The sequence below is a fragment of the Pseudomonas sp. 1D4 genome, assembly GCF_001728925.1.
In the GTDB taxonomy this organism is placed as follows: domain Bacteria; phylum Pseudomonadota; class Gammaproteobacteria; order Pseudomonadales; family Pseudomonadaceae; genus Metapseudomonas; species Metapseudomonas otitidis.
The window spans coordinates 1-57,671 of sequence record NZ_LXJQ01000030.1; the positions used below are offsets into that span (position 1 = coordinate 1).

Sequence of the window (57,671 nt, forward strand, 5' to 3'; positions counted from 1 at the left end):
GGCACATAGGCGCCGCCGGCCTTGATGATGGCCAGCAGGCCGACCAGCAGTTCCGGCGAGCGCTCGGCGGCGATGGCCACCGGCACGTCGGGGCCGACGCCCAGGGCTTGCAGACGGTGGGCCAGGCGGTTGGCGCGGCGGTGCAGCGTGGCGCTGTCCAGTTGCCCTCCGGCCCACGTGAGGACGATGCGCTGCGGGTCGGCGGCAGCCTGCAGCTCCAGCAGCTCGGGCAGCCAGCGATGGGCAACGGGCTGCGGGGCACGGGCCCAGCCGGCCAGTTGGCTGCGCTCGGCCTCGTCCAGCAACTGGATATCGCCCAGGGCCCGCGACGGTTGCTCAACCACCTGGCGCAGCAGGCTGACGAAGCGCTCGGCCAGGCGGCGCACGCTGCCGGCGTCGAACAGTTCGGTGGCGTAGTCGAAGGCCAGGGTCAGGCGGCCACGGGCGCCTTCCTCGCTGTGCAGTTGCAGGTCGAACTTGGCTTCGCGGCTGTGCCAGGGCAGCTCGTCGGCGAGCAGGCCCGGCAGGCGGCGCAGCGCCGAGAGGTCGCGCTGCTGGTGGTTGAACATGACCTGGAACGGCTCGCCGCCGAGGGCGTCCACCAGGCGGTCGAAGGGCAGGTCCTGGTTGGCCTGGGCGCCAAGGGTGGCTTCGCGGGCCTGGGCCAGCAGTGCGCTGAAGGTGCGACGGCCGTCGAGTTGGCCACGCAGCACCAGGGTGTTGATGAAGAAGCCGACCAGGCCCTGGGTTTCCAGGCGCTGGCGGTTGGCGCCGGGCACGCCGACGCGGATGTCCGCCTGCCCGCTGAGGCGGAACAGCAGGCCCTGGAAAGCCGCCAGCAGCACCATGAACAGGGTCGAGTGCTCGGCCTGGGCCAGCGCGCGCAGGGCCTTGGCCAGGTCGTCATCCAGGCGCAGGCTGTGGCGCGCGGCGGCGTGGCTGCGCTGGGCGGTGCGCGGGCGGTCGGTGGGCAGTTGCAGGGCCGGGGCCTCGTCGCCCAGTTGCTCGCGCCACCAGGCCAGCTGGCGCTCGGCCTCGCCTTCGGCCAGCCACTGGCGCTGCCAGACGGCGAAGTCGGCGTAGCCCAGGGGCAAGGGCGCCAGGTCCGCCGCCGGGCCACCGCAGGCGGCGCCGTAGAGGCGGGAGAACTCGTCCAGCAGCAGGTTCAGCGACCAGCCATCGGCGACTATGTGGTGCAGGGTCAGCCACAGCTGGTGCTGTTCGTCGTCCAGGCGCACCAGGGTCAGGCGCAGCAGCGGGCCGTGCTCCAGGTCGAAGGGCACCTGGGCTTCCTCTTCGCGCAACTGGGCGGCGCGGGCGTCGCGTTCGGCGCCGTCGAGGTGGCTGAGGTCGAGGCGCGAGAGGGTCAGTTCCTGGGACGGCAGGATGCGTTGCAGGGCGACGCCGTCCTGTTCGAGGAAGCGCGTGCGCAGCGCTTCATGGCGTTGCACCAGTTGCTGGAAGCTGCGCAGCACGGCGCCTTCGTCCAGCTCGCCACGCAGGCGCAGGCCGCCGGGGATGTTGTAGGCGGCGCTTTGCGGGTCCAGTTGCCAGAGGAACCAGAGGCGGTTCTGCGCGGGGGATTGCGGCAGGTCCTGGTTGCGCGGCAGGCGCGGGATGGCGCCCTGGCGCGGCGCACCGGCGGCCTGTTGGGCCTGCACGGCTGCGGTGAATTCAGCCAGGGAGCGGGCTTCGAAGAGCTGGCGCAGTTCCAGCTCCAGGCCCAGTTCGTCACGCAGGCGCGCCATCACCTGGGCGGCGCCGATGGAGTTGCCGCCCAGCAGGAAGAAGCTGTCGTCGGCGTTCACGACCGGCACCTGCAACTGCTCGGACCAGAGGGCGGCGATGCGCTGCTGCAGGTCACCGGCCGCCTCGCTGCTGGCAACCGGCGTGGCGCTGGCGGCGGCATCGGGGAAGCAGGCGTAGGCGTCGAGGCTGCCGTCTTCCAGGCCGCTGCGGCAGGCGGAGCGTTGCAGCTTGCCGCTGGAGGTTTTGGGCAGCGCGCCGGGGTTGAGCAACACCACCACGCGCGGCGCCTCCTGGCAGGCGTCGGCCACGGCCTGGCGGATCATGCGGATCAGGGTTTCCGGCGCATGGGCCTTCTGCACGCTGCGGCCGATCTCCACGGCGATGCCGATGCCCTCCTCGCCATCCTGTTTCACGGCGAAGGCGGCGACGCGGCCCTTGCGCACCAGCTCCACCTCGGTCTCGACGGTGCGCTCGATGTCCTGCGGGTAGAGGTTGTGGCCACGGACGATGAGCATGTCCTTGAGGCGGCCGCTGACGAACAGCTCGCCGTAGCGCAAAAAGCCCAGGTCGCCGGTGCGCAGCCAACTGGTGCCGTCGCGGTCGACGAAGGCCTTGGCGGTGGCTTCCGGGTTGCGCCAGTAGCCGTGGGCGATGCTCGGGCCGCAGGCCCAGATCTCGCCCACCTGGTTCTCGCCGAGCACGGCGCCGGTGGCCGGCTCGACGATCATCACCGCGTGCTCGGGCTGGCCGAAGCCGCAGCTCATCAGCAGGCTGTCGGCGCCCGGCTCGATGCGGTTCTGCGCCAGCGCGGCGCCGTCCACGCCAAGGGCGGGAATGCCCTGGCCGCGCACGCCGCCGGTGACGAACAGAGTCGCCTCGGCCAGGCCGTAGCAGGCGAGGAAGCTGGCGGCGTCGAAGCCGCAGGCGGCGAACTGGCCGGCAAAGCGTTCGAGGCTGTCCTGGCGGATCGGCTCGGAGCCGGAGAAGGCCACGCGCCAGCCGCTGAGGTCCAGCCGCGCCAGGGCCCCGGCGCTGACCCGCTCGCAGCACAGGCGGTAGGCGAAGTCCGGGCCGCCGCTGACGGTGCCGCCGTACTGGGCGATGGCCTCCAGCCAGCGCACCGGGCGTTCGAGGAAGTAGCGCGGCGACATGAGCACGCAGGGCACGCCGCTGAAGATGGGTTGCAGCAGGCCGCCGATCAGGCCCATGTCGTGGTAGAGCGGCAGCCAGCTGACGATCACATCGTCCGCGCCGATGCCGAAGCCGCGACGGATCAGCAGCTCGTTGGCCACCAGGTTGCCGTGGCTCACCTGCACGCCCTTGGGCAGCGAGGTGGAGCCGGAGGTGTATTGCAGGAAGGCGATGTCTTCGGCGGCCAGCACCGGCTCGCACCAGGCGTCGGCCAGCTCGTCCTGCAGGTCCTCGACGCAGAGCAGCGCCGGGCCGGCAGTGCCCAGGTCCTGGTTCATCTGCTGCAGGGGCTCGCGCAGGGCGGCGCTGGTGAGCACCAGGGCCGGCTCGGCGTCGTCGATGATCGACAGCAGGCGCAGTTGGTGATGGCGGCGTGCGGACTCCGGCGGGTAGGCCGGCACGGCGATGACGCCGGCGTAGAGGCAGCCGAAGAACGCGGCGACGTAATCGGGGCCGCTGTCGAACAGCAGCACCGCGCGGTCGCCGAACGCCGCCTCCGCCTGCAGGGCGGCGGCGATCACGCGGGCGCGCCGGTCCAGCTCCCGGTAGCTGATGACCACGCCGTCGCCCTCGCCTTCGAGAAAGCGCAGGGCGAGGCGTTCCGGCTGTTCGGCAGCGCGGCGCTGCAGGGCCTGGACCAGGGTGCTGGGGAGTTCGAAGGCGTCCATCATGTTGTCGTCCTGCCTGATGCGGCTTGAATTCGGGGTTCGTTGAAGCGAAGGGGCGCGCCCGACACGACGGCCGCGCCGGGCGGCTCAGCCGGCCGCCAGCGGAACCTGGCGCGACGTGCGGGCGCGCAGGCGCAGCAGGTGCTGCTCGGCGTAGCGCTTGAGGGTGCGCAGCACGGCGGCCTCCTGTTGCTGGAGGAAGAAGTGGTGCCCCTCGAACATATCGAGGGAGAAGCCGGTGGCGGTCTCGTCCTGCCAGTCCAGCAGCTCATCCACGCGCAGCTCGTCGGCCTTGCCGCCGAGCACATGGATGGGCGCCTGCAGCGGCTCGCGCCGGCGGTAGGCGTAGCTGCCGGCGACGAGGAAGTCGGCCCGCAGGATGGGCAGCGTCAGGCGCAGCAGCTCCTCGTTGGCCAGGGCCTCCTCGGGGGTGCCCTGGAGGCTGCGCAGCCTGGCGATCAGCTCGGCGTCGCTCTTGGCGTCGCGGTAGTCATCGACGTTGCGCCGGGCCGGGCCGGCGGTGGCCGAGGGGAACAGCGCCAGGGGCTCGGGCAGCCCCTTCTCACGCAGGGCGTGGGCCAGCTCGAAGGCGAGCAGCCCGCCCAGGCTGTGGCCGAACAGCGCGTAGGGCTGCTGCACCTGGGGCGCGACTTCGCAGGCGAGCTGCGCCACCAGCGTGTCGATGCGGGTGTGCAACGGCTCGTCCATGCGCATGCCGCGCCCCGGCAATTCCAGCGGCTGCACCACCAGCCAGGCGGGCAGGATGCGCCGCCAGCGGTTGTAGGCCATGGCGCTGGCGCCGGAATACGGCAGGCAGAACAGGCGCAGGCTGATCGGCGCGCTCACCTCAGGCCACCCCTTCGGCCTGTTCCATCTGCTTGCGCAGGCTCAGCGGGCGCATGTCGGTCCAGTGCTCCTCGATGTACGCCAGGCACTCCTGCTTCAGCCCGCTCTTGCCGGCGGCGCGCCAGCCGGCGGGGATGGCCTTGTAGTCCGGCCAGATCGAGTACTGCTCCTCGTGGTTGATGACCACCTGGAACACCACGTCATCACGATCGAACACCATGTCTGTCTCCTCATGCGAGTTGGGCCGGGCGACCTGCCCGTGCTTGCACTGAGGAGTACGGATGGCGAACGGGAATAATTAGCGGTACGGGGTGAACCCTCCGGCCCCGGTCGAGGCGTCACCAGGCACCACGGCGAAGACTGGATTCCTGTAGGCCGGTCCTACAGACCTTCCTGCTCATCACGCGCCCCACGCACATTCTTTTTCACAACCGCCGTCCCTGTTCCGTCATGGCCCCGCAACACGCCGGAAACCTCGGCGTGATCTGCTTCCCCTCGACATGAATTGCTTATCTATCGCATTTGACAATGATTATCATTGGTCATAATTTGTTACCCCGCTGAACGGGAGCCCACAGGTAACCGGGCCCTATGCCTACCCATGCGCAAGGTGATTTCCATGACGGATCAACTCTCAACAAGCCGGCTTGATTCCCCACTTCTGCAGGTCTTCATCGACAATCGCTCCATCCTGGTGAAGATCGCGATGCGGGTGACCGGCTGCCGGACCCGGGCCGAAGACGTGGTGCAGGACGCCTTCTTCCGCCTCCAGTCGGCGCCGAGGATCACCAGTTCGATCAAGGCCCAGCTCAGCTACCTGTTCCAGATCGTGCGCAACCTGGCCATCGACCACTACCGCAAGCAGGCCCTGGAACAGCGCTATGCCGGCACCGAGGAAGAAGGCCTCAACGTGGTGGTGATGCAAGGCGCCTCCCCCGAGACCTCGCACATCAACTACGCCACCCTGGAACACATCGCCGACGCCCTCGGCGAGCTGCCGGCCCGCACCCGCTATGCCTTCGAGATGTACCGCCTGCACGGCGTGCCGCAGAAGGACATCGCCAAGGAGCTGGGCGTCTCGCCGACCCTGGTCAACTTCATGATCCGCGACGCCCTGGTGCACTGCCGCAAGGTGACCCGTGCACAGAACGACGCCGACCAGCCCGAACGCATCGCCTGACCCTCCCGCCTGACGCGGGGCTTCCCTGCCCCGCTCCTTCCCACCAACCCGCGCCCCGTCGCCCGGGCTTATGCCCGGGATCTGAATCGGAGGGATTCCCGGACTGAAGTCCGGGCTACGGATGCTCCTCACCCCTGTAGCCCGGGCTTCAGCCCGGGTTCGGCATGGCGCCCCAGGCTGCCAGGCCCCTTCCCTGCCAATCCCCACGTCGCCGCCGGGCTCACGCCCGGGATCTGCATCGGGAGGATTCCCGGACTGAAGTCCGGGCTACGGATCCGCCACCCTGTAGCCCGGGTGCGGTTCAGGCCAGCGTGCAGCGGTCGAAGAAGCGCTCGCGGCCGATGGCCATGAGCGCGGCACGCTTGTGGGGGAAGTCGAATTCCTTCTCGCGGTAGAAGCCCAGGCCCTGCATGTGGGCGATCATCCGCGCGTTGTCGGCGCGGGGCTCGGCCACCACGCGGCGGGTACGCGGATCGTCGAGAAACAGGTAGTGGGTCAGCCCCGCCAGCCAGGCGGCCACCTTGTGCGGCCCGCGATGGTGCTCCTCCCCCACCAGCATGTGGATGCCGCGGTCGTAGTCGTCCACCGCGTAGAACGGCGCAATGCGGTCCTCCTTGGCCCAGTAGGCTTCGAAGTAGGCGAACGGCTCGTCGGCGAAGCAGCCCAGCAGGGTCAGGGTATGGGGGTCGCCGGCCTGGCGCTGCAGGTAGGCGCGGTGATGGTCGAGGCTGCCGCCCTCCTGCCAGAAAGCCAGCACGCGGGGTGAGTTCTGCCAACGGTTGAAGCGCTCCAGGTCAGCCTCGATGTCCAGCGTGCGCAGGGAGAACTCGGCCCCCAGCCGCGCATCGAAACGTCGATACACCTCGCCGCTCGGCTTGGGCGGACGCCGTGGGTGGCGCCGCCCTTCGCTCATCACCAGCCGCTCCGGGTAGACCGGCTGCATCTGCACCCAGGGCATCGGCCGCTGCCAGAACACCCCACGCTCGCACACGAACACGCCAGGCTCCTGCGCCGGCACCAGCCAGCCTTCACCCAGCGCCTCTGCCGGGGCGGCGCTCAACTGCCAGCGCAGCGCCTGGCACTCAAGCTCACGGGCGAGCCACAGGTAGCTCGCCCACCACAACGCCTCGGCATCGGGCAGCGCAGGCTCGAGGGGTTTGAGCAGCGGCAGCACGCCGGGCTGGGCGGTCATCACCAGCAGGGGCTGGCCATCCAGCAGCAGGTGCAGGCGGTCATGGGATTCGTCGACGTCGAGGCGCCGCCCCCCGGGCAGGGGCAGGCTCGACAGGGGATGCTGTCGGGGCATGGTGAAGCTCGCGAGTGATTGACTGTCCCTGATGAAACGCTGCAGGCGACATGGAAATTAGGCAGGGCGCACACCTCGCGACATGACATGCCCCATCCAGCACTTCATCAGTCGCCACCCACTGCTACTTCCATATATTCGGCCGCCACTTCCAAGCGCAATTAAACGTCCTGCCAACCCATATTCCAATTAATTGGAACAGCGTAATAACGCACACTTTCAATTAATTAAGACACCCACACCTGCACACTTTTAAACACCCCGGACATCCGCAATATTTCCGCTCAAGAATCCAGAAATCCATAGCGAATCGCTCTATAAAATCGATATTTTATTGACGCCAAAAAACAGACTAGTTGGCGCTGAATTTTTGACGTCATGTAAAATGCGATTTTTAACTTATTGATTTTTAAGAAAAATAAATTTTTTTTAGCCAAGTGTTGAACATCGCAATTAATTCCTCTTAGTCTGGAAGAAGGTGCTTAAATTAGCCCGCCCAGCGTCCTCCAGATGTGTCAGACAAAAACCATAAATGACAGCAGTCCTCCATGGAGGGGTGGCGATTCTTTTATTGTGTAGAGGGATATATGCATATCAGTATTTTTGGTCTCGGGTATGTAGGCGCAGTTTGTTCGGCCTGTTTATCTTCCCGGGGGCATGAAGTTGTTGGAGTTGATGTTTCCCAGCAGAAGATCGACCTGATCAACACGGGAAAGTCCCCCATCGTCGAACCGGGTCTCGAAGAACTGTTGCGCAAGGGGGTCGATGCGGGTTTGCTGCGCGGGACCACCGATGTGCGGGAAGCCATCATGGCCACCGACATGTCGTTCATCTGCGTAGGAACCCCGAGCAAACGCAACGGCGACCTGGACCTGATCTACCTGGAAGCCGTGTGCCGGCGGATCGGCGAGGCGTTGCGCGGCAAATCCACGCGCCACACCGTGGTCGTGCGCAGCACCGTGCTGCCGGGCACCGTGAAGAACGTGGTGATCCCCCTCATCGAAGACTGCTCCGGCAAACGCGCCGGTGTCGACTTCGGCGTCGCCACCAACCCCGAGTTCCTCCGCGAGAGCACGGCGATCCAGGACTACGACTACCCCGCCATGACCGTCATCGGCGAACTGGACCGTGAATCCGGCGACCTCCTTGAGGAGCTTTACCGCGAACTGGACGCGCCGATCATCCGCAAGCCCGTGGAAGTGGCGGAGATGATCAAGTACACGTGCAACGTGTGGCACGCGGTGAAGGTGAGTTTCGCCAACGAGATCGGCAACATCGCCAAGGCCTGTGGCGTCGATGGGCGCGAGGTGATGGACGTGGTCTGCCAGGACCACAAGCTCAACCTGTCCCGTTACTACCTGCGTCCGGGCTTCGCCTTCGGCGGCTCCTGCCTGCCCAAGGACGTGCGCGCCCTGACCTACCGTGCCGGCACCCTGGACGTCGAGCACCCGATGCTCGCCTCGGTCATGCGCAGCAACAAGGTCCAGGTGGAACGCGCCTTTGACCTCGTCACCGGCTACGAGAAACGCAAGATCGGCCTGCTCGGCCTGTCGTTCAAGGCCGGCAGCGACGACCTGCGGGAGAGCCCGCTGGTGGAGCTCGCCGAGATGCTCATCGGCAAGGGCTACGAGTTGAAGATCTTCGACCGCAACGTCGAGTACGCCCGCGTGTTCGGCGCCAACAAGGACTACATCGAGTCGAAGATCCCCCACGTGTCGGCCCTGCTGCGCAAGGACCTGAACGAAGTGCTGGACGACTCCGACGTCATCATCCTCGGCAACAACGACCGCCAGTTCGGTGAGGTCCTGGCATCCATTGCACCCGACAAGCAGGTCCTGGACCTGGTGGGTTTCATGCAGACCCCCAGCAGCCAGGGCAAGGAAGGCATCTGCTGGTAAACCCTGCCGCAGCGGTGCGCACCACCGCTGCGGTGTAGCGCGACAGGCCGCCACGGGGCCAGCACCGGCCCCACCGAGAAGCGTGCCGGCGCCAGGCAACCCGACTTTGAACGCCCCAGTGAACTGATTCTTGAACGCCCGGGAGAGACGGCATGATTCCGCTCATCTTGTCCGGCGGCAGTGGCTCGCGCCTCTGGCCGCTATCGCGCAAGCAGTACCCGAAACAGTTTCTCGCCCTGGTCGGTGAGAACACCCTGTTCCAGCAGACCGTGGAGCGCCTGGCCCTCGAAGGGCTCGAGCCGCCGATGGTGGTCTGCAACGAAGCCCACCGCTTCATCGTCACCGACCAGTTGGCCGGCATCCGCAGGAAGGCCCAGTCCATCCTGCTGGAACCCTTCGGCCGCAACACCGCGCCGGCCGTGGCCATTGCTGCGCTGACGCTGCTCCAGGCCGGGCGTGACGAACTGCTGCTGGTGTTGCCGGCCGACCACGTCATCGACGACGTCCAGACCTTCCACAGTGCCCTGGCACGCGCCCGGCTGGCGGCCGAGCAAGGCGCCCTGGTGCTTTTTGGGGTACCGGCGACCAGCCCGGAGACCGGGTACGGCTACATCCGCACCGCCCCCCACGGCAATGGCCTGCCCGAAGGCGTGCTGCCGGTGGAACGCTTCGTCGAGAAGCCCGACCTGGCCACGGCCCGACGCTTCGTCGAGGAGGGCCAGTACTTCTGGAACAGCGGCATGTTCCTGTTCCGTGCCAGCCGCTACCTGGAGGAACTCAAGCAGCACGAGCCCGGCATCTACGAGACCTGCGAGGCGGCCCTGGCCCGCAGCGAGCAGGACCTCGGCTTCCTCCGCATCGACCCGGCGAGCTTCGAGCACTGCCCCGACAACTCCATCGACTACGCCGTGATGGAACACACCAACCGCGCCTGCGTGGTGCCCCTGGACGCCGGCTGGAGCGACGTCGGCTCCTGGTCCTCGCTCTGGGAGATCCAGCGCAAGGACGCCGCCGGCAACGTCACGCGCGGCAACGTCGTGCTGCAGAACAGCCGCAACAGCCTGGTCCACAGCGAGCACAAGCTGGTCACCCTGGTCGGCCTGGACGACGTGGTGGTGGTGGAGACCAAGGACGCCGTGATGGTCGCCCACAAGGACCGCGTGCAGGAGATCAAGCAACTGGTCGGGCACCTGGCGGAGGAGTCCCGCCCCGAGGCCGAGCGCCACAGCCGGGTGCACCGTCCCTGGGGCGCCTACGACAGCATCGACGAGGGCACGCGCTTCCAGGTCAAGCGCATCACCGTGAAACCGGGCGCCAGCCTCTCGCTGCAGATGCACCACCACCGCGCGGAGCACTGGATCGTGGTGTCCGGCACGGCCTTCGTCACCTGTGACGACAGGCAGTTCGTGCTCAGCGAGAACCAGTCGACCTACATCCCGGTGGCCTCGGTCCACCGTCTGACCAACCCCGGGAAGATCCCCCTGGAGCTGATCGAGGTGCAGTCCGGCAGCTACCTGGGCGAGGACGACATCAAGCGCCTGGACGACGTCTACGGGCGCACACCGGAACTGATGGACTGAGTGCAGCGGGGCCGTCACGGCCCCGTTGCGGGGAGGCACGGATGCCAAGCGGCGCGCGTGCCAATGGAAGTCGTGTCGAACGAATGGAGTAGTACTGGATGCACGCTTCAGACGCCGCGTCCTGCGGACGCCTGCGCAAGCTGATCGGTTGGACATGCCTGTTCGCGCTGGTCGCCCTGGCCTCGGAGATGGTGGCCCCGGAGTACCTGGACCCGGCCCACCACAAGTTCATCTTCATCATCGGGGCCATCGGCATCTGGCGTTACAGCAACGCGGCCGTCCACTTCCTCAGGGGGATGTACTTCCTGCACTGGAAGTTCCCGCGCATGCGCAAGCAAGTCGAGGCGATGGGGGACGAGGCGCTGCCGGACCACCTGTTCATGGTGGTGACCAGCTTCCGCATTCCCACCACCACCACCTTCAAGGTCTACCGCTCGGTGTTCCAGGAGGTGCAGCGTCTGGGCGTGCCCTGCACGGTGATCGCCTCCATCGTCGAGAAGGGCGACGAGAACTTCATCAAGGCGATCATGCGGGACGAGGTGCGCGAGCGCAGCGACATCAAGCTGATCATCGTGCGTGCCCGCGGCACCGGTAAGCGCGATGGCCTGGCCCACGCCTTCCGCGCGCTGTCGCGGCAGATGCCGCTGCAGAACTCGGTGGTGGGCGTGGTGGACGGCGACACCATCATGCTGCCCGGCTGCGTCGAGCGGGCGGTGAAGATGTTCGCCCTGCTGCCCAGCGTCGGCGGCCTGACCACCAACGAATACTGCGAGGTGGAAGGCGGCAAGCTGGTCAAGGAGTGGCACACCATGCGCTTCGTCCAGCGACACATCAACATGTGCTCCATGGCCCTCTCCCGGCGCGTGCTGACCCTCACCGGCCGGCTGTCGTTCTTCCGCGCCAGCGTGATGACCGACCCGGAATTCATCCGCGACGTCGAGGCGGACTTCCTCGAACACTGGCGCCTGGGGCGCTTCCAGTTCCTCACCGGCGACGACAAGTCCTCCTGGTTCAGCCTGATGCGCGCCGGCTGGGACACCTTCTACGTCCCCGACAGCCACACCCTGACCGTGGAGCATCCCCCGGACAGCAACTTCTTCCGCGCGACCCGCCAGCTGATGTTCCGCTGGTACGGCAACTCGCTGCGGCAGAACTTCCGCGCCACCAGCCTGCTGGGCCTGGGGCGCCTGGGGGCCTTCACCCTGTACGTGCTCTACGACCAGCGCCTGTCCATGTGGACCTGCCTGATGGGCCTCACCGCCTCGGTGGCCGCCGCCCTGCTGTTTGGCGTGCAGTACCTGCTGGTGTACCTGTTCTGGGTGCTGCTGTCGCGCACGCTGGTGACGCTGCTGTTCCACTTCAGCGGCCACCCGGTGGATGCCCTGTATCCGTTCGTTCTCTATTACAACCAGATCGTGGGTTCGATCATGAAGGTGTACGCCCTCTTCCACATGGACCAGCAGAGCTGGACCCGCCAGAAGACCACCCTGAGCAACCGTGGCGTCAGCTTCGACGTCCGGCTCAACCGCTGGTCCTCCAAGGCGATGATGTTTTCCTCCATCGCGATCTTCCTGGGCGTCGTTTCGGTGCTCCTCGAACTCACTCAAATCTAAGCAGGCGCGACAGCCATGAGCAGCACGACCCTCGTACCCGACAACGTCATCCATGAAGCCATCGACGAGCGCCAGCATGTGCGCACCCGCATTCCTGCCAAGGTCATTCTCAGCGGCGGCGGCCTCGCTGGCCTGGAATGCGACATCCAGGACATCTCCCTCGGCGGCATCGGCCTCATCCATGCCCAGCCGCTCAAGCTCGGCACCCTGATGAACGCCTCCATCAAGCTGCGCCTGGCCAAGCTGGACCTGAACATCGACGCCAAGCTGAAGATCGTCTCCCAGCGCGGCAGCGAGGTCGGCGCGCAGTTCGTCGAGCTGGATGCGCAGAAGCGCGACATCCTGCGCTACATCATCTCGTCCTACATGTCCGGCGAAATCGCCGACATCAACGGGCTGTTCAACGTCATGCAGCGCGAGAACTACATCAAGGAGCGCAAGCAGAAACACGCCCTCGCCCGCACCCCGCTGGACCGACTCAAGGCCGCCGCCGGCACCCTCGCCTTCAGCCTCATCGGCCTCGCCGCCCTGGGCATCGTCAGCTACAAGGCCTACCTGCTGTTCTTCCGCATCCCCGCCGCACAGGCCACGGTGAGCGCCGATGCCTACGTGCTCACCATGCCGGAGAACGGCTTCGTCAAGTACCTGCTCAAGCCGGGCCAGAGCTCGGTCACCACGGGCGAACCGCTGGCCAGCATCTCCACTCAACTGGCCACCAGTTTCACCAGCCCGGCCGACATGGCCGCCCTCTCCAACCTTGCCCCCGGCGATGTCCAGGCCCTGCTCAACCGCGCCACCGTGGAGACCCTGATCAACAGCCCCTGCGACTGCGACCTGTACTTCCCCAGCCGCCGCCTGGACGGCTTCAACTACAAGCAGGCCCCCCTGGTGCACCTGCTGCCGAAGGACGAAGACCTCGTGGTGCGCGCCAGCGTGCCCTTCGCCAAGCTGCCCGACCTGAATCGGGTGCGCGCGGTGGACATGAGCGTGTACGGCAGCGACCAGGTGATCGCCGGGGAGATCGTCGCCTCCAGCGTCGACGCCCAGACCCAGAGCGTGGTGCTGACCCTCAAGCCCGAACAGCCCCTGCCCCGCGTTACCTACCAGCAGCCGGTGGCGGTGGACTTCTACCTCGGCCTGCCGTTGCTCGGCGCCACCCGCTGAGGCCTGTCGATGAAGGGAAAATCCACTGTCCTGGTCGCCGCGATGCTGCTGGGGTGTGCCGGTCCGGCCGGCGCCGCCCAGAGCCTCGAACAGATCCGTTACGCCCTCTACAAGGACCCGAACGCCGACGTCATCGCCGACCTGCGCAGTCTCGCCGAGCGCGGCGACCTGGCCTCCAAGCTGCTGCTGGGAGACCGCCTCGCCTCCGGTGACGCCGCCAACGGTGAAGAAGCCCTGGCGCTGTACAAGGAGGCATTCGCCGAGGGCCGTGGCGAGGTGCTCGCACTGTCCTCGCTGAGCCGACTGCTGGAGCGCAACCCGCGCATGCGCAAGGCCAATGCCGGCTACGTGCGCGAGGCATTGGGCCGGTTCCCCCATGCCCGCGACCCGCGCACCCTGGATGCCGCCCTGGAGGTCTTCCTGGTCTTCCCCGAGTACTTCCAGGCGCCCCGTGTGGCCGAACTGATCGGCCTCTACGAGTCGTCCTGCCTGGAGTTCTGCCGGCCGCAGCTGTACAAGGCCGTGCTCGCCGAACGCCAGGGCCGCCGCGATGACGCCGAGCGCGGGTACCGCGCTGCGGTGTTCGTCGATACCCGTGCCGTCGTGCGCTACTACGATTTCCTCGGCGACGCGCAGGACACCGCCTTCCCCGCCTTCGCCAAGACCCTGTTCGCGCACAAGGACCGCCTGCCCGTGGAAGCGGTGCACCGTATCGGCACCCTGCTGGACAGCATCTACTCCACCCAGAGCGGCCTCATCGCCATCGAAAACCGCGCCCTGCGCGAAGCCGACGAGGGCCTGGAAGGCGACGCCAAGGCCGAGGCCAGCGCCGCCGACAAGGCCCGCGCGGAAGCCCAGGCCAAACTGCTGGCGCAGACCAATGCCGAAGTCCGCGCCTGGCTGGACAACGCCATCGAACGCAACTGGGTGCCGGCCATGGTGAGCAAGGTCAACAACATGACCTCCTCCCCCCAGGACTTCACCGCCGACGAAGCCTTCACCCTGATCGAGCGCATCGCCCGCACCGACCCGTTGCGGGCCAAGGCCCTCAGGGCCTCGGTGCTGATGGTCACCAACTGGCTGACCCTCGACCCGGAACAGGCCCATGGGCTGATCCAGGAACTGCTCGACGCCAACTACCCCGAGGCCCAACTGCTGCTGGGCGACCTCTACAGCCGGGGCGGCCTCGACGAGCCGGACCTGGACAAGGCCCTGGCGATCTTCCACCAGCAGGCGCTCAACGGCTCGCCCTCGGCCTACTACCGCATCGCCAGCCTCTACACCTTCGGCCGCGCCATCTGCCACGACAAGGTCAAGGCCCACGCCTACGCCGAAGCGGCCAAGGGGCTGGGCGAGTTCCGCGCCAATGGCCTGCTGAAGCGCCTGGAAAAGGAAATGAGCCACGACGAACTGCAGCGGGCCACCCTCGCCCGTGATGTGATCTACAAGGAGTACCGCCTGTGAACGAGTGGAAGGCACTGCTGTGCATCGGTGCCGTGACGGTCAGCGGCGCGGTCGCGGCCGCCGAAGAGGACGCCTTCAGCCCCGCTCCGACGCCCACCGCCCCGGCTGCGCTGTCGCTGGACACCCTGCCCCCGGTGACCTCGGAGTTCTTCAACAAGCTCACCCTGCAGGGCGGCTACGGCCCCGAGGACTCGGTGCTGGGCGCCGACCGCAAGGGCTTCTACAGCCTGCGCTACGAGCCGAGCTACCACTGGTATTCCCCGGAGAAACGCTGGGCCAGGTGGCAGGTCTTCGGCCGCGCCTGGATCAACTACGACTCCAGCCAGTCCGCCACGCCGCTGCAGGACGACAACTTCCAGCAGAGCACCCGCAACGAACGCCCAGAGCACTTCTACAGCGAGCTGCGCGAGCTCTATGTACGCCGCAACCTGCTGTGCGACGACCCGCGCTTCTCCCTCTCCGTCGGGCGGCAGCGCTTCTATGACACCTATGGCATCTGGTGGGACGACAGCATCGAATCGCTGCGCTTCGACTACCGCGACGCTTTCTCCCATGGCTTCGTCGCCGTGGCGCAGAAGTTCTGGAACTACAACACCGACGTCAACAGCCTCGACCCCACCGAGGAGAACACACGCTACGCCATGGGCGAGTACGCCTGGCGCTGGAGCGAACGCAATTGGGTCGGCGCCCGCGTGCTCCACGAGGACGACCGGAGCAACGCCGACCCCGACGACGCCCAGGACTTCACCGGCACCCGCGCCGGCCTGTTCTTCAGTGGCGACGACCTGCGCGTCAGCCCGCTGTTCAGCGACTACCACCTGGAAGCGGTGCGCCTCCGGGGGCGCACCCGCACCACCGACGCCGACGGCGTCAGCGAGCACGGCAACAGCCGTGGCTGGCTGATGCTGGGCGAGGTCGGCAAGCGCTTCCACGACGCGCCCTGGGAACCCCGGGTCGCCCTGCGCGCGGGCCTGACCGACGCCCCGGACAACGAGGCCGACGGCTTCCGCCTGAACCGCATCCAGTCTGACCGCATCGTCAACCCGTCCAGCTACAGCACCCGCCTGGTCAGCTCCTTCGTGGCCCTGAACATGCGCAACCTGAAGTACTACGGCGTGGCCCTGGAAACCCGGCCCACGGCCCGCAGCTCGCTGGACATCCGCCTGAGCGACCTGTACCTGCGCGATGCCGACGGCGACCTGCCGGTGCGCGTCGACCAGCAGCAGGCCCGCGAGCGCCGCCAGGCGATCCGCGCCGGGCGCGGCAACGGCCAGCGCGACGTCGGCCAGGTACTGGACCTGAACTACTACTGGAAGATGTTCCCGCTCGCCTACGAGGGCAAACACCTCGACCTGAATGCGCTGGTCAGCGCCAGCTACCTCCGGGCCGGTGACGCCCTGGAGAGCGGCGACGACGTCCAGATCTCCTTCGGCCTCGTCATGCGCTACTGAGGGAGCACCCCATGATCTTTGCCTCCAACGTCTTCCTGTTCCTCTACCTGCCGGTCTTCCTGCTGGTGTACTTCCTGGCCCGGCCAGCGTGGCGCTCCAGCGTCATCGTCGCCGCCAGCTACCTGTTCTATGCCTGGTGGCGGCCGGACTTCCTGCTGCTGTTCGTCGGCATCACCTACTGGAACTTCTGGTTCGGCCTGCGCATCAGGCAGCAGCAGCAGGCCGGCAACCGCCAGGCAGCCAGCCGCCTGCTGTGGCTGGGGGTGGTCGGCAACCTCGCCACCCTCGGCTACTTCAAGTACGCCAACTTCGGTGCCGACGTGCTGGCAGCCCTGCTGGCCCCGCTGGGCATCAACACCTTCACCCTGGAGCACATCCTGCTGCCGCTGGGCATCTCCTTCTATGTGTTCCATGCCCTGAGCTACATCATCGACATCTACCGCAAGGACGCCGAGCCGACGCGCAACTTCATCGACTTCGCCGCCTTCGTCGCCCTCTTCCCGCACCTGGTGGCCGGGCCCATCCTGCGCTACAGCCAACTGGCACCGCAGCTGCGCCAGCGCACCCACTCCCTGGAGCTGTTCTCCATCGGCGTGGGGCGCTTCATGGTCGGTTTCATCATGAAGGTGCTGATCGCCGACAACCTGGCACCGGTCAGCGGCCTGTTCCTCGCCCAGGGTGAACTGCAACTGGTGGAGAGCTGGTTCGGCCTGCTGGCAGCCTGCTTCCAGCTCTACTTCGACTTCGCCGGCTACAGCAACATGGCCATCGGCCTGGCGCTGATGATGGGCTTCCGCTTCCCGGAGAACTTCAACCAGCCCTTCGTGGCCCAGAGCGTCACCGAGTTCTGGCAGCGCTGGCACATGACGCTGGCCCACTACCTGCGGGACTACGTGTTCATGCCGCTGGTGCGCAAGCGCGTGGCCGGGCCGATGCCGGCGCTGGTCCTCACCATGCTGCTGTCGGGCCTGTGGCATGGCGCCAGCTTCGCCTTCATCTTCTGGGGGCTGTTCTTCGGCGTGGCCATGGTGATCGAGCGCCAGCTGGGCATCGCCACCAAGATCACCACGCCCTACCGCTTCTGGCGCAACATGCGCACGGCCGTGCTCATCCTCCTCAGCATGCCGCTGTTCTTCACCAACGACCTGCGCCACAGCCTGGACATCTACGCCGGCCTGCTGGGTCTGAACGGCCTCGGCAGCCTCGACCTGTACATCCTCGGCACCTCGCGCATGGCCATGGCCTTCAGCCTGGTGGCGCTGGCCTGGCTGGTGCTGGCCGGCCGCAACAACGTTCGCTACTACGCCGGACTGAAGGACGGCTACGTCATGCAGCACTTCGGCGGCGTCCAGGCCCTGGTGCTCTGGAGCGGCTTCTTCGTCGCCCTCAGCAGCCTGGCGGCGAACTCCTTCTCGCCCTTCCTGTATTTCCAGTTCTAGGAGCGGACCCGATGAAATTCCCCGTGATCACGTCGGCCAGCCTGTGGAATGGGCTGCTGTTCATCGCCCTGCTGGGCGGCATGTTCCTCTATTCCCTGCCGGCCGTGTTCAGCTTCGGCAAGACCCAGACCGACACCTGGTCGCTGTTCGTGGACGGCAAGCTGCTGCGCAAGTTCGAGCAGTTCTACGACAAGCGCTTCTTCCTCCGCGAGCCGTCCGTACAGGCCTGGGCGGACATCCGCTTCATGCTCTTCGGCGAAGCCACCAGCGGCGTGGTGCTCGGCCGGGACGGCTGGCTGTTCACCAACCAGGAATACCTGGTGACCCGCGACCTGCCCGCCAACCTGCAGCAGCAGGTGCAGGCCATCGTCCAGGTGCGCGACCGCCTGGCGGCGCACGGCAAGAAGCTGGTGCTGCTGCCCGTGCCGATGAAGCTGGACATCTACGCCGCCCGCGCTCGCGTGCAGCCCGACCTGCGCGCGGTGGCGCTGTACGACCGTTTCGTCGAGCGACTGAAAGCCGAAGGCGTCGACGTCACCCCGGTGCGCAGCGCCTTTATCGCCGCGCGGGAAGGCCAGGCCCTGTTCCTGCCCAACGACACCCACTGGAGCCCCGAAGGCGCGCGCCTCGCAGCGGCCACCTTCGCCCAGGGCAACCCCGCCCTGGTCGGCACCACCGCCTACCGTTCGCAACAGGTGGGCAGCAAGCCACACAGGGGCGACCTGATGAACTACGTGCAGTTCGACACCGGCCTGGCCGCCACGGACTTCGCCCCGATCGACCTGCCCCTGTTCGAGACCCTCAAGGCCGAGCAGGCGGTCAGCGATGCGGCGCTGTTCGACGACGAAGGCAGCCCGCTGCTGCTGGTGGGCACCAGCTACAGCAAGATCGACGACTGGAACTTCGTCGGTTTCATGAAGGAATACCTGCACAGCGACCTGGTGACCCTGGCCCAGGAAGCCCGCGGCCCCTTCCAGGCCATGGAACTGCTGCTGCAAGGGCCGCAACTGGCCGACCCCGGCCTCGACACGGTGATCTGGGAATTCCCGGTGCGCACCGTGCTCGCCCAGAACATGGTTGCCGCGCGCGCCCGCGCCGAGCAGCCCAGCCACTTCTGATTCGACGACCAAGGAGACCCCTCATGCGAATCACCTCCCGCCTGCTGAGCGCACTGGCGCTGCTACTGACCATCCACCTGCCGGCCCAGGCCGCCAAGGATGCCAATGCCGACCTCTACGACGCCGTCGCCCCGGCCGACTCCGCCTTCGTGCGGGTGTTCAACCTCTCCGACAAGGGCATCGACGTGACCCTGAGCGGCAAGGTCAACCCGCAGAAAGTCCCGGCCGGGCAGATGAGCGGCTACCGCTTCGTGCCCCAGGGCAAGCACCGCATCGCCACCGGCGCCCTGGCCGTCGAGCCCGAGCTGAAGGCCAACACCGCCACCACCCTGCTCTACACCGGCAGCGAGCTGGTCGTCATCGCCGACGCCTTCGTCAACGAGCCGAAGAAAGCCCAGGTGGCCTTCTACAACCTCACCGGCCAGGACGTGGCGCTGAAGACCCGCGACGGCAAGCACGACATCGTCCAGGCACTGGGCAAGAACCAGACCGGCAGCCGCATGGTGAACGAGATCAAGATCGGCTTCGCCGCCTATGCCGACGAACAGAGCCTGGCGCAGTTCGACGAACTCTTCCTGAAGAAAGGCCGCTCCTACAGCTACGTGCTGCTGCCCCAGGCCGGCGGCTATCGCACCCTCAGCCTGGCCAACAGCGTCGACCCCACCGAGTGATGCGACGACAGGGATCGGCGCCCGTCCCCACGGGCGCCTGCCTCAACAACGGATGAACCCGCCTCGACCATGAAGAAGACCTTGCAGCACGGATTGGCCCTGTTCCTGGCCCTCGTCAGCCTCCCGGCGCTCGCTGCCGAGGCGCCCACCTGCGGCGACCTGGAATGCCTGCTCTGCCCTGGCCTGACCGATCCGCAGCAATACGCCGAAGGCAACATGAAGCTCATGCGCGAGATCGCGCCGGGCAAGGACCGCTGGCTGTTCCGCTCCGTGGTCGACCTGACCAATGACTTCGGCATCCCCGCCGCCATGGAGCCCGAGTTCGCCCGGCTGATGCGCACCTTCAAGGCCCAGGGCACCGACGTGGTCATCGCCATCCAGCCCACCCGCGGCCTGATGCACCGGGACAAGGTCCGCCCCGACCGCGCCTACGGCTTCGACTACGCCAAGGCCAGCGCCAGCCTGCGCCACTTTGCCGGGCAACTGCGGGCCGGCGGCGCCATCGTGCCGGACGTCATGCAACTGGTGGAGCACCCGCCGCAGAAGGAGTACTTCTTCCGTCGCGACCACCACTGGACCCCGGCCGGGGCCGAGGCCACTGCCCGCCTGGTGGCCGACGAAGTCCGCCGGCACCCGCTGTATGCCGGCCTGGCGAAGAAGCACTACCAGACCGAGCCCGGCGTGATGGTGCCCAAGGACGGCACCATGAACCTGGCGCTCTCGCGCATCTGCGGCAACAACTACGGCTTCCAGTACGTGCGCGGCTTCCAGACCATCCCGGTCAACGACGATGCCGACGCCCTGTTCGACGACGCCCCGGACCCGGAAGTGGTGCTGGTCGGCACCTCCAACTCGGCGGCAAGGGAGGACGAAAGCAAGCAGTTCAACTTCGACGGCTTCCTCAAGCAGTACCTCGACGTGGACATCCTCAACTACGCCCTCCCCGGCGCCGGGCAGGACGGCGCGTTGCTGGAGTACCTGCAATCGGACAGCTACTCGCCGCAGAAACCGCCCAGGCTCATCGTCTGGGAGCTGCCGGCCAACTACCGCCTGGACGACCCGCTCAGCTACCGCCAACTGATTCCAGCCATCAAGGGCGGCTGCCGCGCTGAACCCCTGGCCCGCAATGCGCTGCAAACCGGCGTGCTGAAGGTCAACCAGCGCATCGAACTGCTCAGCAATGCCGGCGACCAGCGCCGCAAGCTGAGCGATCTGGACGGCTTCCTCGACATCCGCATCAGCGACCGCAACCTCAAGGACTTCTACGTGATCGTCTATTACGACAATGGCGCCCGGGACAAGGTGTGGTTCCGCCGCGAGGCGGTCGTCACCGGTGGCCACTACTACCTGGAACTCAGTCGGGCCGAGGCGTTCAAGGGCGCCAACCTGCTTTCGGTGTTCATGGAACCCACCGTGGACATCACCCAGTCGACCCAGGTGGACGTGCAGCTATGCCGCTGAACCGCCACCTGCTCTGCGCCCTCGCCCTGCTGCTGGCGCTGCCCATGAGTCCGGCACAGGCGGTCAACTCCCTCTGGGCCGACCAGGCAACGCCCCAGGCTGCCATGGTGGGCGACTACCGCAGCCTCGGCTGCCCCTACCCCGCGCCCGAGCCCTACACGGGCGCCTTGCAGTTCGAGAGCAAGTACGACCAGAGCGACGTCACCAAATCGCGCCTGAGCGCCACACCCGACGTCCAGGCCAAAAAGGTCCAGGCCCAGGTGAAGGGCTACATCGGCGGGCTGATCCGCGCCTCCAAGGAATTCCAGCGGGCGAAGCGCCCCGAGCGGGCCAACCAGGCACTCGCCTGCCTCGACACCTGGCTCGGCCGCTGGGCCCATGCCCATGCACTGGAGAACCCCGACGCCAGCAAGACCGGCATCGCCGCACGCAAATGGGCGCTGGCCGCCATCGGCTCCACCCTGCTCAAGGTCCGCGCCCTCAGTGACGGCCGCTATGAGCTGGACAGCGAGCAGAAAGCCTGGCTGGAGCGCCTGGCGAAACGGGTGATCACCGAATACCAGCCTCGTCATGTTCCCGACTTCCCCTACTTCAACAACCATGACTACTGGGCCGGCTGGGCCGTGGCCTCGGTGGGGATGCTGGTGGAGCGTGAGGACTTCATCGCCTGGGCCGACTACAGCCTGCGACGGGGCCTCGCCCAGGCCCGGCGGAGCACGAGCGGCGACTACGCCTACCTGCCCCTGGAAGTGGCCCGGGGCAGGCTTGCCAGCACCTACACCCAGTACGCCCTGGTCCCGCTGATGCTGCTGATGGAGAGCGCCGAAGCCAACGGACGGCCGCTCAGCGGCGACGAGCGCCAGACGCTGTGGCTGCTGGCCAGCTTCGCCGCCCGCAGCCAGCTCGAGCCCGAGAAACTGCCGGAGCTGCAGGCGCACGACCAGGACGAGGTCGCGCCCTACAAGCTCGCCTGGCTGATCCCCTACCTGCACCGCTACCCGGGCCACCCCTGGGCTCGGCGGCTCTACGACGAAATGGATGGCGACGTGGACAACTACAGCCAGATCGGCGGCCCCATCAAGCCGATGTACCCGACCCAGGATTGAAAGAGGGACCGCACATGCGCCAGGTCATTTTCCGCTCCGGCTGCCGCCTGCTCGCAGGCCTGTTGCCCCTGCTGCTGGGCCTTCATGCCCAGGCGGCCAGCTACCAGCCACCTCGCCCGACCCTCAGCCTGCTGCCGTGGGACGCCCAGCAGGCCGAGCTCCAGCACGCCCGCGACGCCATCGCCCAGACGGCGCTCCCGGCCCTGGAAACGGCAGCGCCCGCAGGCCGCGCACGCGCCAGCCTGGAGACGATGTTCTCCTCCCAGCAGGGAAGCTGGTACTTCGAGCCCTTCGCCAGGAACGGCCTGTTCCGCGCCATCGCCGGCTACCAGGCCCACCACCCGCAAGCAGTAGTGATCAGCGGCGGCAGCCTGACCCTGGAACAGCTCGCGACCGCGCTCAACGACCCCCGCGTGCTGAAGCGGCACAAGGACGGCTACCTGCTCAGCTACCCGCTGGTGATCGCCCCCGGCGCAGCCCTGCGGGTCGAAGGCAGCACGCTGTACCTGTACACCCCCTCCGGCACCGCGCTGATCAACCGTGGCCTGCTACAGCTCAAGGGCGCCACCCTCTCCAGTTGGAAAGGCGAATCGGCAGGCGACACCCAGGACCCGTATCGCCCCTTCGTGATGGCCTGGGCCGGCAGCACCCTGCACATCGAGGACTCGCACCTGAAGCGGCTCGGCTACAACGCCAACTTCACCCGTGGCATCACCACCGCCCTGAGCCCCCAGCAGCCCGCCGCCACAGCGCCGGCACGGGTGCTGGTGCGCAACAGCACCTTCAGCGACCTGTCCACCGCCCTGGAGCTGCAACACGCCCGCGCGCGGGTGCAGGGGTCGCGCTTCAGCGACCAGCAGCAGTACGCGCTGGACCTGAAAGACAGCCAGATCGAAGTCCTGGGCAACTACATCGACGGCGTGCAGAACAACAGCGGCCTGCGTGCACGCGGCCAGGTCAGCGGGCTGATCGCCGACAACAGCGTGCTGAACACCGCCAAGGCCGGCATCGAAATGGTGGAGCAGCAAGGTGCCCTGGGCATCCGCCGCAACCTGCTGGGCGCATCCCGCGGCGCCGGCATCCTGCTGGACCAGTTGACGCCCAGCGAACGCCTGCCCCTGCTGCTGGAGGGCAACCTCATCGGCAACACCCAGGGCAGCGGCATCGACGCCAGCAACGTCGGCGGCGTGCTGTTCCTGGTGAGCAATCAGGTCGGCAACACCCCCGAGTACGCCATCAGCCTGCGCAACCCCCAACACCTGCCCGGCCGCCTGGTGCTCACCGGCAACACCCTGGGCGGCATCGGCAAGGCCATGGTGCGGGTCGAAGGCCTGGAACAGATCGTGCTCGGCGGCAACCGTTTCCAGGGCAACCCGGTGTTGCAGAGCGCCTTCATCGGCGACCTGCTGCCGGTGCAGAGCCAGGTACTGGAAAGCACCGTGCGCCACCCCTGCCTGCTGCACGTAGACACCGGAGCCAGCGCCCCGACTGCCGAGTGGGTGGTGGATGAGGACTGCAGGGGCTGACTACCGCCTGGTGCTCTACCGCCCGGCAGCATCGGAGCCGCCCGCGCTGGCGTGAGCAAGCGGCTGCGAGGATGATGGGCGCTTCCCGTCGAAGGAGCCCGCCATGACCTGGTCCGCCCAGCAGTACCGCAAGTTCGAAGACGAACGCACCCGCCCGGCCATCGAGCTGCTGGCGCGGGTGCCGCTGACCGACGTACACCACGCCATCGACCTCGGCTGCGGCCCCGGCAACTCCACCGAGCTGCTGGTGGAGCGTTACCCGCACGCGGCCATCAGCGGGCTGGACAGCTCACCCGACATGCTCGCCGCCGCCCGCCAGCGCCTGCCGGGCGTGACCTTCCTCGAAGGCGATATCGCCCAGTGGACTGCCCAGGTGGCACCTGATCTGATCTTCGCCAACGCCTCCCTGCAATGGCTGCCGGACCATGGCACCCAACTGCCGCGTCTGCTGGCGCAACTGGCACCCGGCGGTTGTCTGGCAGTGCAGATGCCCGACAACCTCGACGAGGACTCCCACCGCCTGATGCGCGAAGTGGCTGCCAGCGGCCCCTGGGCGGATGCCCTGCGCGAGGCCGCCGGTGCCCGCGAGGCACGACACGCGCCGAAGTGGTACTACCGCCTGCTGACCCAGGCCGGCGCCCGCGTCGATCTGTGGCGCACCACCTATTACCACCCGCTGCCGGGCGGCCCGGCGGCCATCGTCGAATGGCTCCGCGCCACCGGGCTGCGCCCCTTCCTGGCGCCGCTGGACGATGCCGGCCAGCAGGCCTTCCTCGCGGCCTACCAGGCCGAACTGGCCGAGGCCTACCCGACCCTGGACGACGGCAGCGTGCTGCTGCCGTTCCCGCGACTGTTCCTGGTGGCACGCCGCTGAGTCAACGCGTGGTGTCGGCCAGGGCCTGGCCCGGTCGACGCACCGCGCGTCGGGCGAACAGGGTCTTGGCGGCCGTGAAGTGGATGGCGCCGCCAGTGAAGGTGGGCAGCTCTGCCCGCACCCACTGGTTGCCCCCGCCCTTCCAGCTCACTTCCCCGGCGGCCAGCTTCAGGTCGCGGGTCAGCTCGCGGATGACGCGGCGCACGCGCTGCTCGCAGAACACCACGTCGCCGTCGATGGCCTTGCGCAGGGGCTCTGCGTCACCGTGCCTGAGGCACAGCAGCAGCATGCCGTCAGGCCGGGGGGTGATGGCGACCTCGTAGCCGGGGAATGCCTGGAAGAGTTTCTGGATGGCGATGTTCATGGGAAGGCTCCTTGGTTGTTGTCCTCCCATGGGTGCAGCCTCCATGCCACAACGACCGCGTGAGCTGCCTCCAGGCAAATCAGGGACTTGCGTGCGCTCGACATCACACTGCCATTTGCAGGATGCAAGAGCGGGCCCGGATCACAGGGTGTTCTGCAACGCCGTCAGCCGTCAGCCACCACCTGGTTGCGACCGCCTCGCTTCGCCTCGTACAACGCGGCGTCGGCACGCTGCAGCAGCAGCTCGGCAAGCTCGCCGGGCTGCGGCACCATCGCCGCCACACCGATGCTCAGGGTGACGCGGCCCAGGGGTGAACGCTCATGGGGCAACTGCAGTGTCTCCATCGCTTCGGACACCCGGCGCGCCAGCTCCAGGGCGCCCTCGACACCAGTGTCCTGGGCGAGGAAGACGAACTCCTCGCCGCCGTAGCGTGCCACCAGGTCGCTGGAGCGACACAGCGTGGCGCTGAGGGCCTGGGCCACCTGCTGCAGGCAGGCATCACCGGCGGGGTGGCCGTAGTGATCGTTGTAGAGCTTGAACCAGTCCACATCCATCACCGCCAGGGCCAGGGGCGACCCGTTGCGCTGGGCGTGCCCCCAGGCCTGGACCAGCATCACGTCGAAATGCCGGCGGTTAGGAATGCCCGTCAGGCCGTCGGTGAGGCTGAGGGCCTCCAGCCGGCGATTGAGCACCTGCAGTTCCTCGGTACGCTCGGCCACCCGCTGCTCCAGCACCCGTTCCGATTGCTGCAGGGTCTCGACCAGTTGTTGCTGAGCACTCAGCAGCTCGTCCGTCATCCGGGCCCTCTCGCGGCGCATGACGTTGTAGCGGTCGGCCAGGGCGAAGGCCAGCAGCATCATCTCCATCACCGAGCCCAACTGGACGCCGTCCACGGTGAACAGGTTGGAGGGGAGCAGGCCCATGGCCCGCAGGATGGTGCCGGTTGCGCCGATGATCAGCAGCGCGAAGGCCACGATGAAGAAGTACGCAGTACGCTGGCGCCGAAAGGCGCAGACCACGGCAATGCCGACGATCAGCACTGCCGTGGCCAGGTTCAGCATCATCGCGGCCTTGGAGAACATGGGCAGGGCCATCCAGTACAAGGCCGGTGTCAGCAGGTACACGACCACCAGGGCCAGCACCAGCCGGTCCGCCCGCGGCAGGCTTTCAGGGATCTGCAACATGCGCCGGGTGAACAGCAGCATCCCCACCAGAGCCAGGGAAACGCTGGAGTAATAGGCCTCGTTGGAGTTCATCAGCAGGGCATCCCAGGGTGACTCCGGCGCCAGGCCGTTCTTGCTCGCCAGCGCCAGCACGGTGAGGCTGACGAAGGCCACGTAGAACAGGTAGGTACGGTCGCGCAGCACTGCGAACAACAGCAGGTTGAAGAGGATCATCGCCGTGGCGATGCCGAAGTACCACGCCTGGACTGCATAGTCTGCACGCTCGGCAACGTGGAAGGCTGCCTCCTCCCAGAGCTTGAGCGGTACCAGCAGGCCACTCTTGGAGGCCACACGCAGGTACACCACCTGGGTCTCGCCGGGGGCCAGCAGCAACGGGAACACGAAGTGACGATTGGGGTAGGCACGGGTGTCGAATGGCCGATCACTGCCGGTGAGCACCGCGCGGTAACCACCCTGGCCATCTGGCAGGTAGGCATCGACAAAGGACACGCGAGGGTTACTCACCTCCAGCATGCGCCTGATAGGCTCGTCGCCCGGATTGCGCAGTGCCACCCGCAGCCAGAACGTCGAGCGAGTGAAACCCAGCGCCAGGGCATTGGCCGGCGGCCGCCCACCCTCGAAGCGCCCGGCCAGCTCCGGGCTGCGCACATCGTCCAGGCTGTAGCGGGATTGCGGGTCCTCAAGCAGGCCCAGGGCATCGGTGAGCAAAAGCGGCTGCTCGCGCATCGTTGCGGCGTCCACCCCCTCCTCTGCGCGCGCCGGAGCGACCGACGCCAGAGCCACGAGCAGGCAGGCCAGAAGGCCAAGGAGCCCGGGCAGGGACAACGTCCTCCGGGGGGCAGGAGCAGGATGCGGCCAATTCATGCGGCGTTCTTCTTCTAAGAGGCAACGGAAGTCTAGAAGAGGACGAACCGCCCCGCTTGCACCCCACCAATGGGCGCGAAAAGACTATCTACACGCGAAAACGCGACCGAAAGATTCCGCCCGCCGCCGCCAGATGCTAAATAGTTCGCCTCGACTCGCCCGGCCAGCGGCCCAGGGTGCATCGAGCCCCGGGCCCTGCCCGCCGGATTCCGAACCACGTGTGCCACGCGGCACCTGCCAGCGGTGACCCCATGATCGAAGTAACCGAAGTTTCCATTGCCGACTTGCGCGCTGCGCTGGAGTCCGGCCGCACCACTGCCGTCGAACTGGTTAAGACCTACCTCGCCCGCATCGACGCCTACGACGGCCCGAACACCACCACCGCCCTCAATGCCGTGGTGGTGCGCAACCCCGAGGCCCTCGCCGAGGCCGAGGCCTCCGACGCCCGCCGCGCCCGTGGCGAAACCCTCGGCCCGCTGGACGGCATCCCCTACACCGCCAAGGACAGTTACTTGGTCAAGGGCCTGACCGCCGCCTCCGGCAGCCCCGCCTTCAAGGACCTGGTGGCCCAGCGCGACGCTTTCACCATCGAACGCCTGCGCGCCGCCGGCGCCATCTGCCTGGGCAAGACCAACATGCCGCCCATGGCCAACGGCGGCATGCAGCGCGGTGTCTACGGCCGCGCCGAAAGCCCCTACAACGCCGACTACCTCACCGCGCCCTTCGCCTCCGGCTCCTCCAACGGCGCCGGCACCGCCACGGCGGCCAGCTTCGCCGCCTTCGGCCTGGCCGAAGAGACCTGGTCCAGCGGACGCGGCCCCGCCTCCAACAACGGCCTGTGCGCCTACACCCCGTCCCGCGGGGTGATCTCCATCCGCGGCAACTGGCCGCTGACCCCGACCATGGACGTGGTGGTGCCCTATGCCCGCACCATGGCTGATCTGCTGGAGGTGCTCGACGTGGTCGTCGCCGAGGACACCGAGAAGCGCGGCGACCTCTGGCGCCTGCAGCCCTGGGTGCCGATCCCCTCGGTGAGCGAAGTCCGCCCCGCCCGCTACCAGGACCTGGCCACTGGCGCCGAGGCCCTGGCCGGCAAGCGTTTCGGCGTGCCGCGCATGTTCATCAACCAGGACCCGGACGCCGGCACCAGCGAGAACCCCGGCATCGGCGGCCCCACCGGTCAGCGCATCCACACCCGCCCCAGCGTCATCGCCCTGTGGGAGCAGGCGCGCCAGGCCCTGGAAGCGGCCGGCGCCGAAGTGCTGGAGGTGGACTTCCCGCTGGTCTCCAACTGCGAGGGCGACCGCCCCGGCGCGCCCACGGTGTTCAACCGCGGCATCATCGCCAAGGAGTTCCTCCACCACGAGTTGTGGGACCTGACCGCCTGGGCCTTCGACGACTTCCTCCAGGCCAACGGCGATCCCAAGCTCAACCGTCTGAAGGACGTGGACGGCCCGCAGATCTTCCCCCACGAACCCGGCACCCTGCCCAACCGCGAAGGCGACCTGGCGGCGAGCATGGCCGAGTACGTGACCATGGCCGAGCGCGGCATCACCCCCTGGGACCGCATCGAAACCCTGCCCGACGGCCTGCGCGCCCTGGAATACACCCGCAAGATCGACCTGGAGGACTGGATGCAGGCCCAGGGCCTGGACGCGGTGCTGTTCCCAACCGTGGCCGACGTGGCTCCGGCGGATGCCGACGTCAATCCGGCCTCCGCCGACATCGCCTGGAGCAATGGCGTCTGGGTCGCCAACGGCAACCTCGCCATCCGCCACCTGGGCGTACCCACCGTCACCGTGCCCATGGGCGTGATGGCCGACATCGGCATGCCGGTGGGCCTGACCTTCGCCGGCCGCGCCTATGACGACAACGCCCTGCTGCGCTACGCCGCCGCCTTCGAGTCCACCGGCTCGCGCCGGATCGTCCCGCCGCGCACGCCCCCGCTGAAAGGCTGATCGCCGTGCCTGGTGCCCGCCTACGGCGGGCCCGGGCGTAGCGATTGTGCAATCGGGCTCGTGGGTCCGTGCAATGCGGCCACCTTATTCACTCGACCGCCCCCAGGGCATCAAGGCCCGCCACCCACCGAGAAGCGCCCACCCGAATAGGTGCCCTGGTAGAGCCCCGTCTGCTGCCCGGTCAGGTTGGTCACCTCGGGCGGCAGTGTCCGGTAGCCGGACGCCTGGTAGTCATAGCCGACCTTGACGACGATGACCCGTGCATCCCCGGCACCCTCCACCGTGGAGGGGTGGTAACTGGAGAGCAGCACCTGGTGGATGCGGCTTCCCGGTTGGCGGTTCAGCTTCCAGGTAATGGGCTCGTAGGAGGACAACACCAGCGTCAACGGCTTCTGGCTCTTGCGGACCTCCACGTCGATGACACCAGGATGGTGCTCGCCTCCGCCGTGCTGCCCCCGTGCGGATTCGTACACACCGATCACCTCGACCTGGGTATCGATCACCGGCACCTGAACCGGTGTCGTCCTGGACGGGGACGACGCTTCGCTTGGGGTCGGCAATTGGGGGCGCGGCGGCATCTGCCCGGTCCGCACGAGCACATCAGGCATGGACGGCGGCACGGGCTGGCGGACAGGTGCAGGCCCCTGGGCTGCGATCTGCTCGATCCTGCGCTGCAACGCTGCCTGGGCCAGGCCATCACGCCAGGTGACGAGATCGACCTCTTCCCCCACCGGCAACGTCTTGATCAGGCGGTAGCGGCTTGCATCGATGGCCCCGAACACGCCCAGGGGCCGCACATAGGACAGCCCGGCAAGGTTCAGCTCCTCGGTCACCGGGGCCAGGCGCTGGAGGGCGGTATCGAGCACGAACGCCCGGACCGTGGCCTGGGAGAACGGCAAGGGGCTCCCACCGAACAGAAACTTGTCCGGGTCTGCGGTCGGTATCACCTTCATCGCCTTGAAGGGACCAGTCTCGATGACCTCGTTCTTCAGCTCGCCAATGGAGAAGACAGCCAGGTTGTTAGACCTGAGCGGGCTCAGGTACTGCGTGCCATCGAGGCTGAAGGCCCCGCCACCGGGCTCGCTGTCCAGGGCTGCGACCGCCGTGTTGCTTGAGTCCTGGAGGCGCACCACGCGGACCTTCGGAACGCTGGTGCGCTGCTCCAGGGCCAACTCGACGGCGCCACCCCGTCCGAACGCCACGTAGTGGTCCGGCTTGCCGGGAACGGGCGCCGCACGCTCCGGCTGGCGATAGAGCTCGGTATCGATGATCCGCCCTTGGCTGAAGTCGATGAACTGGGTGTGGGAACGCCCTTGGAACAGGGCGGTCTGCCCATCCAGCCAGATGAACGAGTTCGGGTACGCACCATGGATCTGCGCCACGGTCCGCCCGGTTTCCGCCTCACGGATACGCAGCGATTTGGAACCATAGGAGACGAACAGGCGACCATTCTCCGACAGCGAACCCACCCTCAACTGGCCATCGGAGGGCTCGCGGTAAAGCGCCTGGTCCCGTCCGACGTCGATCACCTGCAGGCTTCTGCGGGTCTGCAGCAGCGCAATGCCGGCCCGCTCGGCAAAGACGGCATCGACCAGGGGGGCGTCCCCTTGCAGGGCCTCGGGGAACTGGGCGGGGATTGCTCGCAAGGGCTCCAGACGCAACATCGCGCCGACCTCCAGCAGGGCGAGCCAGCGCTCGATCTTGCGGTCCTGCGCGGCAAAGCATGTGGGGTTGGCCACCCGCTGCCTGACGGTCTCGATGCGCTCGTACCAGGCTGGCAGGTAGCCCGGGGAGCAGGCCAGGGAGCGCTGGCGCATGCGTATCTCCATCTGCGCCGACAGCCCGGCATTGCCGGCATCGCGCGCCAAGGCGTCCACCCGCTGCCAGCGGGCCTGCAGATCGGGCGGCGGGGGAAACGCACGGGTCAGCTTGGCCTCGGGGGCCAGGGGCAGGTAATGGGCGGAAAGCCAGGAAAAACCCGCATAGCCGAGCACGGTGAGTACCATGCCGGCCACAAGGGCGAGGAGCATTCGTTGCATGAGGTCGGGTCCTTCCGATTCGAGGGCGCGCACACGCTAGCAGAAAGCACGGTGGCAAAGCAGCGACGCCACCGCAGTTTCAACACCCTCGGGCGGACTACATCGCCAGGTGATACACCCGCAGGCGGTGGCCGTCCGGGTCGAGGCCGGTGAAGGTGTAGCCGAAGTCCATGGCCAGCGGTGCCTGGACGATCTCCACGCCCTGCTCGCGCCAGCGCTGGTGCAGGCGGTCCACGTCTTCGTCGCTGTCGACATGGACACACAGCTCGCCGCCACCGCCGCGCACGGTGGTGGCCGGCTCGACGCCGGTGCGGCCCCAGAGGCCGAGCTTGAAGCCGTTGGGGAAGACGAACAGGGCGAAGGTCGAGGATTGCTCGACGATGTCACCTGTCAGCAGGCGCCGGTAGAAATCGGCGCTGCGAGCCGAGTCGTCGACGTACAGGTTGAGCAGGCTGGGGGCGATCATGGGCGGGGCTCCTGTGTGGAGCGACGGGCGTCGTCACTCGATGTGCACAGGCTAGGCCCCTCCCCTGTCAGTTTCTGGCAGCAGCCTCACTGCTCGGCGATGCCTTCCTGCGCGCGCCACTCACGCAGCAGCACCTGGCGCCGACGCGGATAGCGCTGGCCGAGGTCCTGCAGGGTCTCCACCCGGTCGAGGCGGAAGTGCCGCGTGGCCTGGCGCAACTCACACCAGGTCACCAGCACGCGGGCCTGCTCGAAGTAGCCCAGGGCGAACGGCCAGACCACCCGCTGCGACGCCTGCCCGTCGGCATCGCGGTAGCCGAGCTGCACCCGGTGCTCCCGACGGATGGCGTCGCGCACCTGCTCCAGCAGCGCGTCGGGCACGTCGCTGGCTGGCGCCGGTCCGATCAGCAGGGTGCTGGTTTCCAGCTCCTCGCGTAGGGCCGGCGGCAGCACGGCACCGACCTTGGCCAGCACGTCCCGCGCAGCGCCCATCAGGCGACAGTCGCCCCGGCGGCCGACCCAGCGCATGCCCAGCACCAGGGCTTCGATCTCCTCCAGGGAGAACATCAGCGGCGGCAGTTCGAAGCCGGGGCGCAGCAGATAGCCCAGCCCCGCGCTGCCTTCGATGTGGGCGCCCTGTTGCTGGAGCGTGGCAATGTCGCGGTAGAGGGTGCGCAGGCTGATGCCCAGCGCATCGGCCAGTACATGCCCGGCCACCGGGTAGCGGTGACGCCGCAGGATCTGCAACAGGTCGAGCAGGCGCTGGCTACGTGACATGCAACGGCCCTTCGGCAGCCTGCCCCTTGAACAACGCGCGGACATGCCCGGCGAGCGCGAGCTGCTGGCGGTGGCACGAACGGACCACGGCGTTGGCCCCCAGCGACACCGCCGCCTCCAGCTCGCGCTCGGCGCCAACCTCATCACCGCTGAACAGCGCCTGCAAGGCTCGGCAGCGGGCCGGCAGGGTTGGCGAATACCAGGCCACTTCGTCGTTGTGCAGCACCGCGTCCAGACCGTCGGCACGGCCGCTGGCCATGGCCTGGCTGAAGGCCAGTTCGCCACGCAGCAGGGCCACCACTGCCGCACAGTCGGTCCGCGCCTGGGGGTGTGCGGCAAGCAGCGCCTCCAACTGGGCCTGCATGGCCGTCGCCGCCGCCCAATCACCGGCCGCCTGCAGGCGGTCCAGGCGGTAGGACAGCGCCACCAGCGGCATGGGCATCGGCTGCTGCTCCAGGCTCGTCAGGTCTGTCTCAGGCAGGGCCTCGGCAGGCACACCGGCCACGCTGAGGGCCAGCAGGCGGTTGTAGGCGAACACCGGACCGGACTCGTCGACATAACGCCAGGCCATGAACAGGCGAGCGCCATCACTGGGCATGGGCCGCAGGGTGGGCACCAGGTTGGCCAAGCCCATGCCCAGGTTGCTGCTGGCCATGCCGAGCGCGATGCCGAAGGCCGGCGGCGAGTCGATGCAGAGCAGCGCGACCAGGGCGGCGAGCGCCGCCAGCAGCAGGTTGCAGCCGGGCCCGAAGGCGATCATGCGCAGGCGTGCGCGGGGACCGCGCGGCGGCACAGAGTCGGCACAGAACACATAGCCCCCCAGCCCGCGCAGGCGCTTCTGGCGGGACCAGCGCACCCGCAGGCCACGGCGCATCGGCTGGATTTCCACCGCCAGCACCCGCACCAGCAACACCGTCAGACCATCCCAGCGGGCGCCCAGCCAGTGGCCGCCCTCATGCACGCAGAGCGCCAGGGCGAGGTGCGCGAGGGTGAGTGCCACGGCGGCAATGGGCCCGCCGTCCAAGGCGATGCCGGAGACGATCCCGGTCACCATGGCGCCGCCCAGGGTCAACGCGGCCTGCAGCAGCTTCATCAGCCCCTCGAATGCCTGGGTCAGGCGCGCCTGAATCGTCACGGGCTCACCTCAACAGGTCGGCACAACCTGGGGCTGTCGACGCGCGCGGTACGGCAGGCATCGAGACAGACGATAGCGCCCAGGGGACCCCGGTTCGCCCGGCATGTGCAGTGAAAGGCCTGAGCCAACATCCGTGTACCTCGCAGTCGCTGGAGAGCATGGGGGCGACTCACCCCCGCCAAGGTGCGGCAGTAGAGCGGAAATCCCCGCCCTCTGCCACCACCCTGTTCACGCCTGCGAGGTCCTGTGCGCCCTACCCGTCTGCCATCGAGCGACGCACCTGGCCACGGGGCTCGCTGAGCAAACCCTTGACCACTGCGACGCAGCCCACCAGCAGGACGAAGGTGAACGGCAGGCCGGTGGACACCGCCATCGCCTGCAATGCCGCCAGGCCGCCGCCGACCAGCAGGACGATGGCCAGCACGCCCTGCAGCACGACCCAGAGCACCCGCTGCACCACCGGCGCATTGAGCTTGCCGCCGGCAGTGATGGTGTCGATCACCAGGGAGCCGGAATCGGACGAGGTGATGAAGAACAGCAGCGCCAGGACGATGCCGACGAAGGAGGTGATCGCACTCCAGGGCAACTGCGCCAGCATCACGAACAGCTTCAGCTCCAGGGCCGCCTCCTGCACCCCGGCGAGGCCGCTGAACACCTGGTGCAGCGCGGCGCCACCGAAGGAACTCATCCAGAACACCGACACCAGTGAAGGCACCAGCAGCACCGCAATGAGGAACTCGCGCACGGTGCGTCCCCGGCTGATGCGGGCGATGAACATGCCGACGAAGGGCGACCAGCTCACCCACCAGGCCCAGTAGAAGGCCGTCCAGCCCTGGCTGAAGGCGGCATCGCTGCGCGCCAGCGGGTTGGACAGCGCCGGCAGGTACTGCAGGTAGGCGCCGAGGTTGTCCAGGGTGCCCGCCAGCAGCACGCGGGTGGGCCCGGCAAGGACCACGAAGAACAGCAACGCCACGGCCAGGACCATGGTCAGCTCGGACATGCGCTTGATGCCCTTGTTCACCCCCGCAGCCACCGAAGACAGGGTCACCAGGGTGATGACCACGATCAGCACCACCTTGGCGGTGAGCGAGGCGCCGGTGCCGAAGAGGAAGTCGATGCCCGCCGCTGCCTGCTCGGCGCCCAGGCCCAGGGAGGTGACCAGGCCGAACAGCGTGGCGAATACCGCGAGGATGTCGATCACATGCCCCGGCCAGCCCCACACCCGTTCACCGAGCAGGGGGTGGAAGATCGAGCGGATCGACAGCGGCAGCCCCTTGTTGAAGGAGAACAACGCCAGGGCCAGCGCCACGATGGCGTAGATCGCCCAGGGGTGCAGGCCCCAGTGGAAGATGCTCGCCGCCATGCTCAGCCGCGCGGCCTCGGCGGGGTTACCCGGTGCGCCGGCCAGCGGTGCCCAGTCGATACGCGCCCCGCCCTCGCCCAGTTGTGGGCCGGCCAGGGCGGTCTGGTAGTGGGAGACGGGTTCGGCGACGCCGTAGAACATCAGCCCGATGCCCATGCCGGCGGCGAACAGCATGGAAAACCAACTGCCGTAGGAATAGTCCGGCCGGGCCTGGGTGCCGCCAAGGCGCACCCGCCCCAGGGGCGAGACCACCAGTGCCAGGCACAGCACCACGAACACATTCGCCGCGCCGAGGAAGAAGCCGTTGAGGCGACCGGTGAGCAGGTCGCGCAGGCCGGTGAACACCGGCTCCACCGCCTCGCGGAACACCAGCGTCAGCACCACGAAAAGCAAGACGGTGAGCGCCGAGGTCAGGAACACCACGCCGTGAATGTCGAAGGGCACCAGCCAGCGCCCCCGCAGGTTGTCCTGGCCGACGCGGTAGCCGGTGAGGATCGGGTTGGCGTCACCCGAGGGGGGCGGAATGTCGCTCGACGCGGTGTCGGTTCGGTGGGACGCGGTGGCGTGGCTCAAGGGGCTGCTCCGTGGTCGTCGGCCGTGGGCTCGGTCAAGGCCGTCCAACCTAGCAAAGCGCTTCGCCTGGCTCGGACCGGCAAGCGGCATGCAGTGAGCCAGAAGCGACACCCTGGCGCGAAGCCACCGAGCAGGGTGTCGATTTCGCCGGTGGACACGGCTGTACGCTGCGCCATGGCCCGCCTTGCATCGCCGTGCATGTTCGCCAGCGACACACCGGACGCGCACACGGGAATTGCAAACCGGCAAGAAGGCCTGATTCCTGACAGCAGTCCTTTGACGGCGAGGTCTTGGCAAAAACGCCGCTGTACATCACGCCGCTTTTTTGAAGGAACGGGCTGTCAGGAATTCTTTACCGTCGGCATTGATGCCATCAGCCGATTGATTTCAGAGCCAGCGACTCCTCTGCCATCACCCGGTTCCGTCCGGCCTGCTTGGCCTGGTAGAGCAGTTCATCCGCCCGCTTGAGCACGTCCTGCACGCTGCGCCCGCCTCGGGGCGACCAGTGCACCACACCGAGGGACACGGTGACCTGCCCCACCGGGTCGATCAGCGTGCTCTGTTGCCTGACGCGGAAACGCTCGGCCACGTCGATCGCCGAGCTGATGGGCGTCTCGGGCAGCAGCAGGATGAACTCCTCACCCCCCACACGGCACGGCAGGTCGCGCTCGCGGCAGCTCTGGCGCAGCAGATCGGCGAACTGGCGCAGCACATCGTCACCGGTGTCGTGGCCGAAGGTGTCGTTGACCCGCTTGAAGTGGTCGATGTCCAGGCTGATGACGGAGAACGGCGTGCCCAGCCGCTGCCAGGCTTGCAAGCGCTCCTCCATGGCACGCCGATTGGCCAGCCCGGTGAGGGGGTCGCTCTTGGCCTGCCGGTCCAGTTGGCCGAGCTTGGCCCGGGTCACTTCCAGGCCAGCCAGCAGCGCCTGCTTGATCATCCAGGCCTCGGCATACCAGGCCTTCACCCGCAGTGCTTTTTCTGCACGCTCCGGCTGGGCGGCGCTCTCGGCCAGTTGCCGCAACGGATGGCTGATGCGCGCGGAAATCCAGAGGATCAGCCCGATGCCCAGCAGGCTCATGGGCAGCAGCCCGGCCAGCAGGCGCTTCATCAATTCCTCCACGGCGGCCTGGGCGGCAGCCAGGGGCTGCTGGGCCACCACGCCCCAGCCACTCAGCGGCACGCTGGCGTAACCGGCCAGCACTTCCACGCCCCGCGAGTTGATGGCCTGCATGGCACCGCTCTCACCCTTGAGCACCGCGTCCACGATGGGGTTGGCACCCAGGCGCTCGCCAACGCGGCTGGCGTCGGGGTGGAACAGCACCTTGCGGTCCGGGTCCACCAGGTAGACGTTGGAGGCGTCGTGGTGGAAATGCTGGCTGACCAGGGAATCCAGGGCATTGGGCTTACCCAGGTAGATGGTGCCGCCGATCAGCCCCAGGTACTGGCCATCCTGCCCCCAGATGGGGTGGGAGACGAAAACGATGAGGTTACCCGCCAGGGAGCGGAACGCCGGGCTGACCATCGCCCGGCGCTGCTGCAGAGCCTCCCGCGAGCGCAGGGCCTGGCCGTTTATACCCAGGCCGTCCGGCTTGGAAACCACCACGGTGCCCTCGGCATCGGCCACCAGCACGGTGTTGAAGCTGTGGTCCTGCATCAGCAGGCGCTCGGCCTCCAGCGCCATCTGCTTCGTGTCGCCCGGCACGTTGCCCAGCCGGGTGGCGCTGTAGCGAAGGCGCTCCAGGTCACCACCCAGGCTTTCGTTGATGCTGGCGGCCAGCTTGGCTGCATAGGCACGGTTGGCCTCCAGGGCGTTCTGCACCAGCGCCTGGCGCTGGATGCCGTAGGTCACCAGCAGGTTGTTGGCCAGCGTCGCCAAGGTCGCCGCGAGGGCGAACAGGAGGATGAGGCTGCGCAGGTTGAGCGAGGGGGGTGGCCCGAACGGCATGGGTCATGTCCCGATGGGCGATCACTCGAGGGGACTGCGATCCTTGCAGCAGGTCCTGGGGGGTGATCGCATCGTAAGGGTGGGCAGGCGGGCTGGGACAGGGCCGTCACAGACCCGGAAAGAGCCCGGAAAACGTGGGGATTTTACGCCTCGACCAGGACGAAACCAAGGGCGAAGAAGCGCATGGCCATCATCCACGCACCACAGGTGCCGCCGCTGCCGCTGCGCTTCCCACGCCCGGCAGTTGCTCGGCTACCTGTCACCGGGGTGAGGCGCAGTTGCCTGAGGTGGGCTTTTCTGCTGGGATGCCGCCTCACTTTTCACGGAGCATCCCCATGGCGACCTATCGCGAACTGTTCGACATCGGCCAGTCCTACACCGAGTTCATCGGCAGCGGCCTGCCGGCCGAGACCGCCGCAGCCGCCGCCATCGCCCAGCGCCTGGAAGACCAGGGGCCGACTGCCACGCTGCTGCAGCGCATCGAGCAGATCGAACGCCGCTACCACCTGCTGGTGGTGGGCGAGATGTGGTGCCCGGACTGCCAGATCAACGTCACCGTGCTGGACGACCTGTGCCGCCGCCAGCCACGCATCGACCTCGCGGTGATCACCAAGGGCCGCGCCGAAGACGACCTGAAGAGCCGCCTGGGCCTGGAGCGCATCGCCATTCCCCTGGTGGTGGTGCTGGACGAGGCCTTCGAACCCGCCGGGCTGTTCATCGAGCGGCCACGCCTCGTCCGCGAGGGTGACGAGGCCGTGCTGCGTGCCTACAAGGCCGGCGAGCACCTCGACGCCACCCTGGCCGACGTGCTCGAACTCATCGAGCAGGCCGAGCAGCGCTAGGCCCTCGCGCCTGCTCGCCGTCACCCCCACGGCGAACAGGCATCGCGGAATCGAATTGTCCGGCCGCTCCGTGGTCAATTCCTCTGACCCAGCCACCCGCGCTGCTGCCCCACGGAATCCTGACATGGACGCTACCCCCTTCCCCGCCGCCCCCGGGCCGATGAGCCAGCAGGTGCGCCAGCACGACTGGGCCCGCACCCCGCTCGGCCCCATCGAGCACTGGCCCGAAGCGCTGCGCATCAGCGTCGACACCATCCTGTCATCGCATTTCCCCTGCTGCCTGGTATGGGGGCCGCAGCGCATCTCCATCTACAACGACGGCTTCGTGCCCATACTCGGCAACAAGCCCACCCCACTCGGACGGTCCTTCGACGACATCTGGCGCGAAGCCTGGGACCACATCGGCCCCATCGCCGAACGGGCCTACCAGGGCCAGGCCACCTTCATCGAAGATTTCCCCGTGGAGCTGGACCGCCACGGGCGCCCGGAAATGGGCTATTTCACCTTCTGCTACAGCCCGCTGCGGGACGCCGACGGCCAGGTAATGGGCATGCTCGACACGGTGATCGAAACCACCGCCCGGGTCACTGCCGAGCACCAGTTGCGCCAGCTCACCCACAACCTGGAACGCCAGGTGGCCGAGCGCACCCGCGACCGCAACCGCCTGTGGAACCTCTCGCCGGACATCATGCTGGTGTCGCGCCTGGATCTGGTGATCACCGCCGCCAACCCTGCCACGCAGGGCATCCTCGGCTGGAGCGAAGCCGAGCTGGTGGGCAGCAACTGCCTGGACCTGGTGCACCCCGACGACCTCGCCGACGCCTGGGCCGCCGTCCACAGCCTGGTCAGGGGCGAGCCCCTGCGGGACTACGCCAGCCGCATGCGTCATCGCAATGGCAGCTACCGCTGGATCAACTGGTCCTCCTCTTTGGGCGACGGCTTCATCAGCGCCATCGGCCGGGACACCACCGAAGAGCGTGCCCGTGCCGAAGCCCTGCGCCAGACCGAGGAACAACTGCGCCAGAGCCAGAAGATGGAAGCCGTGGGGCAGCTCACCGGCGGCCTCGCCCATGACTTCAACAACCTCCTCGCCGGCATCAGCGGCAGCCTGGAGCTGCTGCGCCTGCGCATCGCCCAGGGGCGCACCGAGGACCTGAACCGCTACATCGACATCGCCCGCAGCGCCGCCGAACGCGCCGCCACCCTCACCCACCGCCTGCTCGCCTTCTCCCGCCGCCAGGCCCTCGACCCGCGCCCCACCGACGTCAACCAACTGATCGCCAACCTGCACGAACTGATCAGCCGGACCATGGGCCCGAACATCGACGTGGAATGCATCGACGGGCGCGAACTGTGGACGGTGCTGGTGGACCCGAACCAACTGGAAAGCGCTCTGCTCAACATCTGCATCAACGCCCGCGACGCCATGCCCGACGGCGGCCGTCTGTGCATCGGCAGCAGCAATGTCGTGCTCGGCGCCCAGGCCGCCGGCGAACGCGGGCTGGAACCGGGGGACTACCTGGTGCTGATGGTCAGCGACACCGGCAGCGGCATGAGCGAGGACGTCATCAGCCGCGCTTTCGAACCCTTCTTCACCACCAAGCCGGTGGGCCAGGGCACCGGCCTCGGGCTCTCGATGGTGTACGGCTTCGCCCGGCAATCCGGCGGGCAGGTGCGCATCGCCTCCACCCTCGGCCAGGGCACCCGCCTCAGCCTCTACCTGCCCCGCCACCACGGCGAGGCACTGCCCGCGCCCACACCCCGCCCCGCTGAAATCCCCCGCGCCGAGCAGCGCACCACCGTGCTGGTGGTGGACGACGAAGCGCCCCTGCGCCAACTGATGCGCGAAGTGCTGGAAGACCTCGGCTACCAGATGCTCGAAGCCGCCGACGGCCCCAGCGCCCTCGCCCTGCTGGCCAGCGAGCGAGGGGTCGACCTGCTGCTGGCCGACGTCGGCCTGCCGGGCGGGCTGAACGGCCTGGAACTGGCCCACCGCGCCCGCCTGCAGCGCCCGGACCTGAAGGTGCTGTTCATCACCGGCTACGCCCAGAACGCCCCGTTCGGCAACGAACCCCTGCCACCGGGTATGGAAGTCATGGCCAAGCCCTACGCCATCGACGCCCTGGCCAACCGCATCCGCCTGCTGCTCAAGGCCCCGCCGTCCCTGCCCAAAGCCGGCCTACGGGCGGTCTAGGGTCCGGCTATTGTGCGCCCTGCCCAGCCAGGCACGCCGCGAACAGGCGCTGCAGCGGCTGGCGACGCTGTTTCTGCTCGCCCCCTGCGGCAACGCGCTGGAGTTCAAGGCCTTCAAGGACATCGGCCAACTGTTCGCCAAGTGACGGGGCTCAGCCCGCCTCGGGGTGCACCAGCGCCCGGTACTGCCCGGGGGTGGAGCCGGTCCACTTGCGGAACGCCTTGTAGAAGGCGCTGGCGTCGGCGAAGCCGAGTTCGAAGGCCAGCTCGGTGAAGTTCACCTCGCCCGCGTCCAGCCGGGCGACCGCCAGGTCACGGCGCACCTGGTCCTTCAGCGCCTGGTAGGACTGCCCTTCCTGGGTGAGCTTGCGCCGCAGGGTGGAGGGCGCCATGTAGAAGTGCCCGGAGAGCGCCTCCAGGTCCGGCCAGCGCTCGGGGCGCAGGCTGCGCAGGTAGGCCTTGATGCGGGCGGCCAGGCTCTGGGGGTCGCGGTAGCGCACCAGGATGTTGGCCGGCGCACCGGCGAGGAAGCGTCGCAGGTCCGCCTCGTTGCGGCGCACCGGCTGGGCCAGGCAGTCGGCGTTGAACACCAGGCGCGTGGTGTCGCGGCCGAAGCGCAGGTGCGGGGTGAACATCACCCGGTAGTCCTCGATGTAGGCCGGCTGCGGCCCCCGCAGCTCAATGCCGAGGATCGGCAGGCGCCGACCGGCCAGCCAGCAGAGCAGGCCGTGGACCATGAGGAACAGGGTGAAGCAGGCGAAGGCCCGAGGCGGCGCGCCGCTGTCGTCGAGGACGATCTCCGCCAGGCTGCCGCGCCGCGCCAGGCGGGGCTGCAGGTCGTCCAGCACCAGGGCGAGGAAGGTCAGGCTGGCCTGCAGCGCGTCCCCCAGGGTGGCGGCCTGCAGGGCGGTCCGGCTCATGTGGGCGAAGCTGCCGGACTTGAGCCGACGGCTGTCCATGCCGAAGAACTCGTCATCCATCACCCGGGCGATCAGCAGCCACAGTTGGGCGTACTGCCTGGAGGCGACCCGGCCGTAGGGCCGGGCCATCTGCTCGGCGGGAATGCCGGCCTGCTCCAGCAGCGCGGCAGCGTCGAACCCCTGCTGGCGAAGCACCTGCAGCGCTTCGTCGACGAGGCGGACGGAGATGGTGCCTTTCTCGGCTGACGTTCCTGTCATGGCGTTCTGGGGGTCATGGCGATTACGGGCGCCCAGTGTAGGGGATAGAGGCGGATAAGGAGCCGCGCAAGACGCGGCTCCCTGAGGCGCTAGCGGATCGCCGTCACCTTGCCGTCCCGGGCCGGCGTCAGCTCCTCGATGCTGATCTCGCGCATGCGGAACTTCTGGATCTTGCCGGTCACCGTCATGGGGAACTCGTCCACGAAGCGGAAGTGCCGGGGCACCTTGAAGTGCGCGATGCGGGCCTTGGCCCAGGCCTTCAGCTCCTCCTCGCCGGCGCTGTGGCCGGGGTGGAACTTGATCCAGGCGACGATCTCCTCGCCGTACTTGCTGCAGGGAATGCCGATCACCTGCACGTCGGCCACGGCCGGGTGGGTGAAGAAGAACTCCTCCAGCTCGCGGGGGTAAATGTTCTCGCCGCCGCGGATGATCATGTCCTTGCTGCGCCCGACGATGCGCACGTAGCCGTCGTCGTCCATGGCCGCGAGGTCGCCGGTGTGCATCCAGCGGCCCGGGTCGATGGCGTCGGCAGTGGCCTGGGGGTTGTTCCAGTAGCCGAGCATCACGCTGTAGCCCCGGGTGCACAGCTCGCCGATGGTGCCGCGCGGCACGATGCGGCCATCGGCGTCGACGATCTTGCTCTCCAGTTGCGGCTGGGTGCGGCCGACGGTGGTGACGCGCAGTTCCAGCCCGTCATCCGGGCCGGTCTGCAGGGACACCGGGCTGGTCTCGGTCATGCCGTAGGCGATCTGTACTTCGCTCATGTGCATTTCGCCGATGACCCGGCGCATCACCTCGATGGGGCAGGTGGCGCCGGCCATGATGCCGGTGCGCAGGCTGGAGAGGTCGAATTCGTGCCGCTGCGGGTGGTCCAGCTCGGCGATGAACATGGTCGGCACGCCATACAGCGCAGTGGCCTTTTCCTCCGCCACGGCGCGCAGGGCGGTGAGCGGGTCGAAGGCGTCGCCGGGGTAGATCATGGTGGCGCCGTGGGTCATGCAGCCCAGGTTGCCCATGACCATGCCGAAGCAGTGATACAGCGGCACAGGGATCACCAGGCGGTCGTGCTCGGTGAGCCCCAGGCTCTCGCCGACCATGTAGCCGTTGTTGAGGATGTTGTAGTGGCTGAGGGTGGCGCCCTTGGGGAAGCCGGTGGTGCCGGAGGTGTACTGGATGTTGATGGGGTCGTCGAACTGCAGGCTGGCCTGGCGCTCGGCCAGCTCGGCCGGGGTGGTCTCCCCTGCCCGCTGCTGCAGGTCGGCCCAAGCGAGGAAGCCGGCCGGCGGTTCGGCGGCCAGGCTGATCACCCCGCGCAGCTCGGGCAGCGCCTCGCTGGCGAGCTGGCCGATGGGCGCGGTGGCCAGCTCCGGCACCAGACCCTGGAGCATGGCGTGGTAGTCGGAGGTCTTGAAGGCGTCGGCGCAGATCACCCAGCGGCAGCCGGACTGGCGCAGGGCGTACTCCAGCTCGCTGCTGCGATAGGCCGGGTTGATGTTGACGAGGATGGCGCCGACCTTGGCGCTGGCGAACTGGGTGATGCACCACTCGGCGCAGTTGGGAGCCCAGATGCCGAGCCGGTCGCCGCTCTGGATGCCCAGGGCCATCAGCGCGCGGGCATGGACTTCCACCGCCTCGGCCAGGCTGCGCCAGCTGTAGCGCAGCCCCTGGTGGCGCACCACCAGCGCTTCGCGTTCGGGGAATCGGGCGACCGTGGCGTCGAATGCCGCGCCGATGGTCATGGCGAGCAGAGGCTTGTCCTGGCGCCCCCGGGTATAGCTCGGTTGATGCATGGCTGTCCCTTCTTGTCGTTGTGGTGGGATCGGGTCTTTCCGAGTGGCCTCCGATTCGGGCAGGGAGGCCGATTACCTTTACGTAAACGTCAATCTGGGTAAAGGGCTTTGTTCTGTCTAGTGACCCATTGGTCGTATGCGGTTCGGAATGATGCGTGCAAACACGTACCGCCAGACCCGCCCCGCTCCCGGGCACAAGCCCGGGCCACGGGGGGAGTCATAGGCCTAGCGCACGAATACCTGGGTGGTGGTGATGGCCATGTCGCCACCCGGCAGCTTGATGTTCTTCACCTTCTCCAGGCTGTCCGGATCGAAGACGGCGATGTCGTTGAAGGTGCCGGCCAGGTAGAGCTTGCTGCCCTGGGTGTTGAAGGCGATGCAGTAGTAGGAGTGATCCAGGTTGGCGGCCTTGATCAGCTTCTGCTGCTTGATGTCGTACTTGGCCAGGCGGTTGAGCACGCCGAACATCTGGTTCGGGTCCTTCGGCGAACGCAGGCCGGTGAAATACAGCTCGGTCAGCGGCGCGAAGTCCTCCACCGTGGGCTTGCCGGTCTTCAGGTCGATGCTCAGGTAGCCGTAGACGAAGCCGGCGGTGGCCGGGTCCTGCTTCTCGTCCTTGAACCTGGTGGTGGTGTAGAGCATCGAGAACTCGTGCAGCGGGGTCTGGTGCGGCCAGAAGTACAGCACGTCCGGCGGGCCGTAGTTGGGGCGCTTCCAGTTGCGACCGGGCACGGCGACTTCGTAGCGGCCGGTCTTCACGTCCATCTTGTAGATGTCGGGCCCGGCGATATACAGGGTGCCGTCGTCGGCGGCGCGCATGATGTACAACTGGCGCGGCACCGGGAAGCTGCGCACCGGCTGGGCGTCCAGGCCGGCGGCGGTGTCGAACACCTCCAGGCGCGGCTGCTGGACCTCGTAGTGGTCGCTGGCCATGCGGGTCGGGTTGACCACGCTGTACAGCTCCTTGCCGTCCGGACTGAGGGCGAAGGCGAACATGGCGCGCGCCTTCTCGTCCGGTTTGCGCGAGAGCTTGGCGTGGAACACCGCGCGGCAGCTGTCGAGGTCGATGCCGTAGAGGTCGCCGAAGTGGTTGTTGAGCAGGTAGGCGGTCTTGCGGTCCGGCGACACCATGGCGGTGCCCGGCCCGAAGGCGTCGGGCAGGCGGCAGGTCTTGTAGAGGCTGTCGCTGGCCAGGTCGAGCACGTGCAGGTTGTTCGGGTAGTTGGTGGCGATCATGTATTCCTGGCCGGCCTTGAGTGCCAGGCCGGCGTTGTCGGCGGCCAGGGCCTGGCCACCCAGGGCGAGCCCGGCGGCAACGGCCAGGCTGGCGAACGCATTGAGCTTCATCGGGGTTTCCCTCGTGTTCGGGTGGCCGGTCATTTGTCTTTGGGGAAGACGGTGCCGAGGTTGCGCCAGTCCTGCGAGGAGTCCTGCGCGCTGGCGTTCCAGTCCTGGTAGGTGGTCATCATGTCCGGCACCTGGGCCGGCCACCAGCAGGGGTCGGAGCAGCCGTAGAGGTCGGCCTCCATCGGCTGGCAGAGGGAGCTGACGCCCCCGAAGGCATCCACTTCCCAGCCCGGATCGGTGGTCGCCGTGCAGCCGGCGACGGCACTCATGGCGACGACTTCTTCCAGGCGGTCTTCGGCTGCGGCCTGTTCGAGCAGGTGCGCTTTCTGGTTCAGCGGCTTGAGATGTTTCATGTCAGTGCGCCTTCCGCGGAGTGATGATGCGGCTGATGAAGGCCGGGTTGCCGGCCAGGATGCGGCTGTAGACCTCGATGCCGAAGTCCACCCAGTCGCGCATCAGTTCGCAGTAGTGGTAGGTCGGGTGCGTGGGATCGCCGTAGCGGGCGTAGCTCTCGTGGTAGCAGCCGCCGGAGCAGAGGTTGCGGATGCGGCAGCTGTCGCAGCCGGTGCCGGTGCGGTCCAGGCGCTGGGAGAGGAAGTCGTTGAGCTCGGCCTGCTTCACCGCGCCATGCACGTTGCCGAAGGTCGGCAGGCTGGAGCCGGTGAAGCGGTGGCAGAGGTTCAGCTCGCCCTTGTGGTCCACCGCCAGCATCTTCAGCCCGGCCCCGCAGGGCAGCGCCTTCTTCTGGCCCTCGTGGATGTCGGTGATCAGCTGGTGCAGGTTGGAAAAGCCGATGTTGCGGTTCTCCAGCGCCGCCTCCAGGTAGCGCCGGCCCAGGGCCTTCATGTTGGCGAACACCTGCACCAGCTCGTCCGCCGTGAGGTTGAAGCTGCTGATGTCGCCGGAGGTGACCGGGGCGAACCCCACCTCGGCGAAGCCCAGTTCGTTGAACAGGTGGTCCCAGATGGTTTCCACGTCGGTGACGCCGGTGGTCAGCGTCACCCGCGCGCCCACCGGGCGGCTGGTGTAGCGCGACAGCAGCATCTCCACCTTGCGCCGGACCACGTCGTAGGTGCCCTGCCCGCCCACGGTGATGCGGTTGCGGTCGTGCACCGTCTTCGGCCCGTCGATGCTGATGGACAGCCCGAAGCGGTGGGCATTCAGCCAGTCGACGATCGCCTCGGTGAGCAGCGTGGCGTTGGTGGTCATGACGAACTCCACCTGCTTGCCCGCAGCGGCGAAGCGGCGCTCGCAGTAGCCCACCATGTGCTCGATCAGCGGCCGGTTGGAGAGCGGCTCGCCACCGAAGAACACCACGCTGTAGCGGGCCTCGTCGGGGGACTCGCGCAGCAGCATCTCCACCGAGGCCTCGGCCGTTTCCACGGCCATCTTCTTGCCGGCCGAGGGCTTGTCGAGGTCTTCCTTGTAGCAGTAGGTGCAGCTCAGGTTGCAGCCGGTGTTGACGTTCAGCACCACGGTGTTGAGGGCGGTGCGGTCGACCTTCTTCAAGCCGATCTCCGGCGTCAGCGGCGAGCCGTCGCTCACCACCTCCAGCGCGATCAGCTCGCGCAGGGTCTCGTCGATCTCGGCACCCGCGAAACGCCCGCCCAGGCGTTGCACCAGCTCCTCGGGCGAGCAGCCCTGCTGGCGCAGGGCGTCGATGATGCCCCCGGTCAGCGCGTCGGTGGCGAACAGCGAGCTGCTGGGGATGTGGAACAGCATGCGGTCGGCGTTGACCTGCACCTCGTGCAGGTTGCGTTCGACCAGATTCAAGATTGCGCCCATGGCGACCTCCTGGAATTCGTCCCGATTCGTTTCGAATCCGGGCGGGGCAACCGCCCTGCCCGGCCACAGCACTCGGACACCTCTAAAAACTGCCTACGTTTCTAGAGGCACCCGCTCAGGGCAATGGCGGGTTGTTCCAGCGCTGGACGGTGACGATCAGGTGGCCTTCGCCCTTCTGCCCGCCCTCCTCCAGCTCGGCGATCACCTTCAGGTTGCCGGCGTTGTTGGTCATCATCTTGCGTTCCGGGTTGGGGCCGGCACCGCCGGGCACGAAGACGCCATCCTTCTGCATCACCCCGGCGAACTTCACGTCCTCGTCTTCCTTGGCTCGCTCATCGAACGGTTCCACCGACCATTTCGCCGGCAGGTAGCCGATGCGGTAGGCCTTGCCGGCGGCGTCGGTGCCCCAGGCCTCGGCCTCGAAGCGGCCCTGGACCTTGGGCGTGGAGCCACCGTTCTCGCCGATGCGGGCGATGGAGAACGCGGGCACCACCTTGACCTCGGCGATGTCCTTGTAGACCGCCAGGGTCACGCCCTTCAGCGCGCCAACGGAAACCTCGCGCAGGCCGGGGGCCGCGTCAGCAGCCGCCTTCACCTTCACCCGCACCTGGTCCGGGGTGCTGTCCAGCACCTTCACCACCTTCAGCCCGGCCCCCAGTTGCGGCGCGCCCGAGAGGCCGCTGCCCACCAGGGTCAGCTCGGTTTCGCTGCCGGCCTTGACCTGCGCCGGCTGCACCGCCAGGAGCCGGGCCTTGCCCTGCTTCGCGGCGCTGAAGTCGAGGCCACGCTCGTCGTGCTCGCTCTCGAACATGCGGCCGGTCATCTGCCCGTCGAGGGCGGCGAAGACCTGGCGCAGGGTGGTGTCGCCCACCTTCAGGTTGCCGCGCCATTCATAGCCGTTGTAGAGGATCGCCGAGCCGCTGCCGGTGAACGGCGAACCGTCGGCGTACTGACCCTTCACGTCCACCTTGAAGGTGTCGGCGCCATCAGCGGTCACGGTCATCACGCCGCGCACATCGCCTTTGGTGAGCATGTGCCCGCTGAAGCTCCACTGACCCGGCAACACGTCGGCCTTGGGCCGGGCCTTCTGCCAGTCGGTCCAGGCCTGGCTGTCCAGCGGGAAGCGCTTGGCCAGGTCGGGCACGGTCTGCTTGAGGGCGATGTCCAACCAGTCGCGGTCGCGGGATTGGGCCTGGTATTCGAGGGACGGCCACTGGCCGAGGTGGAAGTTGACCAGGTGCTCCCACTCCTTCGCCGGGCGCCGCTGCAGGGCGACACGGGCACCGGAGTGACAGCGACCGCACATCTGGCTGAGGTGATCGTCGAACTGCTCGACGGTGTTCAGCCGACGCTCCATGGCGTAGCGCACGCCGTCGGTCTCACTGGGCGCCAGGCCCTGCTTGTCGGCCAGGTACTTGACCAGGGTGCGACGGTCCTCGTCGCTGATCTTCAGGCCGTGCATCACCTGCATGCGGGCGATGCTCATCAGCCAGCCTTCGGGCGTCTTGCGCTGGTGGCTGATGCGGCTGTAGGTGTCGTTGCCCTCGGGGATGTGGCACCCCATGCACTTGGACTGGAGGAGCGCCGGCCCCTCTTCCGCCCCATGGGCCTGGGCACACAGCAAGGCTGCCAGGGTCAGCACCAGGCTGCCCGCTTGCCGCCGGAGTCGAGTCGTCTTCAAGGTCAGACCTCCACGGTTTTGTTCTTATGGGTCGCGCCGAACCGGGCGGCACAACTGTCGCAGCCGATACAGGATGTGTGCCACTTCCGGTAAACCCTTATGAATCAATATCTTGAGCGCACAAAGCGGCTTCACCGGGGCTGTGGCGAAACACCGCATGCGTCTAATTTCGAGACAGGCTGTCCCAGCCTGAGACGCCGCCACGGTGACACCGCAGCGCCGCCGTCGGGCTGTAGCAGCCGTTGTCTCACGCCGTCTCAATGTGCGACAGCCGCGCCGAACCGATCCCCCTCTCCTCCAGCGCCGCAGCCCGCGGCCGATGGCGCCTGGCACCCGCGTTCCCCACCTTGGCATGGCGGTTGCCCCATGGCGGTTCACCTCCTTCCCTGACAACAAGAGAGCGAACCCATGTCCGACCAGCTGCCCCTCCTGCCGGCCACCCGCGCCTTCCTCGACCGCCCGCTGAAGATGCTCATCGGTGACCAGTGGCAGGACGCCGCCAGCGGCGCCACCCTGGACTTCCGCAACCCGGCCACGGGTGACGTCATCGGCCGCGTGCCCTCGGCCGCTACCGAGGACGTGGACCGCGCCGTGCGCGCCGCCCGCCAGGCTTTCGATGACTCTGCCTGGAGCCGCATGCGCCCCCGCGAGCGGCAGAACCTGCTGTGGCGCCTGGCCGACCTGATGCAGCGCGATGCCCGGCAACTGGCGGAGCTGGAATGCCTGAACAACGGCAAGAGCGCGGCAGTGGCGCAGGTGATGGACGTGCAGTTGGCCATCGACTTCCTCCGCTACATGGCCGGCTGGGCCACCAAGATCGAAGGCAGCAGCGTGGACGTCTCCCTGCCGCTGATGCCGGACGACCAGTTCCACGGCTTCATCCGCCGCGAAGCCGTCGGCGTGGTGGGCGCCATCGTCGCCTGGAACTTCCCCCTGCTGCTGGCCTGCTGGAAGCTCGGCCCGGCCCTGGCCACCGGCTGTACGGTGGTGCTCAAGCCAGCGGACGAAACGCCGGTCACCGCCCTCAAGCTGGCCGAACTGGTGCTGGAGGCGGGCTACCCCGCCGGCGTGTTCAACGTGGTGACCGGCACCGGCCTGAACGCCGGCGCCGCCCTCACCCGCCACCCGGGCGTGGACAAGCTGACCTTCACCGGCTCCACGGAGGTCGGCAAGCAGATCGGCAAGGCCGCCATGGACAACATGACCCGCGTCACCCTGGAGCTGGGTGGCAAGTCGCCGACCCTGGTACTGGCCGACGCCAACCTGCAGGACGCCGCCGCCGGCGCCGCCACGGCGATCTTCTTCAACCAGGGCCAGGTGTGCTGCGCCGGCTCGCGCCTGTACGTGCAGCGCAAGCACTTCGACAACGTGGTGGCCGACATCGCCGGCATCGCCAACGGCATGAAGCTGGGCAACGGACTGGACCCGAGCGTGCAGATGGGCCCGCTGATCTCCGCCCGCCAGCAGGACCGCGTGACCGGCTACATCAACCTCGGCCGCGAGCTGGGGGCCTCGGTGGTCTGCGGCGGCGAAGGCTTCGGGCCGGGGTATTTCGTCAAGCCGACGGTGATCGCCGACGTCGACCAGAAGCACCGCCTGGTGCAGGAAGAGATCTTCGGCCCGGTGCTGGTGGCCATGCCCTTCGACGACCTCGACGAAGCCGTGCGCCTGGCCAACGACAACCCCTACGGCCTCGGTGCCAGCATCTGGTCCAACGACCTGGGCGCCGTGCATAGGATGATCCCGCGCATCAAGTCCGGCTCCGTGTGGGTCAACTGCCACAGCGCACTGGACCCGGCCCTGCCCTTCGGCGGCTACAAGATGTCGGGGCTCGGCCGCGAGATGGGCGCAGCCGCCATCGAGCACTACACCGAACTCAAGTCGGTGCTGATGCGGTTGTAAACGGAACGCCGGCCCCAAGGCAGGGACCAGCGCAAGACCAGGCAGGCGGCTGAAGCACCAGGCTGCCCGCCACTTTCTAACAGCGTGCTAGCGCAGGCCGCCAAAGCGCCGGTAGAAGCCTTCGCTGGCGTCGGGCAGCGGGCCGTCGGCGGTTTCCAGGTTGGCGTTCAGCCACTCCTCGGCCTTGGCGTAGATCAGGCGGTAGATGTTGCGGCACAGCTGGCGGGCCGAGCGGCCTTCCCAGTCGCTGGGCAGCAGTTCGTCCGGCAGTTGCGGGTCGCGCAGCAGCAGGCGGCGGTATTCGTGGATCAGCAGCGTGCGGGCCAGCAGGCAGTCCTCGGGGTCCAGGCTTTCCTGCTCGCGCAGGGCCTGCCAGAGTGGGCGGAACAACTGGATGAACTCGCGGTAGTGCTCGCCCAGCTCGTCCAGCCGCCAGCTTTCGCGCACCTGCATGCGCAGGGCCTTGGAGGCCAGCACATCCTGGGCACTGGTCTCGAAGACGATGCTGTCCTCCAGAGCGTCCAGCTCCTGCAGGGTGGTGGTGAGGTCCACGCGGTCGCAGCGGGGGTTGGCCAGCACGGTCGGCGCGATGGCGCCGAAACCCTGCCATTCCAGCTCCTCGCGCACCTGCTTGCGCTTCTCCTGGGGCAGTTGCGACAGCACCACCAGGTGCCAGGAGCCATCCCAGGCCGGGATGCCGGAGCTGTAGACACGCTTGAAGGCCTTCTCGAAACGCCGGCGGCCGGTGCCGGTGAGGCTGTAGTAGCTGCGCCGCCCGACCTTCTCGGCACTCAGCCAGCCGTCCTTGGTGAGGCGGAAGATCGAGGTGCGGATCAACCGTTCGTTGATGCCGATGGGCTCCAGCATCTGGATCAGGCTGCCCAGCCAGACGGTGCCGCCGTGGGGTTCGATGGCATCCCCGTAGAGGGTCATGATCAGCGAGCTGGCGCGAATGGGAGTCTGCTGCTGGAAGCGGGTGATGAGCTGGTCCAGGGGCACGAGGGAGGTCATGGGCATACGGGGTCGTGAAGGGATGCCGACTATACCCGCACGCCTCACGATGGGGCCACAGGCGTCCGAGCCCATCAGCGCGCCTCGCCCTTGGGCCGCAGTCCCGGGTCGCTCATGCGCGGCCGGCCGGGTTCTACCTCGGCCAGCGGTTCGCAGGGTTCGAGCGCCGCCAGGCAGCGCTGGGCCAGGCGCTGGTACTCGCGGGTGCCGGCCTGTTTCCAGGTCACTTCGTCATCGCTCAGCACACGGCGCACCTGGGCGGGCGAGCCCATCACCAGGGACTGCGCGTCACAGGTGAAGCCCGCCTTGACGAAGGCCGTGGCGGAAACGAAGGAACGTGCGCCGATGCACGCGCCGTCCATCACCACCGCGTTCATGCCCACCAGGGCGTCTTCGCCGATCTGGCAGCCGTGCAACACCGCGCCGTGGCCGATGTGGCCGTTGCGCGCCACCACCGTGTCGCTGCCGGGGAAACCATGCATCACGCAGGTGTCCTGGATGTTGGCACCCTCCTCCAGAACGATGCGCCCGAAGTCGCCGCGCAGGCTGGCCAGCGGACCGACATAGCAGCGCGGGCCGATGATCACGTCACCGATCAGCACCGCGCTCGGGTGCACATAGGCAGTGGGGTGCACCACCGGAACCAGTCCATCCAGGCTGTAACAGGCCATGGGCGTTTCTCCTTCTCAGGCTCAAGCCTTATTCGATTCAAAAATACGTAGCTCTTGTATCACATGGAAACACCTTCAAAAAAGCGCTGGGATCACGATCAATCAGCCAGTCAACGTTAAATAACGGCAGATAAGCCCTGTAGCAGGGTTTTCACGACAACCAAGCACGATCTTTTAAGACACTCTTTCTATTTTTTGATTTGTTGTTTTGTATCGCGTTATGCCTATACTGCCGCCACAACGGATGGCGACCCGTCGCGAACGCCCGGATCACACGCCATCTCACCAACAAGAGCGGCATGCCTGAGCCGCGCGTGCACCAGAGGACGTTCGTCATGCCTCGTACCCTTGCTGTCCTGCCGCCCGAACTGGGTGTCCGCCTGATCACCCTGCAGCGCCCCGAGGCGCTGAATGCGCTGAACACCGAGCTGCTCGGCGAGCTGGCTGCCGAACTGGACCAGGCCGAGCAGGACGCCGACACCCGCGTGGTGGTGATCACCGGCAGCCACAGGGCCTTCGCCGCTGGCGCCGACATCACGGAAATGGCCGAGCGCAACCTGGTAGGCATCCTCAATGACCCGCGCCAGGCCCACTGGCAACGCATCGCCCGCTTCGGCAAACCGCTGGTGGCCGCCGTCAACGGCTTCTGCCTCGGCGGTGGCTGCGAGCTGGCCATGCACGCCGACATCCTCATCGCCGGTGAAGACGCCCGCTTCGGCCAGCCGGAAATCAACCTCGGGATCATGCCCGGCGCCGGCGGTACCCAGCGCCTGCTGCGCGCCGTGGGCAAGTCCCTGGCCATGCAGATGGTGCTCACCGGCGAAGCCATCGACGCCCGCCACGCCCTGCGCGCCGGGCTGGTCAGCGAAGTGACCCAACCCGAGTTCACCGTCGAGCGCGCCCTCGCCATCGCCCGGCTGATCGCCCAGAAGGCGCCGCTGGCCGTGCGCCTGGCCAAGGAGGCCGTGCTCAAGGCCGAGGACACCGACCTCGCCAGCGGCCTGCGCTTCGAGCGCCATGCCTTCACCCTGCTGGCCGGCACCCGCGACCGCGACGAAGGCATCCGTGCCTTCCAGGAAAAGCGCCGCCCCGACTTCACCGGCCAGTAACCGCTGGCCGCCCTCTCCCGCCGCCCTGGAGCGCCCGAGACATGACCTTCGAACACATCCTCTTTTCCATCGAGGCGGGTGTCGCCACCCTCAGCCTCAACCGACCCGAGCAACTCAACAGCTTCAACGCCCAGATGCACGGCGAAGTCCGCGAGGCCCTCAAGCAGGTGCGCCAGGACCCAGCGGTGCGCGTGCTGCTGCTGACCGGAGAAGGCCGTGGCTTCTGCGCCGGCCAGGACCTGGCCGACCGCAACGTCGCCCCCGGCAGCGAGGCGCCGGACCTGGGTGCCTCCATCGAGCAGTTCTACAACCCGCTGATCCGCACCCTGCGCGACCTGCCCATGCCGGTGGTCTGCGCCGTCAACGGCGTCGCCGCCGGGGCCGGGGCCAACATCCCCCTGGCCTGCGACCTGGTCCTGGCCGCCCGCTCCGCCAGCTTCATCCAGGCCTTCTGCAAGATCGGCCTGATCCCCGATTCCGGCGGCACCTGGACCCTGCCGCGCCTGGTGGGCATGGCCCGTGCCAAGGCCCTGGCCCTGCTGGGCGAGCGCCTGAGTGCCGAGCAGGCCGAGCAGTGGGGGCTGATCCACCGCGTGGTGGACGATGCCGCCCTGCGTGACGAGGCCCTCAAGCTCGCCCGCTACCTGGCCACCCAGCCGACCTACGGCCTGGCGCTGATCAAGCGCAGCCTCAATGCCAGCCTGGACAACAGCTTCGACCAGCAACTGGAACTGGAGCGCGACCTGCAGCGCCTGGCCGGTCGCAGCGAGGACTACCGCGAAGGCGTCAGCGCCTTCATGGCCAAACGCACTCCAGTCTTCAAAGGACGCTGAGCCCATGCCCGCCCTGCCCCAAACGTCCCTCGTCGCCGTGATCGGCGCCGGTGCCATGGGCGCCGGCATCGCACAGGTGGCGGCCCAGGCCGGCCACCCGGTGCGGCTCTACGACAACCGCCCCGGTGCCGCCGCCCAAGCCGTGGACGGCATCGACCGCCAGCTCGGCCGCCTGGTGGAGAAAGGCAAGCTGGATGCCGCCGAGCGCCAGGCCATCGTCGCCCGCCTGCAACCGGCGGAGACGCTGGAGGCCCTGGCCGACGCACGCCTGGTGATCGAAGCCATCGTCGAGAACCTGGAGATCAAGCGCGCCCTGCTGCAGCAACTGGAGGCGCTGTGCAGCCCCACCTGCATCCTCGCCAGCAACACCTCCTCGCTGTCCATCACCGCCCTGGCCGCCGGGCTCGCTCATCCGGGGCGGGTGATCGGCCTGCACTTCTTCAACCCGGCACCGCTGATGGCCCTGGTGGAAGTCGTCTCGGGCCTGGCCAGCGACCCGGTCCTGGCCGACGCCCTGTACGCCACCGCGCGTGCCTGGGGCAAGCAGCCGGTGCACACCCGCTCCACCCCCGGCTTCATCGTCAACCGCGTGGCCCGGCCCTTCTATGCGGAAAGCCTGCGCCTGCTGCAGGAGGGTGCCGCCGACTGCGCCACCCTCGACGCCCTGATGCGCGAGGCCGGCGGCTTCCGCATGGGTGCCTTCGAACTCACCGACCTGATCGGCCACGACGTCAACTACGCCGTCACCTGCTCGGTGTTCGAGGCCTACTACGGCGACTTCCGTTTCCAGCCCTCGCTGATCCAGAAGGAGCTGGTGGACGCCGGCCACCTCGGGCGCAAGAGCGGCCGTGGTTTCTATGACTACACCGAGGGCGCCCAGCGTCCGGCGCCGGCTGCGCTCTCCAGCGAGCAGGCCGTGGACGGCTGCGTGGTGGAGGGCCACCTGGGCGTGGCCGAGCCGCTGGTGGCGCGCCTGCAGGCCGCCGGCCTGGCGGTGACCCGCCGCGACGGCGCCGGCCTGCTGCGGGTCGGCGATGCCGTGCTGGCCCTCTCCGACGGCCGCCTGGCCAGCCAGCGCGCCCGCGAGGACGGCCTGGCCAACCTGATGCTGCTGGACCTGGCGCTGGACTACGCCGAGGCCAGCCGCCTGGGCATCACCTGGGCCGCCAGCACCTCCGCCCTCGCCCGCGACCAGGCCGTGGCGCTGCTGCAACGCGCCGGCATCACCGCCACGCCGTTGGCCGACATCCCCGGCCTGGCCGTGCTGCGCACCGTCGCCATGCTGGCCAACGAAGGCGCCGATGCGGTGCTGCAGGGCGTCGGCTCGGCGGCGGACATCGACCTGGCCATGCGCGCCGGCGTCAACTACCCCAAGGGCCCGCTGGCCTGGGCCGACGCCATCGGCCTGGCGGCGCTGCTGCGCACCCTGGACAACCTGCAGGCGGCCTACGGCGAGGCGCGCTATCGCCCATCGCTGCTGCTGCGCCGCCACGTCGCCGAAGGGAGGACCTTCCATGACCAACCATGAAGCCCTGTCCCTGGCGGAGGCCTGCGGCAGCGCCCTGTTCGAGCGCGACAGCGCCAGCCAGGCCATGGGCATGCGCCTGCTCTCCGTCGCACCCGGCCAGGCGCAGATGGGCATGACCGTGCGCGCCGACATGGTCCAGGGCCACGGCACCTGCCACGGCGTCTACCTGTTCGCCCTGGCCGACTCGGCCTTCGCCTTCGCCTGCAACAGCTACAACGAAGCCACCGTGGCCATCGGCTGCAGCATCGACTACGTGGCCCCGGCGCGCCTGGGCGACACCCTCACCGCCCAGGCCAGCGAGCAGAGCCGCAGCGGGCGCACCGGCAACTACGACGTGCGCATAGAGAACCAGAACGGGCAACTGATCGCCCTGTTCCACGGCAAGTCCTACACAGTGCGCGGCACGGTGCTCGCGCAGGAGACCCCTGATGAGTGATGTCCAGATGAACGAGGCCCTGATCATCGACGCCGTGCGCACCCCCATCGGCCGCTACGCCGGGGCGCTGTCCGGCGTGCGTGCCGACGACCTCGGCGCGGTGCCGATCCGCGCCCTGATGGCGCGCCACCCGGAGCTGGACTGGAGCGCCATCGACGACGTGATCTACGGCTGCGCCAACCAGGCCGGCGAAGACAACCGCAACGTCGCGCGCATGGCCGCCCTGCTCGCCGGCCTGCCGCAGAGCGTGCCCGGCACCACCCTCAACCGTCTCTGCGGCTCCGGCCTCGACGCCGTGGGCAGCGCCGCCCGCGCCCTGCGCTGCGGCGAAGCCGGGCTGATGATAGCCGGCGGCGTGGAGTCCATGTCCCGCGCGCCCTTCGTCATGGGCAAGGCCGACAGCGCCTTCTCCCGCCAGGCGGAGATCTTCGACACCACCATCGGCTGGCGCTTCGTCAACCCGCTGATGCAGGCCGAGTTCGGCATCGACTCCATGCCGGAGACTGCCGAGAACGTCGCCGCGCAGTTCGGCATCTCCCGCGCCGATCAGGACGCCTTCGCCCTGCGCAGCCAGCAGCGCGCCGCCGCGGCTCAGGCCAGCGGGCGCCTGGGCAAAGAGATCGTTCCCGTGGAAATCCCCCAGCGCAAAGGCCCGCCCAAGGTGGTGAGCCAGGACGAGCACCCGCGCGGCGACACCACCCTGGAGCAACTGGCCAAACTGGGCGCGCCCTTCCGCGCGGGCGGCTCGGTCACGGCCGGCAACGCCTCGGGCGTCAACGACGGCGCCTGTGCCCTGCTGCTGGCCAGCCCCGCCGCCGCCCGGCGCCACGGCCTCAAGGCCCGCGCCCGGGTGGTCGGCATGGCCACTGCCGGGGTGGAGCCGCGCATCATGGGCATCGGCCCGGTCCCGGCGACCCGCAAGGTGCTGGAGCTGACCGGGCTGTCCCTGGCCGACATGGACGTGATCGAACTCAACGAAGCCTTCGCCGCCCAGGGCCTGGCCGTGCTGCGGGAGCTGGGCGTGGCCGACGACGACCCCCGGGTCAATCCCAACGGCGGTGCCATCGCCCTCGGCCACCCGCTGGGCATGAGCGGCGCGCGCCTGGTGACCACCGCCCTCAACGAACTGGAAGAACGCCAGGGCCGCTATGCCCTCTGCACCATGTGCATCGGCGTCGGCCAGGGCATCGCCCTGGTCATCGAAAGGCGCTGAAACGCTACGCCCGAGCCCGGGCGAACAGCGCGGAGTATGCTGCTCGCCTGCACTCGCAGCCCCTCACCGGCTGTCGACTACAACAACAATTCGAGTGACCCATGATGAACACGATCGCCTCCACCGCCTTGCTCGATCCCATGGAAACCGCCAGCGTCGACGAACTGCGCCAGCACCAGCTGGATCGCCTGCGCTGGAGCCTGAAGCACGCCTACGACAACGTCCCGCTGTACCGCCGCCGCTTCGACGAGGCGGGCGTGCACCCGGACGACCTGCAGTCCCTGGAAGACCTGGCGCGCTTCCCCTTCACCGGCAAGAACGACCTGCGCGACAACTACCCCTACGGCATGTTCGCCGTGCCCCAGAGCGAGGTGGTGCGCCTGCACGCCTCCAGCGGCACCACCGGCAAGCCGACGGTGGTGGGCTACACACGCAACGACATCGACACCTGGGCCGGCGTGGTGGCGCGTTCCATCCGTGCGGCCGGGGGGCGCAAGGGCGACAAGGTGCACGTGTCCTACGGCTACGGCCTGTTCACCGGCGGCCTGGGCGCCCACTACGGCGCCGAGCGCCTGGGCTGCACGGTGATCCCCATGTCCGGCGGCCAGACCGAGAAGCAGGTGCAGCTGATCCGCGACTTCCAGCCCGACATCATCATGGTCACCCCGTCCTACATGCTGAACCTGGCGGACGAGATCGAACGCCAGGGCATCGATCCCCATGACCTGCCCCTGCGCCTGGGCATCTTCGGTGCCGAACCCTGGACGGCCGAGCTGCGCCGCGCCATCGAGGAACGCATGGGCATCACCGCGCTGGACATCTACGGCCTCTCGGAAATCATGGGCCCGGGCGTGGCCATGGAATGCGCCGAGACCAAGGACGGCCCGACCATCTGGGAGGACCACTTCTACCCCGAGATCATCGACCCGGTGACCGGCCAGGTGCTGCCGGACGGCGAGTACGGCGAGCTGGTGTTCACCTCCCTGTCCAAGGAGGCGCTGCCGATGATCCGCTACCGCACCCGCGACCTCACCCGCCTGCTGCCCGGCACCGCGCGGCCGATGCGGCGCATGGACAAGATCACCGGGCGCAGCGACGACATGCTGATCATCCGCGGCGTGAACGTGTTCCCCACCCAGGTGGAGGAGCTGGTGCTGAAGGTGCGCGCCCTGTCGGA

44 protein-coding genes and 1 pseudogene (1 of these 45 running past the window's edge) are annotated in these 57,671 nt (G+C 67.9%); 25 read left to right on the forward strand and 20 right to left on the reverse strand.

The window, feature by feature from the left end; all coding sequences use genetic code 11:
• The 3 genes from A7D27_RS16025 to A7D27_RS16035 form a co-directional block, all read right to left on the reverse strand.
• A partial coding sequence (locus A7D27_RS16025) for a condensation domain-containing protein (RefSeq protein WP_139134108.1) occupies nucleotides 1–3,611 on the reverse strand: 3,611 nt, incomplete at its 3' end.
• A gap of 84 nt (nucleotides 3,612–3,695) precedes the next feature.
• Nucleotides 3,696–4,454, reverse strand: a complete 759-nt coding sequence (locus tag A7D27_RS16030; protein ID WP_069565425.1) for a thioesterase II family protein — start codon at nucleotides 4,452–4,454, stop codon at nucleotides 3,696–3,698.
• Nucleotide 4,455: 1 nt separating this feature from the next.
• A complete protein-coding gene (locus tag A7D27_RS16035) occupies nucleotides 4,456–4,674 on the reverse strand; it encodes an MbtH family protein (RefSeq protein WP_044404743.1) in 219 nt (72 codons plus the stop codon).
• Nucleotides 4,675–5,073: 399 nt separating this feature from the next.
• On the opposite strand from A7D27_RS16035, the gene A7D27_RS16040 reads away from it, so the two are divergent.
• Entirely contained in the window at nucleotides 5,074–5,634 is a 561-nt protein-coding gene (locus tag A7D27_RS16040) for an RNA polymerase factor sigma-70 (RefSeq protein WP_069561430.1), read from the forward strand.
• A gap of 301 nt (nucleotides 5,635–5,935) precedes the next feature.
• Here A7D27_RS16040 and A7D27_RS16045 read toward each other — a convergent pair whose 3' ends face one another.
• Entirely contained in the window at nucleotides 5,936–6,940 is a 1,005-nt protein-coding gene (locus tag A7D27_RS16045; RefSeq protein ID WP_069565426.1) for a GNAT family N-acetyltransferase, read from the reverse strand.
• A 587-nt stretch (nucleotides 6,941–7,527) separates the two neighbouring features.
• Here A7D27_RS16045 and A7D27_RS16050 point away from each other — a divergent pair.
• From A7D27_RS16050 to tam, 13 genes are all read left to right on the forward strand, one after another.
• The gene (locus A7D27_RS16050) at nucleotides 7,528–8,838 is read left to right on the forward strand and encodes a nucleotide sugar dehydrogenase (RefSeq protein WP_069565427.1); all 1,311 of its coding nucleotides are present in this window, start codon (nucleotides 7,528–7,530) and stop codon (nucleotides 8,836–8,838) included.
• A 152-nt stretch (nucleotides 8,839–8,990) separates the two neighbouring features.
• A complete protein-coding gene (locus A7D27_RS16055) occupies nucleotides 8,991–10,418 on the forward strand; it encodes a mannose-1-phosphate guanylyltransferase/mannose-6-phosphate isomerase (RefSeq protein WP_069565428.1) in 1,428 nt (475 codons plus the stop codon).
• Between the two features lie 98 nt (nucleotides 10,419–10,516).
• On the forward strand, nucleotides 10,517–12,031 hold the full coding sequence (locus tag A7D27_RS16060) for a glycosyltransferase (protein ID WP_069561420.1): 1,515 nt from the start codon (nucleotides 10,517–10,519) through the stop codon (nucleotides 12,029–12,031).
• A 15-nt stretch (nucleotides 12,032–12,046) separates the two neighbouring features.
• The gene (locus A7D27_RS16065; RefSeq protein ID WP_069561421.1) at nucleotides 12,047–13,195 is read left to right on the forward strand and encodes a PilZ domain-containing protein; all 1,149 of its coding nucleotides are present in this window, start codon (nucleotides 12,047–12,049) and stop codon (nucleotides 13,193–13,195) included.
• A 9-nt stretch (nucleotides 13,196–13,204) separates the two neighbouring features.
• Nucleotides 13,205–14,659 carry a sel1 repeat family protein gene (locus A7D27_RS16070; RefSeq protein WP_069561422.1) on the forward strand — a complete coding sequence of 485 codons (1,455 nt, stop codon included), beginning with the start codon at nucleotides 13,205–13,207 and terminating at the stop codon, nucleotides 14,657–14,659.
• Nucleotides 14,656–16,110, forward strand: a complete 1,455-nt coding sequence (locus A7D27_RS16075) for an ion channel protein AlgE (RefSeq protein ID WP_069565429.1) — start codon at nucleotides 14,656–14,658, stop codon at nucleotides 16,108–16,110. The genes A7D27_RS16070 and A7D27_RS16075 overlap by 4 nt, the downstream gene beginning before the upstream one ends.
• A gap of 11 nt (nucleotides 16,111–16,121) precedes the next feature.
• A complete protein-coding gene (locus A7D27_RS16080) occupies nucleotides 16,122–17,549 on the forward strand; it encodes an MBOAT family protein (RefSeq protein WP_069565430.1) in 1,428 nt (475 codons plus the stop codon).
• A gap of 11 nt (nucleotides 17,550–17,560) precedes the next feature.
• Nucleotides 17,561–18,667: a hypothetical protein gene (locus tag A7D27_RS16085; RefSeq protein WP_069565431.1), complete on the forward strand. Its 1,107-nt coding sequence runs from the start codon at nucleotides 17,561–17,563 to the stop codon at nucleotides 18,665–18,667.
• A 23-nt stretch (nucleotides 18,668–18,690) separates the two neighbouring features.
• Nucleotides 18,691–19,338, forward strand: coding sequence for an alginate O-acetyltransferase AlgF (locus tag A7D27_RS16090; RefSeq protein ID WP_139134109.1), 648 nt, complete (start codon nucleotides 18,691–18,693; stop codon nucleotides 19,336–19,338).
• Nucleotides 19,339–19,407: 69 nt separating this feature from the next.
• Nucleotides 19,408–20,799 carry an alginate biosynthesis protein AlgX gene (locus tag A7D27_RS16095; protein ID WP_069565432.1) on the forward strand — a complete coding sequence of 464 codons (1,392 nt, stop codon included), beginning with the start codon at nucleotides 19,408–19,410 and terminating at the stop codon, nucleotides 20,797–20,799.
• Nucleotides 20,790–21,905 (forward strand): polysaccharide lyase, encoded by a 1,116-nt coding sequence (locus A7D27_RS16100; protein WP_069565433.1) that lies wholly within the window; start codon nucleotides 20,790–20,792, stop codon nucleotides 21,903–21,905. Before A7D27_RS16095 ends, A7D27_RS16100 begins: the two co-directional genes overlap by 10 nt.
• A 14-nt stretch (nucleotides 21,906–21,919) precedes the next feature.
• Nucleotides 21,920–23,431: a right-handed parallel beta-helix repeat-containing protein gene (locus tag A7D27_RS16105; protein WP_069565434.1), complete on the forward strand. Its 1,512-nt coding sequence runs from the start codon at nucleotides 21,920–21,922 to the stop codon at nucleotides 23,429–23,431.
• A gap of 103 nt (nucleotides 23,432–23,534) precedes the next feature.
• On the forward strand, nucleotides 23,535–24,305 hold the full coding sequence (gene tam, locus A7D27_RS16110) for a trans-aconitate 2-methyltransferase (RefSeq protein ID WP_069565435.1): 771 nt from the start codon (nucleotides 23,535–23,537) through the stop codon (nucleotides 24,303–24,305).
• Nucleotide 24,306: 1 nt separating this feature from the next.
• Here tam and A7D27_RS16115 read toward each other — a convergent pair whose 3' ends face one another.
• Together A7D27_RS16115 and A7D27_RS16120 are read right to left on the reverse strand one after the other, a co-directional pair.
• Nucleotides 24,307–24,669 carry a DUF3509 domain-containing protein gene (locus A7D27_RS16115; protein ID WP_069563161.1) on the reverse strand — a complete coding sequence of 121 codons (363 nt, stop codon included), beginning with the start codon at nucleotides 24,667–24,669 and terminating at the stop codon, nucleotides 24,307–24,309.
• Between the two features lie 164 nt (nucleotides 24,670–24,833).
• Nucleotides 24,834–26,594, reverse strand: coding sequence for a diguanylate cyclase (locus tag A7D27_RS16120; protein WP_240919530.1), 1,761 nt, complete (start codon nucleotides 26,592–26,594; stop codon nucleotides 24,834–24,836).
• A 374-nt stretch (nucleotides 26,595–26,968) separates the two neighbouring features.
• Here A7D27_RS16120 and A7D27_RS16125 point away from each other — a divergent pair, with 374 nt between their 5' ends.
• Nucleotides 26,969–28,675: an amidase gene (locus A7D27_RS16125; protein WP_069563163.1), complete on the forward strand. Its 1,707-nt coding sequence runs from the start codon at nucleotides 26,969–26,971 to the stop codon at nucleotides 28,673–28,675.
• 110 nt (nucleotides 28,676–28,785) lie between these two features.
• On the opposite strand, the gene A7D27_RS16130 is transcribed toward A7D27_RS16125, so the two are convergent.
• From A7D27_RS16130 to A7D27_RS16155, 6 genes are all read right to left on the reverse strand, one after another.
• The gene (locus A7D27_RS16130; RefSeq protein WP_139131233.1) at nucleotides 28,786–30,714 is read right to left on the reverse strand and encodes a hypothetical protein; all 1,929 of its coding nucleotides are present in this window, start codon (nucleotides 30,712–30,714) and stop codon (nucleotides 28,786–28,788) included.
• A 97-nt stretch (nucleotides 30,715–30,811) separates the two neighbouring features.
• Nucleotides 30,812–31,180 carry a VOC family protein gene (locus A7D27_RS16135; RefSeq protein WP_069563165.1) on the reverse strand — a complete coding sequence of 123 codons (369 nt, stop codon included), beginning with the start codon at nucleotides 31,178–31,180 and terminating at the stop codon, nucleotides 30,812–30,814.
• An 86-nt stretch (nucleotides 31,181–31,266) separates the two neighbouring features.
• Nucleotides 31,267–31,956: a YafY family protein gene (locus A7D27_RS16140; RefSeq protein ID WP_069563166.1), complete on the reverse strand. Its 690-nt coding sequence runs from the start codon at nucleotides 31,954–31,956 to the stop codon at nucleotides 31,267–31,269.
• On the reverse strand, nucleotides 31,946–33,091 hold the full coding sequence (locus A7D27_RS16145; protein ID WP_083265657.1) for a site-2 protease family protein: 1,146 nt from the start codon (nucleotides 33,089–33,091) through the stop codon (nucleotides 31,946–31,948). The genes A7D27_RS16140 and A7D27_RS16145 overlap by 11 nt, the downstream gene beginning before the upstream one ends.
• Nucleotides 33,092–33,344: 253 nt before the next feature.
• Complete coding sequence (locus A7D27_RS16150; RefSeq protein ID WP_069565436.1) at nucleotides 33,345–35,027, reverse strand: BCCT family transporter; 1,683 nt, start codon at nucleotides 35,025–35,027, stop codon at nucleotides 33,345–33,347.
• A 373-nt stretch (nucleotides 35,028–35,400) separates the two neighbouring features.
• Nucleotides 35,401–36,975, reverse strand: a complete 1,575-nt coding sequence (locus tag A7D27_RS16155; RefSeq protein WP_069563168.1) for a sensor domain-containing diguanylate cyclase — start codon at nucleotides 36,973–36,975, stop codon at nucleotides 35,401–35,403.
• Nucleotides 36,976–37,310: 335 nt separating this feature from the next.
• On the opposite strand from A7D27_RS16155, the gene A7D27_RS16160 reads away from it, so the two are divergent.
• The 3 genes and pseudogenes from A7D27_RS16160 to A7D27_RS27265 form a co-directional block, all read left to right on the forward strand.
• Nucleotides 37,311–37,817 (forward strand): thioredoxin family protein, encoded by a 507-nt coding sequence (locus A7D27_RS16160; RefSeq protein ID WP_069563169.1) that lies wholly within the window; start codon nucleotides 37,311–37,313, stop codon nucleotides 37,815–37,817.
• A 124-nt stretch (nucleotides 37,818–37,941) separates the two neighbouring features.
• Entirely contained in the window at nucleotides 37,942–40,011 is a 2,070-nt protein-coding gene (locus A7D27_RS16165) for a PAS domain-containing sensor histidine kinase (protein ID WP_069565437.1), read from the forward strand.
• 61 nt (nucleotides 40,012–40,072) lie between these two features.
• A pseudogene (locus tag A7D27_RS27265) lies at nucleotides 40,073–40,156 on the forward strand (glyoxalase); the annotation flags it as partial.
• A 6-nt stretch (nucleotides 40,157–40,162) separates the two neighbouring features.
• Here A7D27_RS27265 and A7D27_RS16170 read toward each other — a convergent pair.
• From A7D27_RS16170 to peaA, 6 genes are all read right to left on the reverse strand, one after another.
• Entirely contained in the window at nucleotides 40,163–41,188 is a 1,026-nt protein-coding gene (locus tag A7D27_RS16170; protein WP_069565438.1) for an AraC family transcriptional regulator, read from the reverse strand.
• An 89-nt stretch (nucleotides 41,189–41,277) separates the two neighbouring features.
• The gene (locus A7D27_RS16175) at nucleotides 41,278–42,978 is read right to left on the reverse strand and encodes an AMP-binding protein (protein ID WP_069565439.1); all 1,701 of its coding nucleotides are present in this window, start codon (nucleotides 42,976–42,978) and stop codon (nucleotides 41,278–41,280) included.
• Between the two features lie 225 nt (nucleotides 42,979–43,203).
• Nucleotides 43,204–44,325 carry a quinohemoprotein amine dehydrogenase subunit beta gene (peaD, locus tag A7D27_RS16180; RefSeq protein WP_069565440.1) on the reverse strand — a complete coding sequence of 374 codons (1,122 nt, stop codon included), beginning with the start codon at nucleotides 44,323–44,325 and terminating at the stop codon, nucleotides 43,204–43,206.
• A 29-nt stretch (nucleotides 44,326–44,354) separates the two neighbouring features.
• Nucleotides 44,355–44,678 carry a quinohemoprotein amine dehydrogenase subunit gamma gene (gene qhpC / locus A7D27_RS16185; protein ID WP_044403960.1) on the reverse strand — a complete coding sequence of 108 codons (324 nt, stop codon included), beginning with the start codon at nucleotides 44,676–44,678 and terminating at the stop codon, nucleotides 44,355–44,357.
• Nucleotide 44,679: 1 nt separating this feature from the next.
• Nucleotides 44,680–46,110 (reverse strand): quinohemoprotein amine dehydrogenase maturation protein, encoded by a 1,431-nt coding sequence (peaB, locus tag A7D27_RS16190; RefSeq protein WP_069565441.1) that lies wholly within the window; start codon nucleotides 46,108–46,110, stop codon nucleotides 44,680–44,682.
• A 115-nt stretch (nucleotides 46,111–46,225) separates the two neighbouring features.
• Nucleotides 46,226–47,791: a quinohemoprotein amine dehydrogenase subunit alpha gene (gene peaA, locus A7D27_RS16195; protein WP_069565442.1), complete on the reverse strand. Its 1,566-nt coding sequence runs from the start codon at nucleotides 47,789–47,791 to the stop codon at nucleotides 46,226–46,228.
• A gap of 408 nt (nucleotides 47,792–48,199) precedes the next feature.
• On the opposite strand from peaA, the gene A7D27_RS16200 reads away from it, so the two are divergent.
• A complete protein-coding gene (locus A7D27_RS16200; RefSeq protein WP_069563176.1) occupies nucleotides 48,200–49,693 on the forward strand; it encodes an aldehyde dehydrogenase in 1,494 nt (497 codons plus the stop codon).
• An 87-nt stretch (nucleotides 49,694–49,780) separates the two neighbouring features.
• Here A7D27_RS16200 and paaX read toward each other — a convergent pair whose 3' ends face one another.
• Together paaX and paaY are read right to left on the reverse strand one after the other, a co-directional pair.
• Entirely contained in the window at nucleotides 49,781–50,704 is a 924-nt protein-coding gene (paaX, locus tag A7D27_RS16205) for a phenylacetic acid degradation operon negative regulatory protein PaaX (protein WP_069562789.1), read from the reverse strand.
• 74 nt (nucleotides 50,705–50,778) lie between these two features.
• Nucleotides 50,779–51,375 carry a phenylacetic acid degradation protein PaaY gene (gene paaY / locus A7D27_RS16210; RefSeq protein WP_069565443.1) on the reverse strand — a complete coding sequence of 199 codons (597 nt, stop codon included), beginning with the start codon at nucleotides 51,373–51,375 and terminating at the stop codon, nucleotides 50,779–50,781.
• Nucleotides 51,376–51,710: 335 nt separating this feature from the next.
• Between paaY and paaF the strand changes: the two genes are divergently transcribed.
• From paaF to paaK, 6 genes are all read left to right on the forward strand, one after another.
• On the forward strand, nucleotides 51,711–52,484 hold the full coding sequence (gene paaF, locus A7D27_RS16215; RefSeq protein WP_069565444.1) for a 2,3-dehydroadipyl-CoA hydratase PaaF: 774 nt from the start codon (nucleotides 51,711–51,713) through the stop codon (nucleotides 52,482–52,484).
• A 41-nt stretch (nucleotides 52,485–52,525) separates the two neighbouring features.
• Nucleotides 52,526–53,317 (forward strand): 2-(1,2-epoxy-1,2-dihydrophenyl)acetyl-CoA isomerase PaaG, encoded by a 792-nt coding sequence (gene paaG / locus A7D27_RS16220; RefSeq protein WP_069565445.1) that lies wholly within the window; start codon nucleotides 52,526–52,528, stop codon nucleotides 53,315–53,317.
• Between the two features lie 4 nt (nucleotides 53,318–53,321).
• The gene (paaH, locus tag A7D27_RS16225) at nucleotides 53,322–54,845 is read left to right on the forward strand and encodes a 3-hydroxyacyl-CoA dehydrogenase PaaH (protein ID WP_069565446.1); all 1,524 of its coding nucleotides are present in this window, start codon (nucleotides 53,322–53,324) and stop codon (nucleotides 54,843–54,845) included.
• Nucleotides 54,832–55,281, forward strand: a complete 450-nt coding sequence (gene paaI / locus A7D27_RS16230) for a hydroxyphenylacetyl-CoA thioesterase PaaI (protein ID WP_069565447.1) — start codon at nucleotides 54,832–54,834, stop codon at nucleotides 55,279–55,281. Before paaH ends, paaI begins: the two co-directional genes overlap by 14 nt.
• 7 nt (nucleotides 55,282–55,288) lie before the next feature.
• Nucleotides 55,289–56,494, forward strand: a complete 1,206-nt coding sequence (pcaF, locus tag A7D27_RS16235; protein WP_218188488.1) for a 3-oxoadipyl-CoA thiolase — start codon at nucleotides 55,289–55,291, stop codon at nucleotides 56,492–56,494.
• Nucleotides 56,495–56,598: 104 nt separating this feature from the next.
• Nucleotides 56,599–57,671, forward strand: the 5' portion of a protein-coding gene (paaK, locus tag A7D27_RS16240; RefSeq protein WP_069565453.1) for a phenylacetate--CoA ligase PaaK. 241 nt of this gene lie beyond the right edge of the window; the window shows 1,073 of its 1,314 coding nt (coding positions 1–1,073); the start codon lies at nucleotides 56,599–56,601; its stop codon lies off the right edge, out of view.

Coding starts and splice junctions, on each gene's coding strand:
- A7D27_RS16040 (WP_069561430.1), top strand. CDS start 5,074: ATGACGGATCAACTCTCAACAAGCCGGCTTGATTCCCCACTTCTGCAG.
- paaF (WP_069565444.1), top strand. CDS start 51,711: ATGCCTCGTACCCTTGCTGTCCTGCCGCCCGAACTGGGTGTCCGCCTG.
- A7D27_RS16035 (WP_044404743.1), bottom strand. CDS start 4,674: ATGGTGTTCGATCGTGATGACGTGGTGTTCCAGGTGGTCATCAACCAC.
- paaY (WP_069565443.1), bottom strand. CDS start 51,375: ATGGCCTGTTACAGCCTGGATGGACTGGTTCCGGTGGTGCACCCCACT.
- A7D27_RS16175 (WP_069565439.1), bottom strand. CDS start 42,978: ATGCATCAACCGAGCTATACCCGGGGGCGCCAGGACAAGCCTCTGCTC.
- peaD (WP_069565440.1), bottom strand. CDS start 44,325: ATGAAGCTCAATGCGTTCGCCAGCCTGGCCGTTGCCGCCGGGCTCGCC.
- A7D27_RS16130 (WP_139131233.1), bottom strand. CDS start 30,714: ATGCAACGAATGCTCCTCGCCCTTGTGGCCGGCATGGTACTCACCGTG.
- A7D27_RS16200 (WP_069563176.1), top strand. CDS start 48,200: ATGTCCGACCAGCTGCCCCTCCTGCCGGCCACCCGCGCCTTCCTCGAC.
- A7D27_RS16095 (WP_069565432.1), top strand. CDS start 19,408: ATGAAGAAGACCTTGCAGCACGGATTGGCCCTGTTCCTGGCCCTCGTC.
- A7D27_RS16080 (WP_069565430.1), top strand. CDS start 16,122: ATGATCTTTGCCTCCAACGTCTTCCTGTTCCTCTACCTGCCGGTCTTC.
- peaB (WP_069565441.1), bottom strand. CDS start 46,110: ATGGGCGCAATCTTGAATCTGGTCGAACGCAACCTGCACGAGGTGCAG.
- A7D27_RS16135 (WP_069563165.1), bottom strand. CDS start 31,180: ATGATCGCCCCCAGCCTGCTCAACCTGTACGTCGACGACTCGGCTCGC.
- qhpC (WP_044403960.1), bottom strand. CDS start 44,678: ATGAAACATCTCAAGCCGCTGAACCAGAAAGCGCACCTGCTCGAACAG.
- A7D27_RS16140 (WP_069563166.1), bottom strand. CDS start 31,956: ATGTCACGTAGCCAGCGCCTGCTCGACCTGTTGCAGATCCTGCGGCGT.
- A7D27_RS16125 (WP_069563163.1), top strand. CDS start 26,969: ATGATCGAAGTAACCGAAGTTTCCATTGCCGACTTGCGCGCTGCGCTG.
- pcaF (WP_218188488.1), top strand. CDS start 55,289: ATGAACGAGGCCCTGATCATCGACGCCGTGCGCACCCCCATCGGCCGC.
- A7D27_RS16085 (WP_069565431.1), top strand. CDS start 17,561: ATGAAATTCCCCGTGATCACGTCGGCCAGCCTGTGGAATGGGCTGCTG.
- A7D27_RS16060 (WP_069561420.1), top strand. CDS start 10,517: ATGCACGCTTCAGACGCCGCGTCCTGCGGACGCCTGCGCAAGCTGATC.
- paaX (WP_069562789.1), bottom strand. CDS start 50,704: ATGACCTCCCTCGTGCCCCTGGACCAGCTCATCACCCGCTTCCAGCAG.
- tam (WP_069565435.1), top strand. CDS start 23,535: ATGACCTGGTCCGCCCAGCAGTACCGCAAGTTCGAAGACGAACGCACC.
- A7D27_RS16050 (WP_069565427.1), top strand. CDS start 7,528: ATGCATATCAGTATTTTTGGTCTCGGGTATGTAGGCGCAGTTTGTTCG.
- A7D27_RS16160 (WP_069563169.1), top strand. CDS start 37,311: ATGGCGACCTATCGCGAACTGTTCGACATCGGCCAGTCCTACACCGAG.
- A7D27_RS16055 (WP_069565428.1), top strand. CDS start 8,991: ATGATTCCGCTCATCTTGTCCGGCGGCAGTGGCTCGCGCCTCTGGCCG.
- paaG (WP_069565445.1), top strand. CDS start 52,526: ATGACCTTCGAACACATCCTCTTTTCCATCGAGGCGGGTGTCGCCACC.
- A7D27_RS16170 (WP_069565438.1), bottom strand. CDS start 41,188: ATGACAGGAACGTCAGCCGAGAAAGGCACCATCTCCGTCCGCCTCGTC.
- A7D27_RS16115 (WP_069563161.1), bottom strand. CDS start 24,669: ATGAACATCGCCATCCAGAAACTCTTCCAGGCATTCCCCGGCTACGAG.
- A7D27_RS16045 (WP_069565426.1), bottom strand. CDS start 6,940: ATGCCCCGACAGCATCCCCTGTCGAGCCTGCCCCTGCCCGGGGGGCGG.
- A7D27_RS16070 (WP_069561422.1), top strand. CDS start 13,205: ATGAAGGGAAAATCCACTGTCCTGGTCGCCGCGATGCTGCTGGGGTGT.
- A7D27_RS16105 (WP_069565434.1), top strand. CDS start 21,920: ATGCGCCAGGTCATTTTCCGCTCCGGCTGCCGCCTGCTCGCAGGCCTG.
- A7D27_RS16100 (WP_069565433.1), top strand. CDS start 20,790: ATGCCGCTGAACCGCCACCTGCTCTGCGCCCTCGCCCTGCTGCTGGCG.
- paaH (WP_069565446.1), top strand. CDS start 53,322: ATGCCCGCCCTGCCCCAAACGTCCCTCGTCGCCGTGATCGGCGCCGGT.
- A7D27_RS16090 (WP_139134109.1), top strand. CDS start 18,691: ATGCGAATCACCTCCCGCCTGCTGAGCGCACTGGCGCTGCTACTGACC.
- A7D27_RS16165 (WP_069565437.1), top strand. CDS start 37,942: ATGGACGCTACCCCCTTCCCCGCCGCCCCCGGGCCGATGAGCCAGCAG.
- A7D27_RS16155 (WP_069563168.1), bottom strand. CDS start 36,975: ATGCCGTTCGGGCCACCCCCCTCGCTCAACCTGCGCAGCCTCATCCTC.
- paaI (WP_069565447.1), top strand. CDS start 54,832: ATGACCAACCATGAAGCCCTGTCCCTGGCGGAGGCCTGCGGCAGCGCC.
- A7D27_RS16065 (WP_069561421.1), top strand. CDS start 12,047: ATGAGCAGCACGACCCTCGTACCCGACAACGTCATCCATGAAGCCATC.